Raw genomic sequence first — 57671 nt, forward strand, 5'->3', positions numbered from 1 at the left:
CACCTGAGAATTTAAAGGCTTTGTCACCGAAAAATCCATAAATTTGAAAATAAAGATTCGCGTATGATGTTACGATAAGCATGAGAAGAAGACCTGAACCAATAAAAATGCTCTGCAGCCTTTCTTCCGTTTTTGGTACAGCCACGATAAATTCAAACAGGAAATAAAAACAGACAGCAAGGACAGCTGTAGTGAGAGTGATCATGATTATACTGGAAGCAGTGATTTCAAAAATGGACTCAACGACGAGCAGGCTGATCATCAGAACGTTTAGGATTAGATAAAGAAAGAGCTTTTTTTTAGTAAAATCATATTTCGAAAACATGAAATCCCTCTAATTTCCGTCATGTTCATTATTTTCCCCCCGCATTGTCATCTGATGCAGTCAGATTGTCAGTACCTTCTGCTTGTAAGTTCTTCTCTCATGCTTAATAATATTTATATCTTTGTTTTTGACATCACTAAGGAAAAGGAGATGAACTCCATGCAGCTTAGAGTTTCGGCCGTTCAGTATGATCTGCGCACAATTCACTCATTTAAGGAATTTGCAGATCAGGTTGAGCACTATATTAAAACCGCAGAGGAATTTGGAACGGATTTTGTTCTTTTTCCCGAATTTTTCACTACTCAGCTTATGTCTATCGGCAATGCTGAGGGACAGGTACTGTCAATTGATGAACTTCCTGATTATACAGAACAGTATCTGGAGCTTTTTAAAGGTCTCGCAGCAAGTACAGGCATGCATATCATCGGCGGGACACATGTAATCAAAAAAGAAGGGCGCCTTTATAATGTTGCTCATCTGTTTTATCCGGACGGACGGGTGGCAGAGCAGGCAAAGCTCCACATCACGCCGACTGAAGTTCATGAATGGGATATGACGCCGGGTGACGAACTCCAGGTGTTTGAAACGGACAAAGGGACCATTGCCATGCTGACGTGCTATGACATTGAATTTCCTGAAATCGTGCGGATCGCAAAAGCGAAAGGTGCTGATGTGATTTTCTGCCCTTCATGTACAGACGACCGCCACGGATTTCACCGCGTCCGCTATACAAGCCATGCCCGCGCGATTGAAAATCAGGTGTACGTTGTGACGACCGGTACTGTCGGCTCGCTGCCGACTGTCGATTTCATGAGAGGGAATTTCGGTCAGGCTGCCATCATCACACCGAATGATGTGCCGTTCCCTCCAAAGGGGCTGGCTGCAGAAGGCGAAATTAATCAGCCGATGATCGTAACCGCTGACCTCGATTTAGAGCTTCTTTATAAAGTGCGTGCAAGCGGATCGGTTACAACCTGGCGCGACCGCCGCACCGATTTATATCCCGATTGGGAAGCCAAGCAGGGGGACCGTACGCTGCTGTAAGGAGGAGAATCCTTGTACAGAAAAGAATTTTTTGTTTTCGAAGACAGTGTTCCTGTTAAAGCAGTTGTAAGAAGCTATGAAAAAAATGACTTTGATTCACTGATTCAGATTCAAAAGGAAAGTTTTCCGCCGCCGTTTCCGCCTGATCTATGGTGGAAAAAGGAACAGCTTGAGCAGCATGTGCATTTGTTTCCGGAAGGCGCTCTCTGTATAGAAGCAGATGGAGAAATCGCAGGATCAATGACAGCTCTGCGCGTACACTTTGATCCTGCCCGCCCCCATCATACTTGGGAAGACATAACCGACAGCGGCTATATCACCCGAAGCCATAAGCCGGACGGAGATACGCTCTATGTTGTTGATATTAGCGTCAGGCCAAAGTTCAGAAAGCTGGGTCTTGGGAAATGGCTTATGTTTTCCATGTATGAAACGGTTGTGAAGCTTAACTTGAAGCGGCTGGTTGGCGGAGGAAGAATGCCGGGTTACAGACAGCACTCAGATCATCTCACTCCTGATGAGTATTTAGAGGAAGTAGTGAAAGGGAACCTGAAAGACCCCGTCCTGACGTTTCTGCTTAGATGCGGAAGAACTCCGCTCTCTGTCATCCCTGACTATCTTGAAGATGATGAATCATGTAACTTTGCCGCCCTGATGGAATGGAAAAATCCATTTAATAGGTAGGCGAGGCTGCTTAAAATCCCAGGTTCAGTCCTGGGTTTTTTTATTCAATCAATCAGGTATTTTAATGTTCTGACTATGAGCAATCCGGTTTACAAATGATTGTAGACGCGTTATGGTAATAGCACATGTTATTCCGACTAAATTTATATGAAAAGGAGTTTTAAATATGGCTGAAACAGCAATTCATTCACCTTCACGGGCTAAAACCACCGTTGTATCTGAAATGAAGCCTGTTCAAAAACCGCTCGTTGCGGCGGGATTGCTTGCAGCAGTTCTATTATTTGCAGCCATTTTACTGGCAGCGGGAGGTACACAGAGCGTTCTGTATATAATCGGATTGCTTCTTGGTGCAACTTTGCTTCATGCACGATTCGGCTTTACTTCTGCCTTTAGACGACTCGTTTCTGTAGGGAATGTTCAGGGTCTTCAGGCTCATATGCTGATGCTCGCCATAGCATCCGTCTTATTTGCCGTCATATTAAGCACAGGTTTCAGTTTTACAGGAACAGCCCCGGCAGGATACGTATCTCCTGTAGGGGTAAGTGTTATCGTAGGCGCATTTATGTTCGGCATTGGCATGCAGCTGGGCAACGGCTGTGCTTCAGGAACGCTCTATTCAGTGGGCGGCGGATCATCATCCATGATTCTGACCCTTGTATCCTTTATTGCAGGATCTGTTATTGGAGCCTACCATTTTACTTTCTGGATGGAAGATATGCCGGCCCTTCCGCCGGTCTCTCTAGCAACATCCACGGGTCTCGGCTATGGCGGTGCACTGATCGTCCAGATTGCTGTATTTGCTCTTATTTACTGGATCACCATACAGATTGCCAAAAAGAAAAATCCGCCTATGATGAAACAGCTTCCTACCGTAAAGGGCTGGAAAAAGATTCTCCGCGGATCATGGCCGCTATTTGCAGCAGCGATCATTCTTGCGCTGCTTAATGCATTGACACTGTCTATCAGGGGAAACCCTTGGGGCATAACATCAGCTTTTGCCCTTTGGGGTGGAAAAGCATTGATGGCCGCAGGAATTGACGTTTCATCATGGGGTTATTTCACCGGTGCAAACGGAGCAGCATTAACAAAAACCGTTCTTGCGGATTCAACAAGCGTAATGAATTTCGGCATCATCCTTGGCGCATTTATTTCTGCAGCCGCGCAAGGAACGTTTAAGCCGGGAAAAATTAAACCTGGTGTAGCAGGTGCATCCATTATCGGCGGCCTGCTTATGGGCTATGGCGCCCGTCTTGCTTTCGGCTGCAACATCGGTGCCTATTTTGGAGGAATTGCTTCATTCAGTCTTCATGGATGGGTTTGGATGGTCATGGCTATGCTTGGAACATTCCTCGCCTTATTTATCCGGCCGATTTTCGGACTGAAAAACCCTAAACCAACAGATTCTATTTGCTGAGAACTCTCATTCCTGAGAGTTCTTTTTTAGTGCAATCGATCTAATGTGGATAAGCCTGAAGACTTTTTCATTTACGAAACCGCTTTCTTCCATTACGATACTAAAGAAGACTACAAAGGAGGAAATACATATGACGTATCAAGCTAATTCCGATCGCTATGAATCGATGACGTATAACCGCTGCGGGAATTCCGGGTTGCTGCTGCCTGCAATCTCGCTTGGGCTTTGGCATAATTTCGGCGGAGTGGACTCTTTTGAAAACGGACGTGCCATGCTGCGCAGGGCTTTTGACCTTGGGATTACTCATTTTGATCTTGCCAATAATTACGGGCCGCCGCCTGGTTCTGCTGAAGAAATGTTCGGACAGCTTATGAAAACGGACTTCGCGCCATACAGAGATGAACTGGTTATTTCATCTAAGGCCGGGTACCGGATGTGGGACGGACCGTACGGGGAATGGGGTTCAAAGAAATATCTGATTTCAAGTCTTGATCAAAGCTTAAAGAGAATGGGACTGGACTACGTAGATATTTTTTATTCTCACCGGCCGGATCCTCATACGCCGCTAGAAGAAACAATGGGAGCACTCGATCAGATTGTCCGTCAGGGAAAAGCCCTGTACGTCGGAATATCAAGTTATTCTGCTGAGCAGACAGAGGAAGCGGTGAAAATCCTGAACCGTCTTGGAACACCGCTATTAATTCACCAGCCAAGCTATTCCATGCTGAACCGCTGGATTGAAGAAGGATTGCAGGATGTGCTGCAGGAAAATAAGGTAGGTTCGATTGCATTTTGTCCGCTTGAGCAAGGTCTGCTCACAAACAAATACGTCGGAGGCGTTCCTCAGGAATCACGCGCTGCAAAAGCAACAGGAGCACTTCAGGAAGATCGCGTAACAGAAGAGCTTGTAGGAAAAATTAAGAAGTTGAACGAACTGGCTGCAAAACGCGGACAGAATCTTGCACAAATGGCATTGGCATGGGTGCTCAGGGAAGGGCGTGTAACTTCTGCCTTGATCGGAGCGAGCAAAGTGAGCCAGATTGAAGAAAATGTGGCAGCTCTGAATCATCTTGAATTTACTAAAGACGAGCTCTCACAGATTGAAAGCATTTTGTCAGAATAGTATTAGACAGCCTTGCAAGCTTTGCAGGGCTTTCTTTATCCGTTTTTATAAAAAAATTCAGCGTCTAAAAAAGGATTTTTAGTGCGGAAGACTAATTAGTCAATATAATGACAGTTTTTTTTATATCAACTATAAGTGAAGGCTGGTGATTGTTTTGAATGAGATCAGAGTTGGAATGGTTGGGTATAAGTTTATGGGAAAGGCTCACAGTCTAGGTTATCGAAATGTGCCGTTTTTCTTTCCTGACAGATCAAAGCCTGTTCTGAAGGCAATCGCAGGAAGGAACGAAGAAGGTGTTATGAAAGCTGCTAAAGAACTTGGGTTTGAGAGCTATGAAACAGATTGGAGAGAATTAATCAAGCGAGATGACATTGATTTAATTGATATAGTGACTCCAAATCATTCTCATGCTGAAATTGCCATAGCTGCCGCAGAAGCAGGAAAACATGTCATTTGCGAGAAGCCTCTTGCTCTAAATGCGGAGGAAGCTGAGAGAATGCTTGCAGCCGCTGAAAAAAACGGTGTTGTTCATATGATTTCCCATAATTACCGCTTTGCTCCTGCCGTTCAATATGCCAAAAAGCTGATTGAAGAGGGCAGGCTCGGAAAAATCTATCATGTCAGGGCTACCTATTTGCAGGACTGGCTCATGGATCCTGATTTCCCGATTGCATGGAGGCTGAAAAAAGAAATAACAGGATCTGGAGCCCTCGGTGATATTGGTGCACACATCATTGATCTTACAAGGTTTTTAGTAGGAGAAATGATAGAAGTCGTTGGGGCTATGGAAACCTTTATAAAAGAAAGGCCAATTGAAAATGAGCCTGGAAAAACGGGCATAGTGGATGTAGACGATGCTGCTTCATTTATTGCAAGATTTGAAAACGGTGCGATGGGGGTTTTTGAAGCAACACGTTTTGCAGCCGGCAGCAGAAACCGCAATTGTTTTGAAATTAATGGCGAATATGGATCGATTAAATGGGACCTTGAAAATATGAACAACCTTCATGTTTATTTATCGGAAGATGACGAAGGCCTGCAGGGCTTCAGGGTCATCAATTGCACAGAGGAAGTGCATCCGTTTGCTGATGCTTACTGGCCGGCCGGTCATATTATTGGATATGAGCATACGTTCGTCAATTTAATATCCGAACTAATGGAAGCGATTTCAAAAAAGAAATCCCAAAAACCTGATTTCTTTGACGGCCTGCAAAATCAGCTCATTCTTGATGCGATTGAACAATCAGCCATAGATAAAAAGTGGATAAGCATCCCGCAGAGGGCTAAACAGATCCGGGTGTAATCTTTCAGTAAAAATTTCTTTTCTTACCCGAATAAAGTTGTTATATTGAATATAACAACCATAGAAAGGTGACGATATGACAACTTTTAACCCTCTTTATCTGAAGGTGTATCAATCTCTATTGAATCAAATAAAAAGCGGCACCCTTAAACATGGAGAGAAAGTTCCCTCTGAGAAAGAATTGGCAGAGCAATTTGAAGTGAGCAGAATTACATCAAAAAAAGCACTCGATCTCTTATCAGAAGAACATTATATTGAAAGAATTCAGGGGAAGGGTTCGTTTGTTACGTATGCCGGCTCGGGGAAGGATGCTGCACCTCCTCCTGAACGCATAAGTCAGACCCGCAAATTGATCGGCTTTATTCTCCCCGGGTTTGATGAAAGCTACGGAATGGATCTTGTCAAAGGGATTGAAAAACATTGCAGTGACTATGGTTTTACGGTTTTGTTCAAATTGAGCTACGGGAAAAAAGAAGTAGAGGAACGAGCTGTTAATGAATTTCTTGACATAGGGGCAGAGGGCCTGATTGTTTTTCCTGTTCATGGTGAGCATGTGAACAACAAATTGCTTGAACTTGTTTCAAGAAACTTTCCCGTTGTTCTCATTGACCGTTTTATTAAAGGGATACCTGCCTCATTTGTCTGCACGGACCATCAAAAAGCAGCTGGAGAGCTCACTGCTCATCTCTTTGACCTGGGTCATAAAGAAATTGGCTTTTTGTCTCCGCCGCCGGATGGTACGACAGCCATTGAAGAACGCATCATGGGATTTCAGCTTGCGCATTCTGAGTTTGGAATTAAGCTTAACAGAGAATATATTCTGACCGAAATAAAAAACAGCATGCCTGTTCACAGTGCAGGCAATCCAGACATTTTTAAGGAAGACATTCTTAAACTTGATTCTTATTTTGCAAAGCACAAAAACCTTACAGCTGTGGCGGCATGCGAGCATTCAATTGCAGAACTGGCGGTTGAAAGACTGCGTGCAGCAGGCAGAAAAGTTCCTGAAGATATTTCTGTCGTCTGCTTTGATTCTCCCGGCAACGGCCGAATTCATTTCACACATATTAAGCAGGATGAATGGACAATATCCTTTAATGCGGTAAATCTTCTGATGGAAAAGATGTCTGATCACAAGTTTGCAGTTCAGCATATCTTTGTTCCTCACAAAGTTGTTGAGGGTGAAACAGAAAAACCAATGCATCGCGTTACGTACTAGGCCTGAATATGCAGGCCTATTTTTTTATTTTTATAAAATTCGGAAAAATAGGTTGACTTATAAATTATCAACCAATTAATATATTAACTATAAAACATATCAACATGACAAGTCATTATGTTATTTGTAAGCGCTTTTATAACTTTGGAGGGAGGTTATGTTCACAGTTTTCCATTCATTTAAAACAGGGGGAGTTTTGATGAAGTGTGTAAAAAGTTTACTTACAGTAGTAATGATTTGTTTTTTGCTTGTCGCAGCAGGCTGCAGCTCTGAATCATCTTCTAATAAAAGTGGAGACGGAAAAACGACCATCACATTTTGGCATCCGATGACAGATATTACAGGTGATGCTGTAAATGAGGTTGTGAAAGCATTTGAAAAAAAACATCCGGATATTAAAGTCAAGTCTGTTTACATTGCCAACCAGGGTGAAGGATCCAACGAAAAACTCCTGTCCTCTATTGCGGGTGGAAATCCCCCGGATGTTGCCTATTTTGACCGTTTTGAAATTGCTTCGTGGGCCGCACAGGGTTCACTTGAAGATTTAAGTGATCTTGCTGCAAAAGATAAGATAACGAAAGACCAGTTCTACCCATTTGCATGGGAAGAAGCGTCATATGAAAATAAACTTTACGGACTGCCGACCACTACAGATTCAAGGCTCGTCTACTACAATAAAAAGCATTTCGAAAAAGCCGGGCTTGATCCGGAAAATCCTCCAAAAACAATTGCGGAACTCGAAGATGCAGCAGAAAAATTGACGATTAAAGACGGAAAACGCTTTTCCCAAATCGGTTTCATTCCATGGCTTGATCAAGGCTGGTTCTATGGATGGGGCTGGGCTTTCGGCGGCGATTTCTATGATCCTGAAACAAAAGAAGTAACAGCTGACGATCCGAAAAATGTTGAAGCGCTTCAATGGATTGCCGATTATGCAAAGAAATACAACATTGAAGACATTACAGCCTTTACGAATTCACAGGGGACAGGCGCGATGGATCCGTTCTTAACAGAGCAGATCAGCATGAAAATCAGCGGACCCTGGACGGTCTCGGCTATTAATAAATTCAAGCCGGATCTTGAATACGGCGTATTCCCGATACCAACTCCGACAGGCGATAACTACTCGACTTGGTCAGGAGGCTGGTCTGTCGTCATCCCTAAAGGAGCAAAAGAGAAAGAAGCAGCCTGGGAATTCCTTAAGTTCTTCAGCGGAGAAGAAGGGCAGAAAATCTTCAGCGGCATTGCCAAAGATTTCTCAATTAAAGATTCTGTCAATGAAGAATTAGGTTATAAAGATGACCCGATTCTAAATGAGTTTGTTGAGATCCTGCCATCGAGCAATCACAGACCAGTTATGACTCAGGGAACTCTTTACTGGAATGAATTAGCGAGTGCCGTGGAAAATGCAACACGGGGGAATGGCGAGCCTGATGAACTTCTTAAAAAAGTAAATGAAAAAGTGGAGAAAGCATTGAAATAAAAGGCCTGGGGGATTCTTGCTCCAAAGAATCCCCTCTGTTAAGGAGGGAAGTAAGAATGCAGCAGCCCGAACTGAGCACATCGGTTACCGCTAATAAGACAGCAGCTGTTAAAAAGAAAAAATGGAGAAATAAAACATCCTTGTACGGCTGGCTCTTTGTCACCCCATGGCTTCTTGGTCTTATTATTTTTTACGCTTTTCCTTTACTGTCTTCCATCTATTTCAGTTTTACGACTTACAGCATTCTTCAGCCCGGCGAGTTCGTCGGCCTTCAAAATTACAAGGATTTGATGAATGATGATTTGTTTTGGAAAGCTGTAGCCAATACGATTTATTTCGCCGCTTTATATGTTCCGTTAAGCATTATTTTCGGAGTATGTCTTGCCATGGTACTGAATTTGAAGATCAGAGGCATGACCGTATACAGAACGATTTTTTTCCTCCCGACTCTGGTGCCTCAAGTAGCGCTTGCTGTTTTGTGGATGTGGCTGCTTAATCCGCAGTTCGGGCTTGTCAACGGAATGCTTGACCTCTTTGGCATACAAGGTCCTGCATGGCTAGGAAGCGAAACATGGTCAAAACCTTCCATAGTGATCATGTCATTATGGGGCATCGGTCAGGCAGTTGTCATTTATCTTGCGGGACTGACAGATATTTCGGAAGACTATTACGATGCTGCAGAAGTGGACGGTGCGAACTGGTTTCAAAAGACCGTGCATATCACGCTTCCGCTTTTAACGCCTGTTATCTTTTTTAACCTTGTAATGGGTGTCATCGGTGCTTTCCAGCAGTTTGCTTTGCCTTATGCTCTAACCGGAGGGCAGGGAACTCCGGCAAATTCTCTGACGTTCTATGTCATGTATCTCTATGACAATGGATTTAAATTTTTCAAAATGGGCTATGCATCTGCCATGGCATGGATCTTGTTTGCCATCATCATGCTTCTGACAGCTGTTATTTTTTCCACCTCAAAACGCTGGGTTCACTATCAGGGCAAATAAGGAGGGAATGAAATGAAGAAAAGAACGTCAAAAAGCATTTTTGCTCATACCGTGCTGATTATCATGTCTGTCTTTTTCCTGGTGCCGTTTATCTGGATGCTGTCGACCTCTCTCAAGGATCAGACTCAGATTTTCACGTTCCCTCCTGAATGGCTGCCATCGCCGCTTAAATGGAGCAACTATGGGGATGCAATTGAGTATATTCCGTTTTTTACTTATTTGAAAAATACGGTTGTCATCACAGTCTTCAGCACTATTGGGGCAGTTATTACGTGTCCGCTTGTTGCGTATGGATTTGCAAAGCTTAAGTTTAAAGGAAGCAATGCGCTTTTTATTATCACGATTGCGGTGATGATGATTCCAGGTCAGGTGACTATGATCCCTTTGTTTATCTTATTTGAAAAGCTGGGGTGGGTGGGAAGTCCGCTGCCTTTAATTGTTCCGGTCTTTTTCGGGGTACCTTTTTACATATTCCTCCTCAGGCAGTTCTTTCTCGGACTTCCTGATACGCTTATGGACGCAGCAAGAATTGACGGAGCAGGCGAGTTCAGAATCTACTGGCAAATTATGCTGCCGCTTGCAAAACCAGCGGTTCTCTCAGTCGGATTGTTTCAGTTCATGGGCATCTGGACAGATTTCCTCGGTCCGCTCCTGTATTTGACAGATGAAGCTTCTTATACCCTGTCGCTTGGTCTGCAGCAATTCCAAAGCCAGCGGGGAACAGAGTGGGGATTAATGATGGCTGTGTCGACATTAATGACGCTGCCGATTATCCTGCTGTTTTTCTTTCTTCAAAAAACGTTTATTAAAGGAATCACCTTCAGCGGCATTAAAGGATAAAACACATTTACAAATAGAAAGGAATGGTTAAGTATGATGAAGAATAAAATCGGCATGAGAATTCCTCCGCATTTCACAGCAGAAGGACTGGAGTACACAGCGAAATGGGCAAAAGAAAACGGGATCGGCGTTCTTGATCTTCCTTATTTAGATCAAGATGTTCAAACCATTCTGTCCGATTTTGGTCTTGAAGCGGGCTCCATTGATGGAAGAGGAGCAGTAGGCGGTACAGCCTTGCTCAGCGAAGATGAAGAAAAACGCGCTCAGGCTGTACTTGCCTTAAAAAATCAATTTCAGGAAATCTCTTCATTAGGCGGAAAAGTGGTTTTTATGTGTCTCGTTCCTGAAAACAGTCTTCAGCCTGTCAGCCGCTCGCTTGAGATTTGGAAACAGACGTTTCCTGAAGTGGTAAAGCACGCAGAGAAAAACGATTTATACATCACGCTTGAAGGATGGCCGGGTCCTGCACCGCTTTTCCCGACACTGGGCGCTACTCCTGAAGTTCTCAGGTATATGTTTAAAGAAGTCCCTTCAAACCATTTCGGAATTAATTATGACCCGTCCCATTTGGTCAGGCTCGGAATTGATCCTCTGAAATTCCTGGAAGAGTTCGGCTCAAAGGTGCTGTATTGCCATGGGAAAGATACATTACTTCTCCAGCAGCAACAGTATGCTGCCGGACACTTGCCTTCCGTTTTTGGCGCTAAGTATGATTTTTCAGAAGGGCCGTGGAGATACACAATTCCTGGCGAAGGTGAAGTTGACTGGAAAAAAACAGCTGCAAAACTTGAACAGCTTGGATACGCGGGACCTGTCAGCATAGAGCTTGAAGATCACAACTACTGGGGGTCGCTTGCTAAAGAGCAAGAGGGAATCAAAAAAGCTAAAGATTATTTAGAAACAGTTTTTCAGAAAGAAAAAACGGAGGGAATCGCTAATGTCAACCATTAAAATTGGAATTATCGGAAGCGGCGGAATTGCCGTCCTTCATGCAAAAGCCTATCAGCAAATGAAAGATGTAACCATTGCAGCAGTAGCTGATGTAGTTCCAGGAAAAGCGCAGGAATTTATTCAGATGCTTGGAATTGAAGGTGCTCAAGCGTTTGACAATCACCTGGATCTGCTGGAGCTTGATCTTGATGGTGTAAGTGTCTGTACACCAAACGTCACACATCACCGAACAAGCATTGATTCGCTGCTCGCCGGCAAACATGTTTTAGTTGAAAAACCGCTCGCAGTCACTCTCCAGCAATCGATTGACATGGTTGAAACAGCACGCCGTACGGGGAAAATGCTATCGGTTGGATTTCAGCCGCGCTATGATCCAAATATGAAAAACATTAAAGAAATCATTCAATCCGGCCAGCTCGGGGATGTGTACTACATACAGACTGGCGGCGGAAGAAGAAGAGGCATGCCTGGCGGAACTTTTATAAATAAAGATCTTGCCGGTGCAGGAGCCATGGCTGATATTGGCTGCTATTCACTAGACCTTGCCTTGCATGCACTGAATTATCCTAAGCCGCTGACCGTTTCAGCCTACACATCCAATCATTTCGGAACAAATCCACTCTATCATCATGAAGCAGATCGATTTGAAGTAGAAGATTTTGGTGTGGCGATGGTCAGACTTGAAGGCGGAAAAGTGCTGAACTTCAAAATTTCCTGGGCGATGCATATGGATTCACTCGGCCCGACGCTGTTTCTCGGCAAAGATGCGGGACTCAAACTTACACCTGCAGGAACGGGACCGTGGAGCGGTGTGTGGGACGGCGGTATAGGGAGCATTTCCATGTTCCATGATATAGCCGGTCAGCATGCTGAGACGACAATCCCGGTAATTGACCACAAGATTGATATTTTCCATGAAAAAGTAAGAGACTTCGTAGCAGCGATCATTGAGCAGCGTCCTGCCCCGATCCCGGCAGAGGAAATTTTAATTAACCAGGCGATTATCGATGGCATTCTGCGCTCCTCTGAACAGGGGCGGGAAGTGGAGATTAAGGTTCCTGTGTTTGCTTAATTAGGTGCACCCCTCACCAAGTGGAGGGGTGTTTTTTGATGTTCTTGATGGTGGCAATAGGATGTTTAGGTCCATCAAATGTGGGAACTCTGTTCTTGATGGCACTTATGCAGCAGAATGGAACCATCAAAACTGAAATCTGTGTTCTTGGTGGCATTTATCCAGCGGAATGGAACCATCAAAACTAGAATCTGAGTTCTTGGTGGTACTTATCCAGCAGTAAGGAACCATCAAAACTGGAATGTGTGTTCTTGGTGGCACTTATCTAGGTGAAAGGAACCATCAAAACTAGAATCTGAGTACTTGGTGGCACTTATCCAGCGGAAAGGAACCATCAAAACTGAAATCTGAGTTCTTGGTGGCACTTATCCAGCGGAAAGGAACCATCAAAACTAGAGTCTGTGTTCTTGGTGGCACTTATCTAGGTGAAAGGAACCATCAAAACTGGAATCTGTGTTCTTGGTGGCACTTATCCAGCAGAATGGAACCATCAAAACTGAAATCTGAGTTCTTGGTGGCACTTATCTAGGTGAAAGAAACCATCAAAACTGGAATCAGTGTTTTTGATGGCACTTATCCAGCAGTTCAGAACCACCAAAACTGAAATCTCTTTTCTTGGTGGCACTTATCCAGCAGTTCAGAACCACCAAAACTGAAATCTCTTTTCTTGATGGCACATATCCAGCAGTTCAGAACCACCAATACTGAAATCTCTTTTCTTGATGGCACTTATCCAGCAGTTCAGAACCATCAAAACCCTAATCTGTATTCTTGATAGCACTTATCCCGCAGTCTAAAACCACCAAAATCAAATTCTCTGTCCTTGACGGCACTATTCAAACAGCGTCAAGCCGAACATGACAGTTCTTAACGCACAATCCATCACAAACCTTATCATTTGATAATTTTTTTCGAGGCAAGCATACTTAATCATAAATGATGCGAAGGAGTGAACGAAATGAAAGCAATAGGTCTGTACAAGTATTTGCCGATTGAACATGAGGAAAGCCTGATTGATCTGGAAATGGAAACACCAAAGCCGCAGGGCAGAGATTTGCTTGTGGAGGTTAAAGCCATTTCTGTTAACCCGGTTGATACGAAGGTCCGTGCGCCAAAGGATCAAACAGAAGAAACGCCTAAAATTCTTGGATGGGATGCGAGCGGAATCGTCGTCGAATGCGGTCCAGACTGCAAGGATTTTAAACCAGGAGATGAAGTGTATTATGCGGGCAGTATTACAAGACAGGGTTCTTACAGTGAATTTCAGCTGGTTGATGAACGGATAACTGGTAGAAAGCCCGCTAATCTCTCGTTTCCGGAAGCGGCAGCTCTTCCTTTAACTGCCATTACAGCCTATGAAGGCCTTTTTGACAGAATGGGGATTGATCCAGATAACCACAGCAGAAATCAGCAGAAATCCGTGCTGATTATTGGCGGGGCGGGCGGAGTCGGCTCAATAGCTGTTCAGCTGGCAAAATGGGCAGGGCTTCATGTCATTGCAACCGCATCACGCGAAGAAACGGTGAAATGGGTAAAGGAACATGGAGCAGATGCTGTGATTAACCATCATCACCCGATGAAAAGTCAGATTCAGGATCTCGGCCTCGCTGACCCTGACTATATTTTCTGCCTTAACAACACAGACTTGCACTGGGAAGGAATGAGTGAAATCATTAAGCCCCAGGGAACGGTCTGCTCGATTGTGGAAAATAAAGAGCCTCTTGACTTGAATCTTCTTAAAAACAAGAGTGCTGCATTTGTATGGGAGTTTATGTTCACTAGAGCGATGTTTGAAACAGAAGATATGGATCAGCAGCAGGTCCTCTTGAACAGAATCAGCAAACTGATCGAAGAAGGGGCATTAAAAACAACAGTGAACGAAACATTAAGCCCTATAAATGCCGATAACCTGAAAAAAGCTCATGAAAAGATTGAATCCGGAAATACAATTGGAAAAATCGTTCTTCAAGATTTCTAAAACAGCCTTAGGGCTGTTTTTTCAGTAAATTCAAAAAATAATTGAAGTCTGTCGAATTGAGTGTTTTAATAGAGTTATAACTTGTCTGATATGTGATATCCGAAAAGGAAGGAGGGGTGAACCGTGCAAATTGAAAAGATTGTCACAAAGAAGGTTTCTGAAACGGTGAGCGAGCAGCTGGAACACATGATTGCTTCAGGGGCGATTTCTCCCGGTGAGAAACTTCCTTCTGTGAGAGAGCTCTGCGATCAGTTCGGGGTAGGACGCTCTGCAGTCCGTGATGCAATAACTGTTTTAAAAGGAAAGGGTTTAGTTACCGTGAAGCAGGGGGAAGGCACCTATGTAACCCCTTTTGACTCTTCCAGGATCTTTAATCAGAACCTCTACTTTTCTGACCCGAAAAAGGTGACTGAGCTTTTTCAAGTACGAAAAATCGTGGAGACAGGAATGGCCGAAATGGCTGCAGGCAACAGGAGCGAACGTGATCTTGCTGAGATGAAGCATATATTGGATTCACCCGGAGATTCACCATGGGAAGATGATTACCGTTTTCATTCGGCGATTGCAAAAGCGACGGGCAATCCGCTTCTGATGCAGTTTGTTACCTTCATTTCAGAAACGATTAAACACTCAATGATTGACTTTCACCGGTTTATACAAAACAGCCCGGAAACCGTCAAAACGATTTCCGCACACCACGAGCAAATCTTCGAGAGCATTTCTTCAGGACATTCCAGTCAGGCAAAAGCCTGCATGCTGGAACATTTAACATTCGTAGAATCCATCCTTCATAAGAGTCTGCACCAGAACCAATCCTCATAGACTGACAGCAGAATAACCTGATTCCAATCCTGTTTGCTGCAATGACTTATTTATTGAAGGAGGAAGGTTCATGCCGGCAGACTTAACGGCCATCTTGCCAGATGAAAAAGTGCTCCATAAAACAGAATGGAACCACTTGCTTGGAAATAACGGCGACATCACCGTTTTTCCTACAACAGAGGAAGAAATTTCAGAAGTCGTCCGTTACGCAAGTGACCATGGAAAAAAGATCTCCATTATCGGCGGCGGAACGAAGAGGGGATTTGGCGGATTATCAGATTCGGCAGACATACAGCTCTCTTTGTCCAATTACAAGGGGATAACAGAACATACGCCTGGAGATATGACCGTGACAGTTAGAGCAGGTACGCCGTTTAAAGAACTGCAAAGCTTTCTGGCACAATTCGGACAGATGGTGTCACTTGATCCATCCTGGCCGGAACATGCAACAATCGGCGGAATTGTCGCCGCAAATGAAAGCGGTCCCAAAAGGCTTGGATACGGATCGGCACGGGATTCTGTCATCGGGCTCCGCATCGTTTATCCAGACGGGAAAGTCATACGCTCCGGAGGCAGGGTCGTAAAAAACGTGGCAGGCTACGATATGAACAAGCTGTTCGTTGGATCAATGGGGACGTTGGGCGTTCTATCAGAAGTTACATTAAAACTAAGGCCGCTCCCTGCCTGTCAAAGCCTTGTGCTGCTTTCATATCCAGAAGAAATGCAGGAAGCGATGAGAACGTTTTCCGTACAGCTGCTCGATTCAGCGCTTGAACCTGTTGCACTGGAACTATTAAATCCTGCTTTATCCAAACGCTTAACTGGACAGAAAATGAATACACTGGCTGTGAGCTTTGAAGATTTCGAGCCTTCTGTCCGCTATCAGGAAGAAGTTCTGAAAAAAATGGTTCCAGAACATGTGCAGATGGTCATTTTCCCTGAAGTTGAGACAGTGAAATTCTGGGAACGCTTTTACACAGCTGCTCCAAATGCTTATACGCGCAAGCCAGGTTCAGTTACAGAGGCATCACTTAAGGTCGGGCTTAAAAACCTGGATGTATTTAATCTTATGGAGATTGTGGCAAAATCAGCAGGCACTTCACCTGAAGCCCACGGAGGCTTAGGACACGGATTGTCAAAAGTTCATTTGCGAGGCAGCAGCCAGGATGTGCTTGCCATGATTGAAGCGGTCAGAGCTTTAGCAAAGGATCTCGGCGGCTACGCCATCGTTACCCATTTGCCTTATGCCATGCGCCACAAAACAGAGGTATGGGGCGAAAAACCGGATTATTTTTTCCTCATTGAAGGCATTAAAAAAGCGGTTGATCCTTATTCTGTTTTAAATGATAAACGCTATTTGGGAGGAATCTGACGTGAGTATAAGAGAAAGCGATCTGAAGCAGGGCGCTCCTTCATGTGCAGATGCCACTCTCAGCAACTACCTTTGGAAAGATCATCCGGATGAGAGCAAATGGGCAGACTGCGTGCACTGCGGAATGTGTCTTGAATCGTGTCCTACTTATGAAATTACCGGCCAGGAACAGCATTCGCCGCGGGGCAGGGTGCATCTAATAAAATCAGTGGCAGACGGCAAACTTGAAGTCAATGAACAGTTTATGGATCCGGTGTTTGCATGTCTTGACTGCCGGGCTTGCACGACTGCCTGTCCTGCAGACGTTGATGTCGGCGGTCTCATTGAAGAAGCAAGAGGGCAGATTCGCCAGGCCATGCCGCTTACAGGTGCGAAAGGAGCTGTAAGTCATTTCTTTCTGAAAGGCCTGTTCCCTCATCAAAACAGGCTTCATGCTGTCGGAAGCCTTTTGAAGTTTTACCAGAAAAGCGGCTTACAGAAAGCGGTCCGGAAGACAGGAATGCTTAACGTTATGCCAAAACATCTTGCAGAAATGGAAGCCATCATGCCTGAGATCAAACAGCCGGTACGGTCAAAATACAAAAAGCAGCCGGTGGTACAAGCTGAAGGAACCCCAAAAGCTGATGTCGCCTTTCTGACAGGCTGTGTTATGGATGTGATGTTTGGAGACATCAATCAATCAACGGTCAATGTGTTAACCCGTAACGGAAACAATGTGGCGATTCCGCAAAATCAGACGTGCTGCGGAGCTCTTCATGTGCATGCGGGCGACAGGGACACGGGCAGAAAGCTTGCCAAACAGAACATTGAAGCGTTTAAAGATGCCGACACTGTTGTCGTGAATGCCGCAGGCTGCGGCTGTATGCTGAAGGAATACGGCGAGCTTTTCAGGGAAGTAGACACAGAATGGCATGAAAAAGCAGAAGCTTTTGCAGAGAAAGTAGTGGATGTTTCTAAATACTTGCATGATTCGGGATATGAAAAGCCGAAAGCAGAACTGAACACGAGAATTACGTATCACGATGCATGCCACCTGGCACACGGGCAAGGGGTGCGAGAAGAGCCGCGAGACTTGCTTTTAAACATCCCTGGAGTAGAGATGGTGCACATGCCGAATGCCGACAGATGCTGCGGAAGTGCCGGAATCTACAATATTACAAACCCTGAAATGGCAGGTGCGGTCCTTGAGAGCAAGATGGAGCATGTACCTGAAGATGTTGAAATGATCTCCATGGGCAACCCGGGCTGCATGCTGCAAATGGCAATGGGCGTTCAGAAATACGGAAGAAGCCAAAAGGTCGTACACACCGTGCAGCTTCTAGACTGGGCGTATCAAAAAGAAAAACTCGAGGGGGAGTAAGCAATGGCCGTCAAAAAAATCCGGACAAAGGACAAACATATTGTCAGCCTCGCTTCTCTTGTTGGAGGCCCCGGCAATATTCTTTACCAGAAGGAAGATTTGATCGCCTATGACTGCGACGGATTTACGATCCACAAGCATTTGCCAAAAGCGGTTGTCTTCCCAAAAAATACGGAGGAAGTTGCGGCTGTTGTCAAATACTGCTCCATGAACAAGCTTCCGTTTTTAGCAAGAGGAGCGGGCACGGGTCTAAGCGGAGGCGCCATCCCGATTAACGGAGAAGTGATTATCAGCCTTGTGAAAATGAAAAAGCTGATCAGCGTTGATCTTGAAAACAGAAGAGCAGTCGTTGAACCGGGCTTTGTAAATCTCAAACTGACAAACTCAATTGCAGATAGGGGCTACTATTATGCTCCGGACCCGTCCAGCCAGTATTGCTGCACAATAGGCGGCAATGTAGCGGAAAATGCAGGAGGTGCCCACTGCCTGAAGTACGGTGTAACAACGAATCACATCCTCGGCCTCCAAGTGGTCCTTCCTAACGGTGACATTACGGAGATTGGGAGCAGCGGGATACCGGATACCCCTGGCTATGACCTGCTTGGTTTGCTGACAGGCTCAGAAGGAACGCTTGGAATTGTGACAAAAATAACGGTCCGAATCCTGAAAAATCCAGAAGCCAAACAGACGGTTCTTGCCTATTTCGACCGGGTGGAAGACGGCAGCGCTGCCGTTTCAGATATTATTTCCGCAGGCATCGTGCCGGCAGCGCTTGAAATGATGGACAAAACAGCAATCGAAGGGGTAGAGGCGGCTGCGTTTCCAGTCGGCCACCCGAAAGATATTGAAACAGTCCTTTTAATAGAAGTAGACGGCATTTCAGCCGGGATTGAAGATCAGATTGCCCAGATACTCGCCGTTTGCTCAAAATGGAACGTTCGTGAGGTGAAGGCCGCACAGAGCGAAGCTGAGCGCGCACGCTGGTGGGCAAACCGGAAGACAGGATTTGGGGCAATGGGGGCAATCTCACCGGATTATCTTGTTCAAGATGGCGTTATCCCGAGAAGCAAATTACCTGAAGTTCTTGAAAAGATTAATGAAATCAGCCTGGAATCCGGCCTGCGGATCGCCAACATCTTTCATGCCGGTGACGGAAACCTTCATCCGCTCGTTTTGTTTGATTCAAGAATTCCGGGGCAGACAGAGCTTGCGCTTGAAGCGGGAAGCGCCTGTCTTCAGGTTTGTGCAGATGCAGGGGGGACCATCACCGGAGAGCATGGCGTCGGCATTGAAAAGCGGGAGGAAATGAGATTTGTTTTTACAGATGAAGAAATTGCCGCCCAGACAGACATTAGGTCCGTCTTTAATCCTGAGAATCTGTTAAATGCAGGAAAGCTTTTTCCGAGCCCGGGAAGGTGTGCTGAAGTGAAAAAAGAGATGAAAGAAATGAAAACAGCGGGAGTTTAATAGAACGGCAAATGATTATTTAACAGAATGTTCTAACATCTATTGAAAGGGCTATCCCAGTCATGCTATGATTTTTTTAGCATAATAGAAAACATCGTTGCGCAATACGAAACAATGAACCGGATATCAAAGGAGGAGAAATCATGGAAGGGTACGTTCAAAAGGGGAATTTAAAAGTCGCTGAGGTGCTGTATGAATTCATTCAAAAAGAAGCACTTCCTCAGACAGGAGTGGAAGAAGAGGCGTTTTGGAAAGGCTTTGAAAACATCATCGATGAGCTGACTCCGAAAAACCGCGAGCTTCTTAACGTCCGTGATGAGATTCAGCACAAAATCAATGCCTGGCACAGAGAGAACGGCAAAGAAGCTGACTTTGAGACATATAAAGCGTTTTTGCATGAGATTGGATACCTGGAACCTAACGCACCTGATTTTAAAATTGCTACTGAAAATGTGGATGATGAAATTGCTTCACAGGCTGGGCCGCAGCTGGTCGTTCCTGTAAACAACGCTAGGTATGCCATTAATGCAGCCAATGCCCGCTGGGGAAGCCTGTATGATGCTCTTTATGGAACAGATGCCATCAGTGAAGAAGGCGGCGCACACAGAGAAGGCGGCTACAATCCCGTCCGCGGCGAAAAAGTGATTGCGTTCGGCCGGAATTTCCTTGATGAAACCGTGCCGCTTGCAAACGGCTCTCATAGAGACGCAGCGGAATACGCCATTTCAGACGGCAAGCTGCTTGTCACATTGAGCAATGGAACAAAAACGTCGCTTGCTGATTCTGAAAAACTTGCAGGCTATCAGGGGAATGCCGATTCACCGTCTGCTGTTCTGTTGAAAAATAACGGTCTGCATTTTGAAATCCAGATTGACAGAAGCCATTCCATCGGTAAAACGGATATGGCCGGCGTGAAGGATATTCTTCTTGAGGCTGCTCTCACTACGATTATGGACTGCGAGGATTCCGTAACGGCAGTTGACGCAGAAGATAAAGTCCTTGTTTACCGCAACTGGCACGGACTGATGACCGGAAATCTTTCTGCCAGCTTCAAAAAGGGCAGCAAAACGATGACGCGCACCCTGAATCCTGACCGCACGTATTCATCCCTAAGCGGGGAAGAATTTACTTTGCCCGGCAGATCACTCATGTTTGTCCGGAACGTCGGACACCTCATGACGAATAATGCGATTCTCGACGGCAGCGGGAATGAAATTCAGGAAGGTATTCTTGACTGTGTAATGACGGGTCTGCTTGCAAAGCATTCGCTTTTAGGAACCGGAACCTACCAAAACTCCTCAAAAGGGTCCGTTTATATCGTAAAGCCGAAAATGCACGGGTCAAAAGAAGCGGCGTTTGCAAACGAACTGTTTAACCGCACAGAAGATCTTCTTGGACTGGAGCGGCATACGCTTAAAATCGGCGTGATGGATGAAGAAAGACGCACCTCGCTTAACCTTAAGGCGGCCATACGCGAGGTAAAAGACCGGATTGCCTTTATTAATACCGGATTCCTTGACCGTACCGGCGACGAGATTCATACTTCAATGGAAGCTGGCCCGATGATTCCTAAAAATGAAATGAAGTCTTCTGTCTGGCTGACCGGCTATGAAAAGTCGAATGTCTTCACAGGCCTTGAGAGCGGTTTTCAGGGCAAGGCACAAATTGGGAAAGGCATGTGGGCAATGCCTGATCTGATGAAAGATATGCTGGACCAGAAAATCGGGCATTTGAAAGCAGGAGCGAATACAGCATGGGTTCCTTCACCGACTGCCGCCACTCTGCATGCCCTTCATTACCATCAGGTAAATGTGACCGACGTGCAAAATCAGCTGAAGGAAGAAGCAAGGGATCTGCGTGATGATATTCTGAGAGTTCCTGTAGCTGAACAGGCAAACTGGAGCAAAGAGCAGATCCAGCAGGAGCTTGACAATAATGCACAGGGAATCCTGGGCTATGTTGTGCGCTGGGTAGAGCAGGGAGTGGGATGTTCAAAAGTGCCTGATTACTACAATGTTGGATTAATGGAAGACCGGGCTACACTGCGGATTTCAAGCCAGCATCTTGCCAACTGGCTGCACCACGGAATTTGCTCAAAAGTGCAGGTTCAGGAAACGCTTGAGCGCATGGCAAAAGTCGTTGACAAACAAAACGCAGGTGATCCACTGTATATGCCGATGGCTCCGGATTACAAAAACTCTGTTGCTTTCCAGGCCGCTTGTGACCTTGTGTTTGAAGGATATGACCAGCCGAACGGATATACAGAACCGATTCTTCACCGCCGCCGTCTTGAGGCAAAAGCGAAATTTGCCGTTAAAAACTAAAATGAAAGCGGGGCAGCAAGCCCCGCTTCTCTCACAGAAAGGAGCATCACCATGAAATTTGTTCGTTATAAGTCTGACTCTGCTGTTTGCCAAGGCGTTTTGCTTGATTCAGAAATAAAAGAAATAAGCGGGAACCTATTTTCAGAGTGGGAGTATACTGGCCGTGTTTTGAATGTATCAGAAGTACAGCTGCTTGCACCGCTTCGGCCAAATCAAATCATCGGCATCGGCGCAAACTTTGTCGCGGGTAAGCAGGATTTGCCTGAAGTCCTTCCTGACATCCCCGTTTTCTTTTTCAAGCCGGTTTCATCTGTCATCGGTCCTGATGAAAAAATTGTGATTCCGGCCGGTGCGGAGGAAGTAAAGTTTGAATCTGAACTTGCCGTTGTTATTGGAAAAGAAGCAAAGAACCTGTCAGAAGATGAGGTACTCGACTATGTTTTCGGCTATACAGTCGGCAATGATGTGACAGCGCCTGCTTTTTTTCACGGTGACGGACACTGGACGATTGGGAAATCGTTTGATACTTTTACACCTCTTGGCCCTGTCATTGAAACGGAGCTGGATCCGTTTGCAATAAATGTACAAGCCAGATTGAACGGGGAATTGAAGCAGGACAGCCCGCTGGATTTAATGATCATTCCCATCAGAAAAATGATTTCGTACCTCTCAAATGTTATGACGCTAAATGAGGGGGATGTGATTTTAACCGGCAGTCCGGTTGGGGCAGAATTTGTAAAAGCGGGATCCGTCATTGAGTGCAGCATAGAGGGTATCGGCACACTGAGAAATTCATTCTCTGAAGCCCGCGAGAGTGTAAAAAGCTGAAATTTCTGTCATCGCAACGAAAACGCGCATCCGGGGTGAACAGTATGGAAAGGGAAAACATGGTGAAGTCAGTCGGCAGGGCACTGGACGTTATTGCGCTTATCAGCATGAAAAAAAGCGGTCTTGGCGTAACGGAAATCGCCGGGCAGATGGATATTAACAAGAGCTCTGTCTACCGGATTCTTGCGACCTTAGTGCAATACGGATATGCCGAACAGAACGAGGAGACCGGCAAGTACAGGCTTGGCTATAAATTTCTTGAAATCAGCACAAAGCTGCTTGATTCCATTGATTTAAGAGCAGAAGCGAAAACTCACCTCATGAAGCTCGAGCAGGAAACAAACGAGGTGATCCACCTTGTCGTATATGATCAGGGTGAAGTGGTCTATATTGAAAAGCTTGACGGCAGTGAAACGCTGAGAATGCACTCTAAGGTCGGCAAGCGTGCACCTATGCACTGCACGTCTGTCGGAAAAGCCATTCTTGCCCATCTTCCTGCAGAAACGATCCAGGATATCCTCGACCGGAAAGGCCTGCCTGTTCATACGCCGAATACAATCATTAACAGGGATGATTTTCTTCAGGAGCTTTGCAGAGTAAAGAAAAAAGGAATCGCTCTGGATCTGGAAGAAAATGAATCCAGCATTACCTGTATTGCAGCTCCGATTTTTGACCATTCAGGTCAGGTCATCGCTGCTTTCAGCATTTCCGGACCAACAATAAGAATGTCTGAGGACAGGCTGAAAGGTCTTGAGCCAAGAATAATTGAGACCGGAAAACTGATTTCAGCAAGATTAGGTTTTGAGAAGTAAGCATAAGATTGCCTGTTTTTTTACTATAGCAAAAACGGGCCCTTTTTTTGCCCTGAAATATTTGTGTTAATTTTCTAACTATTATTGTAATTAAGCGTCCAGTTTGTATAATAGATGTGAGGCGGCAGTTGTTATATAACAATTTTAAGTATTGTTATATAACATGTTGCACCCTCGCAAACGAAGTGAAATTGTGTTGCGCAATACAATACAGAGAAGGGGGAATATCAGTGAGCACGGGTATGCTGGGACTATTATCACTTTTGCCGATTTTAGTAGTAGGAATTTTTCTTGTAGGGTTAAGATGGCCGGCAAGCAAAGCAATGCCCATTTCGTACATAACAGCCATTGCGCTTGCCTTGTTCGTGTGGAAGGTTCCCGGAGCAACAGTTGCAGCAGCATCTGTCAATGGACTGGTTGTCGCAGGAACACTTCTTTACATCATTTTCGGTGCCATTCTGCTTTTAAACACACTTCAGGAAAGCGGCGGAATAAAAACGATTCGGCAGGGATTCACAGATATTTCGACTGACAGACGGATCCAGGTGATCATCATAGCATGGCTGTTCGGATCGTTTATCGAGGGAGCATCCGGATTTGGCACGCCTGCAGCAGTTGCAGTGCCGCTTATGGTCGGCCTCGGTTTTCCTGCAATGGCAGCGGTTATTGCAGGTATGGTCATCCAGAGTACACCCGTTTCATTCGGTGCAGTCGGAACACCAATGCTTGTGGGTGTACAAACTGGACTTTCTGCAGACACATCCATAACAGGAGACTTTCTCGCTCTTGTTACCGCAATTGGAGGACAAGTTGCTATTCTTCATATGATAGCAGGTACGCTGATTCCGCTGTTTGTCGTTGCACTAATGACAAGATATTTTGGAAAAAACAAATCGTTTGCTGAAGGATTAAAGGTCTGGAAATTTGCCCTTTTCTCTGCGTTTGCCATGACCATTCCATATGTCATTACCGCCAATACTCTCGGTCCTGAGTTTCCTTCCATGATCGGAGGTCTGACCGGTCTTGCCATCGTGGTCTTTGCAGCGAAAAAAGGGTTTCTCATGCCTCCAAAAGAAGAAGCATGGGATTTTGAGGCGAAATCAAAGTGGGATCCTGAGTGGAGCGGATCACTTGAAATCAAGGATATTTCACACAAAAGCGGAAGCATGAGCATGATGATGGCCTGGGCTCCATATGTTCTGGTAGGTCTTTTTCTGGTCATCTCAAGATTAAAAACGCTCCCTGTCATGGGCTGGCTGCAGTCATGGGTCGTTTCGTTTCCCAACATGTTCGGCTCTGAAGTCAGCGCGAGCTTTCAGCCGCTTTATCTTCCGGGTACGATTTTTATCCTTGTATCCCTCATCACGTACTTTTTGCACGGTATGAATGGAAGCGCATACAAAAATGCATGGTCACAATCAGCCAAAACAACTCTCGCCGCATCTACTGCGCTTATATTCACTGTGCCGATGGTGCAGGTATTTATCAATTCAGGCGGCGGGGCTGCAGGATTTGATAAAATGCCGATTGAACTTGCAAATGGTGCAGCTGCCATTGCAGGGGAATTCTGGCCGTTCTTTGCTACTTTTATCGGAGGAATCGGGGCGTTCATTGCCGGAAGCAACACAGTCAGCAACATGATGTTCAGTCTTTTTCAATACGATGTAGGTTCAAAAATCGGTGTGGATCCAACATGGATCGTAGCGCTTCAGGCAGTCGGAGGTGCAGCTGGGAACATGATCTGCGTACATAACGTAGTCGCTGCATCTGCCGTTGTCGGCTTGTTTGGAAAAGAAGGGCTAGTCATCAGAAAAACAATCTTCCCATTTACGTATTACGCGCTTTTATCAGGGGCGGTTGGATATTCAATCGTCTGGTATTCGCAAAAAGGCATTTTCAACTTAGGATCCTATGTGGCAGTCGCCATCGCTATGGCAGCCATTTATATCGTGGCAACGGGGCAAAAGCGCGCTGCGGAGCTATCTGGCAGCAAAACGCTGAAATTATAAACAATCAGAAAGCTGCCGAACTCAGGCAGCTTTCGCTTTTCCTTCGTTAAGCCCTCGACGTTCATGTATACTAAAAGTAAGAAAATTCTTGCAAAAGAGGTGGCGAACCAGTGAAAGTATCATTGTTTATCACGTGCCTTGCAGATGTCTTTTATTCAAATGTAGGAAAAAACACGGTCGAACTTCTTGAAAAGCAAGGATGCGAGGTTGATTTTCCGGCTGCACAAACGTGCTGCGGTCAGCCTGCTTATAACAGCGGCTATCATAAAGAAACACGGGAAGTCGCCAAGCATATGATCTCGGTATTTGATGCATCTGATTATGTTGTCGGTCCATCAGGCTCATGTGTGGCCATGCTGCATGAGTATGAGGAGCTTTTCAAGGAGGATCCTCTATGGAGAGACCGTGCCCGCCAATTATCAAAGAAATCCTATGAACTGACTCAGTTTTTAGTAGAGGTTTTGAAAATAGAAGATGTAAATGCCAGTTTCCCTGCAAATGCGACGTATCACAAATCCTGCCACATGACCCGCCTGCTCGGCGTGAAAGACGCACCGGACAAGCTGCTGCAGCATGTAGACGGCCTTGAAGTGACGCCTCTTCCAAACAGTCAGGACTGCTGCGGATTCGGAGGCACATTTTCTGTGAAAATGGTTCCGATTTCAGAACAGATGGTGGATGAGAAAGTCACTCATATTCAGGAAACCGGCGCTGATGTTCTGATTGGAGCCGATTGCGGCTGTCTGATGAACATCGGCGGAAGAATCAACCGAAAAGGCATTCCTATTAAAGTCATGCACATAGCCGAAGTGCTGAACAGCGGGGTGAAGTAATATGCCGATGAAAATAGGCAATGACTCCTTTTTCAACCGGGTTGAAAGCGGCGTCAGCAATCCGTTTATGAGAAAAGCGGTCGCTTCAGCCCAGGAGAGGATGCAGGGGAGAAGGCTGCAGGCAACAGAAGAGCTCGGTAACTGGGAAGAATGGAGAAACCTTGGGGAAGAGATCCGCACGCATACTCTTCAAAACCTTGACTATTATTTAGAGCAATTGAGCGAGAATGTATCAAAAAGGGGCGGTCACGTATTTTTTGCTTCTACGAAAGAAGAAGCAAACGAATATGTAACTAAAATAGCCCGTGAAAAAAAGGCGAAAAAAATCGTGAAGTCCAAATCCATGGTCACAGAGGAAATCCATCTGAATGAAGCACTTGAAAAAGCTGGCTGCGAGGTTATAGAGACGGACCTTGGAGAATACATCCTGCAGCTTGATGATCATGATCCGCCTTCGCATATCGTTGTGCCTGCCCTGCACAAAAACAAGGAGCAAATCCGTGACACGTTTAAAGAAAAACGGGGGTACGACAAAACCGAGATGCCGGAAGAGCTCGCCCTGTTTGCAAGAGAACAGCTGCGGAAGGATTTCCTGAGCGCCGATCTTGGAATAACAGGATGCAATTTCGCCGTGGCGGAATCAGGCTCTATCTGTCTTGTCACGAACGAAGGAAATGCCGGCCTTGTCACGGCACTGCCGAAAACCCAGATTACAGTCATGGGAATGGAGCGCATTGTCCCGACTTTTGAGGAGCTGGATGTGCTTGTGAGTCTCCTTTGCCGCAGTGCTGTCGGTCAAAAACTGACAAGCTATATTACGAATTTGACAGGGCCAAGAGATGACGGTGATGCAGACGGACCTGAGGAGTTTCACCTTGTCATTGTAGACAACGGCAGATCTGCTATTCTCGGAACTGAGTTTCAGAGTGCGCTTCACTGCATAAGATGTGCGGCATGTGTCAATGTATGCCCGGTTTACCGCCATATTGGAGGACATTCGTATGGATCGATCTATGCTGGCCCGATTGGAGCTGTCCTGTCGCCGCTGCTCGGGGGGTATGACGATTATAAGGAACTTCCTTATGCTTCCTCGCTTTGTGCAGCCTGCACGGATGCCTGTCCTGTGAAAATACCGCTTCATGAGCTTTTAATCAAACATAGAAGAAAAATGGTAGAAGAAGACGGCAGATCAGCGTTCGGTGAAAAGCTTGCCATGAAAGGCTATCAGCTCGCAGCTAGTTCCCCGGGCATCTACGGCGCCGGAACGAAATCCGCATCTGCTGTTATGACTCCATTTACAAGCTCGGGCATGGTCAAAAAAGGACCGGGTCCAATCAAGCCATGGACGGATGTGAGAGATTTTCCGGCACCAAGCAAAGAAAGATTCAGAGACTGGATGAAAAAGAGGGAGGCGAAACCGGATGAACGCGGGGACAATTGAGAACCGGGACTCTTTTCTTGAGAACGTTGCAGTGAAGCTTGGCAGGAGCAGAAAATCTTCTGGCGTGACGAAACCTGAATGGCAGAGGAATCCCCAATGGGATGTATACAGAAACAGCAGCCAAAGAGAGCTTGCCGGCGTTCTGAAAAAACAATGTCTGCTTATTCATACGCAGTATATGGAAACGGACAAAGAAGGTCTTTTTGAAAAAGTGCTGCATGTGATAATTGACTACGGCGCAAAGTCAGCAGTCATTCCCAAGGATCCCCGCTTTGAAGCATTAGGCGAGAACTATATGGCTTTGTGGAAGGAGAAGGGGACCTGCGTTCATGAATGGAACCATGAACTTGCTGAGGAAAATATCACCGCTTGCGAACGGGCTGACATCGGAATTGCTTTCAGCGATCTTACACTTGCTGAATCAGGAACGGTTGTCCATTTCAGCAGCAGGGATAAAGGCAGATCGATCCATCTTCTTCCAAAGACCTATTTATGTATTGTGCCCCTGAGCACTCTCGTACCAAGACTGACTCAAGCGGCAGAACATGTCCGTTCCATGCTGAAAAAAGGAGAGCACCTTGCGTCATGTGCGGACTTTATAACGGGCCCGAGCAACAGTGCAGATATTGAACTGAATTTGATCGTCGGTGTGCACGGACCAATTAAAGCATCGTACATTGTCGTAAAAGATATGTAAACGAACCCCCGTCTGCTTTGGCAGGCGGGGGTTCTTGTATTTATTCGGATGATTAAACCTTTCTGCCGTCTCCAAGTCTAAATAACGTTTCCGAATCAGGAAGTGTTTTCGTCACATTTCTTGTATCAAAGATCAGTGCCGCATGCTGAGCGAGCAGATCAAGCGGAATCTGTGTATGATCCGTTAAGATGACAACAATATCGTACTCTTTTAAACTGTTCTCTGATACTTCCGCACTCTTAAATTCTTTTCCGTGAATGGACATGACCGGAATAAAAGGATCATGGTAGGATACATCGGTACCGGATTCGGCAAATTTTTCAAAAACTTCAACAGCTGTAGAGTCTCTGATATCAGCCACATCTTTTTTATACGTAACCCCGTAAAGAAGAATTTTCGGATGCTGTTTTCCCTTAAGCAGCTTTTTCGTGCGTTCTGCCACATAGGTGACCATTTGATCATTCACTTGATCGGACAATGAAATGAATTCGCTGCTTTTCTGTGACTGCTGAAGCTTCCACTGCAGATAAAGCGGATCAACCGGAATACAGTGGCCTCCAATTCCCGGTCCCGGATAAAATGGGGTATACCCGTATGGCTTAGTCGAAGCAGCATCAATCACTTCCCAGATGCTGATGCCAAGATCGTCACATAAAACCGCCATTTCATTCATAAATGAAATATTAATGAAGCGAAACGTATTTTCAAGAAGCTTTGTCAATTCTGCTGCTTCTGCCGATGAAACAAGAACCACCTGATCGTACACTTGTGAATAAAGGTCAAAGGCCGCTTTTTGGCATGCCGGTGTTGTGCCGCCCACCACTTTTGGAATCTGCGTCACTGCATACTGTTTATTTCCCGGGTCGATCCGTTCCGGCGAATTGGCCACAAAGAAATCATTGCCTGCTTTCATGCCGTCCCGCTCAAGCATCGGCAAAAGCACATCTTTTGTCGTTCCCGGGAATGTCGAGCTTTCTAAAATAACGAGCTGCCCTCTTTGAAGCCGTTTGCTGATCTCAAGTCCGGCGCTCTCAACATATTTCAAGTCGGGGTTTTTATCTTTCAATGGTGTCGGAACACATACAATAATCGATTCCACACTCTTCATGATGTCAAAATCACTGGTCGGAATAAAATTCTTTTGTTCGACTGCATCTTTCAGGCGCTCATGACTGACATCGTCAATGTAGCTGACTTTATTCGTTAATGAGGCAATTTTTCTTCCGTCCACATCGATCCCGTATACTTGAAATCCTTTTTCCGCCAATGTAACAGATAGGGGCAGGCCAACGAAACCTAAACCTATGACTGCAAGTTTACCTTTGTATTTATCTGCCACTTTCAAATCTCCTCGCATTATCTTGGTAGTTTAGTCTCGTTATGGTATGCACAATCTTTTTATCCGCCATAGACAGTCAACCAGATGCAAAAAAAGGGCACTGTCCTGTAAAAAGTACGTGCATGCCCTGAAGCAATTAGTCACATGCCGTATCACCTGACTTCTTTTCTTCATACATTAATCCTGATGGTTGTGAACTTGAAATCCATGAAAGAAGGAGCCGTATATGATTAATCTGGTAGATTTGCAGAGGCAGTTTCAGGCGATAAAAGAGGAAGTTTTTAAAGAAATTGAGAAAGTGTATGATTCCGGCCAGTATATACTCGGTCCGAAGGTGCTTGAGCTCGAAACAAAGATTGCAGAAAAACTCGGCGTATCAGATGCCATAGCAGTAGGAAACGGAACAGATGCACTCGTTATGGTGCTTGACGCGCTTGGCATCGGAGCAGGGGATGAAGTGATTACCTCTCCGTTTACGTTTTTTGCAAGTGCGGAAGCTATATCGCGTGTAGGCGCAACACCGGTGTTTGCTGATGTAGACCCGAATACCTTCAACCTTGATCCCGGTAAAACGGCAAAGGCAATAACTGAAAAAACAAAAGCCATCATTCCCGTGCATATTTTTGGCCAGCCTGCTGATATGGATGAAATGAATGCTCTTGCAAAAAAGCACGGACTTTATGTTATTGAAGACGCCTGTCAGGCATTTGGCGCGTACTACAAAGGAAAAAGAGCGGGAAGTCTTGCGGATGTTGCCTGTTTTTCATTTTTTCCAACTAAAAATCTCGGGACAATCGGTGACGGCGGCATTATTACCACTTCAAATCCTGAGCTTGCAGCATCTTTGAGAAAACTGAGAATGCACGGAACTTCAAAGAAATACTATCATGATGCCATTGGGTACAACAGCAGACTCGATGAAATTCATGCCGCCATCCTGCTTGTCGTTCTTGAGAAGATTGACGAGTGGAACAGCAAACGGCAGGAGTTTGCAGAACAATACCGGACAGAGCTTTCGTCACTGAGCGGACTGACATGTCCTAAAGCATCTGCAGACAGAAGCCATATTTATCATCTCTTCTGCCTGCAGTCGGATAAAAGGGATGACTGCCTGCAAGTCCTGAAGGATAATCAAATCGCATCAGGTGTTTACTATCCGCAGTGTCTTCACTTGCAGGAAGTTTACCGGTCTCTGGGCTACAGAAAAGGAGATTTCCCGGAAGCGGAAAATCTTTCGAACACCCTTTTTGCCGTGCCGATGCATCCTTTCTTATATAAAGAAGAGCAGGAAAAAATCGTTCAGACTCTTAAAACCGTTTTAGGCGGAGATCAATCATGACGGTTTCATTCGGACTGATCGGCTGCGGTTTTATTTCAAAACGCCATGTGAACGCCATCGCCGGCTGCTCCGGAGCCTCACTTGCAGCGGTAAGTGATCTTAAAGAAGACAGGATGAGAGAAGCGATTGCAGATTATAAACAGGCGGTAGGGCAGGATAAAGAGGTCACAGCGTATACGTACTATACAGAAATGCTTTTAAATGAAGACATTGATGTGATTGTTATTACAGTCATCTCAAGTCTTCATGCCAAAATGGCAATGGAGGCACTGAATGCAAATAAACACGTCATATTGGAAAAACCTATGGCATTATCTATAAAAGAAGCTGATTCCATTATTGAGTTAAGCAAAAAAAAGCAAAAGCGGGTGATGGTCTGCCATCAGCTCAGATTCCTTCCTCTGCTGTCCAAGATGAAAGAGGTCATTGATGCCGGTCAGATTGGAACCCCCTATTACGCGATCGCTTCAATCAGAATTAACCGCTCCAGGGAGTATTATGAATCTGCCCCGTGGAGAGGAACGTGGAAGCATGATGGAGGAATGCTTTTAAATCAGGGTATTCACCTGATTGATCTTATGCAATGGTTTTTGGGGGAGGCAAAGTCGGTTTCGGGGGAAATTCTTCATAAAAACCTGTCCAAAGAAACAGAAGATGCCGCGATCGGCATCGTGACATTTGATAACGGCGCTAAAGGAGTCATAGAGGCAAACGTCATTTCGCAGCCGTCGAATATTGGGTATGCCCTTTCTGTTTTCGGGGAAAAAGGAACACTCTCTGTAGAGGGTCCCTCTCTAAGCAGGGTTTCCAGGTGGCACGCGGAGGGAAGTGAACTTGATATTCAGGAGGTTGAAGCTTTTTCAAAATCGTTTGATGAACAGCTGGCCATGTACAAAAACCTGATTGAATCGCTGAATGATCCGGATGCAGAGCCGCTGATTTCAGGGCCGGAGGGGAAAAAAGCGCTTGAAATCATTTTTGGTCTTTATGAGTCCGCCCTGACTGCAAAGCCTGTCCATCTGCCAATGAACGACTTCTCCACGTTATCGATGTTAAAAGAAAAGAGGGATTGACATGTTCGGAAATGTCCTTATTACAGGCGGAGCAGGTTTTCTTGGATCACAGCTCGTAAAAACCCTGCTGCCAACTTCGAACCATCTCTATATTATTGATAATTTATCGACAGGCACTGTTTCGGCCATCCCCGACAGTGACAAAATCACGTTTTACAAAGCATGCATAACCGATGAAAAAGTACTGGATGACATTCTTCCAAAAGTCGATTACATTTTTCACTTTGCCTGTAAAAATCTAGTCCTGTCAGTGGACAATATTTATTCTGATTTTCACACGAATGTTCTTGGCGGCTTTACCCTTTTGAGAAAAGCAAAGGAGCTGTCACCGCAGCTGAAGAGATTTGTCTATGCATCTACAGCGTCAGTTTACGGAAATGCCGAGATTTTCCCTACACCTGAAACGTACTACAATATTAAACTGCCATACTCAGCCAGTAAATTTACCACCGAACATTATTGCGATGTCTATTTCAATCTGTACCAGCTGCCGGTTGCAACTCTTCGTTTTTCAAATGTATACGGACCCGGACAGCTGATATCAAATCCATATTGCGGCGTCATCGCGAAATTTTTTGATGCAGCCGAAAAGAATGAGCCTTTTGACATTTTTGGAGACGGAAAACAGACCCGGGACTTTACGTACGTTGACGATGCCATGGATGCGACGATTCTTGCGGCTGTTTCGGATGTTGCTCTTGGCGAAAAATACAATGTGGGCACCGGAATCGAAACCAGCATTCTGCAGCTTTCAGCCAGTGTGAAAGAAGCAGCGGGAAAAGACACTCTCGGAAATGCATTCTCTCCGAAACGAAATGTGGATGTCGTTCAGAGACGGTGCATGGATACCGGTAAGATTGAAAGGGAGCTCGGTTGGAGGAACCGCCATTCGCTCATTGAAGGTCTTACGAAAACGCATGAATGGCTGAAAGGATCGTGAATCATGAACATTTTTCATGGAACGACTGAAATTGCCGGGCAAATGGGTATTTTAAGCTCAGCCCTTGAGAAAAAAGGATATCATTCACTCGGGTACAACACATTTCACTCATATCTCGGGTACAAGGATTATTTAGTGAACACGGATGAAGCCTATCTGGAGAAAAATCAGGACCAGCTGATCGCAGATTATGATCTTTTTCATTTCCACTACAATACGACCATGTGCAAATCTTACAGCGATCTTGAAAAAATTCATGCCCTGGGAAAGAAAATGGTTATGCATCACTGGGGAAACGACGTGCGTTTTCATGAACAGGCAAAAGAAAAAAATCCATTTGCCTATACGGGGGATTCACCGCCTAACGAAGTGATGCATGAACGATTAACAAAAGTTTCATCGTTTATTTCAGAGGCGATTGTACAGGATTATGAAGTTTATGAGTACGTTAAAGAGTATTATCAAAAAGTGCATGTGCTGCCGATTGCCATTGATCTCACTCATTTTAAACCTGCCTACCCGTCAAAGGACAAAAAAGTTCCGCTCATTCTTCACGCGCCGACAAATCCCGATTTTAAAGGGACCCGACATGTTGAAGCTGCCATTGAAAAGCTCCGGGAGACCTATGAATTCACGTATAAGCGAATCGAAAAAATGAATCACGACGAAGTCATCTCCCTGTACAAAGAAGCAGATATCATTGTGGATCAGATTCTCTGCGGCTCCTACGGCCTGTTAAGTGTAGAATCAATGGCGCTCGGCAAGCCGGTGGTCACGTTTATAAGACCGGATCTTGTTCCGACGTTTCCGGACACACTCCCAATTGTTAACGCCAATCCCGAAACAGTCTATCATGCAGTTGAACGCCTGCTGAAATTCCCGGAACTGAGAGAAGACATTGGCCGTCAGGGGCGAAAATATGTGGAAGAAAACCACTGCAAGCATGTGGTTGTTGATGAACTGATTAAAATCTATCAGAACTTATAAGGCGACTGGAACAAAATGTTTGTGGTCAATTTTTATGGATTTACACATAAGGATAGGGAGCGATTACCCGTAAAGTGGCAGCACTCGGTGGAATGACGCCACAAATGCGTATTCTGTCATCTGAAAAGTGGCAGCACTCGGAGGAATGTCGCCACAAATGCGTATTCTGTCACCTGAAAGTGGCAACACTCGAGGAATAGTGCCACAATTGAAAAAGCTCGCATCCGCAATGGGGCGAGCCTTTTGTATAGTAGAAATCCTGCCAAATGAGCGCTATTTCATATGTTTCTCAAGCTGCTGTCTTTTGTTCCAGCATCTTTTTCACTCAAAAAAGCCGCTCATTTCAGCGGCTTTTGTTCTGTCTTTATTTGTACGGCATACCTGGGTAGGAAGTCCATGTGTACGTTTTGTTTAAAAAGGAAGCGATATGCCCGTAAATGGTCCGGTTTTCTGTAAAAATACCTTTCATCGTCTGTTTTGGAAAATGATAGACTACAACAGCATCATTCGTCATATACAGTGCCCGTATGCCCCAATTTAAATAGTCGAGGATATGGGTGTCGTTAAATGTCATGCCTTTCCCGAAAAGAACTTGCACGCCTGTATGATAAAACTGTGCAAAATTGGAGGAATGAATGATCCAGTTGTAATCCAGATGTGTGTTTCCATAATAGTTGGCATGAACACACGCTGCATCGAACCCAAGCTCTCTGCATTTAATTGCGCCGTAAGAGCCGAGAAACGGAAGCCAGAAGGAATATACCTTCTTCTCTTTCGTATAACTGGTGAAACCTGTGACGACAGGTTCATCAATTTCCTGAATGGATCCTCTCTGCCACAAAAACCCTTTAAACTCCAGGTTAGGCAAGCCGGCTTTTTCTTTCTCCCATCTGGAGAGGAACTGATCCATCCACCATTTTACGGCATAAAGCCGGTCTTCGTTTAAAGAGAAGTCTAGTTTCTTTCCATTTATCGAGCCAAAATCTGTCTGCAGGTGAGAAGGATATGGAACGCCTGCCCAAATTTCTGTCTTTTCAAGAGCAGCCTGATTTAAAGCATAGAAATTTGCATCCTTTTTAAAAAAGTGTTCAATGGCAAGTTTCCAGTCTGTCAGATCAGCCTGCTCCCCAAAGCCTGTAAACATCGGATGGATATAATGGTCTTTTCTGAAAGAAACAGGATTAAAGATAAAACTTTTGAATAAAGATTGAGGTGTAGCAGGATTTTCCTGATTCACCTGATAAAATGCTAACTCATCTGCCGTCCAGTCTGTTCTGTCATGAATTGAAATACCCCCGCACGGAAGCATGCAAATCGATTTGTGGATGGATAGCTCACTGGCCATTAAATATCCAGACAACGTGCAATCACTCCTTTTAGTGTCATTCCTGTACAGCATATGGCGCTTTACTATAAAAGGTTATGTGTGAAAACCTCATTTTTATAACCTTTCTTTCACGGAGGGAATAAGATATGCGAGAAGGAGTGTTGCAAATGAAGATTGTCCATTGCCCAACTGAAATTGCCGGACAGATGGGTACACTTTGTAATGAATTGCGGAAAAAAGGGTATGAAACCGCTGGATTCAACTGGTTTCACAGCTATATCAATTATCATCATAAACATGTTGTAAACACCGATTTATTTGAATTGAAAAACGTCATTTCAGACATCGTCGCAACGGCAGATATTCTGCACTTTCATAACGGAAATACATTTCTCACAGGAAATTATGACCTGCCGAGTCTTGCTGAAACTGGTAAAAAACTGATTATGCAGCACTGGGGATCAGATGTGAGGACGGCAGGAAACGTAAAAAAATACAATCCCTATCCGCTGCCTGCCGGATATTATTCGGATGAAAAAATTCACGAGCATCTTGCTTTCAATTCAAAATACATTAAGACAGCCATCGTTCAGGACGGCGAAATGGTGAATCATGTGGCTGATTTTTACGAAAAAGTGTATATCATGCCTTTAGCCTGCAACCTTGATAAGTTCAGTCCAAGATATCCCGGAGAAAACAAAGTGCCTGTCATCATTCATGCACCTACAAACAAGGAATTTAAAGGGTCGGAGTATGTCGAAGCAGCGATTGATAAAATGAAGGGCAAGGTGCCGTTTGAGTATCAGATGGTTGAAAAGAAAAGTCATAAAGAAGCTCTTGCCATGTACAGCCAGTCAGACATCATCGTTGACCAGATCATGTGCGGATCTTACGGAATGCTGAGTGTTGAAGGGATGGCAATGGGCAAAGCCGTAGTAGCGTTCGTGCGTGATGACGTGAAAGAAAAATTCCCAAGTGATCTTCCTATTGTCATTGCAAATCCGGATAACCTCGATCAGGTTTTGACTGATTTATTAAGGGATAGGGACCGCTTAAAAGAGATAGGAAAAGCCAGCAGAAAATATGTTGAAAAATATCACGCCAGCAGCGTTGTAGCTGACTATCTCATTGAAATTTACAAATCACTGTAAGGGGCTGTTGCAGTAAAATGCTAGATAAAAACATAAAAATAATGCATGCTCCTGTTGAGATTGCGGGGCAGGTTGGCCTGATCAGCTCCCAGCTAAGAAAATACGGCTATCAATCCGGTGCGTATAATTTTTTTATCAGTTACTTGAACTACAAGCAAACGTTTAATACGGACGCTTTTGAGTTAATGCAGATTTTCGAAAACTCGTTTGATCACTTTGATATTTACCATCTGCACAACGGCTACTCCTTTATGGACAGCTATAAAGATCTTAAGTTATTAAAAAATGCAGGAAAGAAAATCATCATGCATCACAGAGGAAATGACGTAAGAGCCCCTGAACGTGCAAGAAAAGGTGATAATTATGTCAATCCCTATGTTAATACGGAATCTTCCCATGATGCAGAAAAAATTCATTCAAGTTTGCAGCTGTTTGCAGAAGTTGCAGACGCTGCAATTGTTCAGGACCATGAATTATTTGAGTATGTGAAAGATTACTATCATGCCCGGAATAAGAAAGTATATATCCTTCCAAGACTGATTGAAACGGAAAAGTATATTCCCGCATATCCCGGCAAAACAAATAAACCCCTTATTGTTCATGCCCCGACTCTGCCGAAATTTAAAGGGACGGAACAGATAGAACAGACAATAGACAGATTAAAAGACAAGTATTCCTTTGAGTATGTCAGAGTGGAAAAGATGAGCCACGAAGAAGCCGTGGCGGTATACAAACGGGCTGATATCGTTATTGATCAGATTCTATGCGGGGCGTACGGTAATCTGAGTGTGGAGGCAATGGCACTGGGCAAACCGGTCGTCTGCTATATCAGGCCAGATATAAAAGAAAATCTTCCGGAAAGCCTGCCTATTGTGTCAGCTAATCCGGATACGCTTTACGATGAACTATCAAAACTCCTGGATAATCCCGATACGTTTAAGAACCTTGGTGCAGAAGGCAGAAAGTTTGTGGAACACTATCATGATGTTTCTGTTGTCATGCCGGGTCTTCTAACGATTTACAAAGACGTTTTATAAGAAAGGAGTGGCAGTATGATACATCCCACAGCAAAAATCGGGAAAAATGTCGTGCTCGGACAGAATGTCGTCATCGAAGAAAACGCAGAGATTGGCGATGATGCAGAGATCGGCCATCATGTCATCATTAAAAAAGATACAAAAATAGGAAACAGGGTGCAGGTCGGGGACTTATCCGTTCTCGGAAAAACAACCTCGAAAAATAAAAAGATGGCAAGAAAACCCGGTGCTGCCCTTACACCGCTTGTTATAGAGGACGATGTGAGAATTGGATGCAATACTGTGCTGTACAGAAATCTACTTTTGAAGCAGGGAGCCTTTGTCGGAGATCTTTCAAGCATACGGGAGAAAGTAGTGGTTGGAGTAGATTCCATTATCGGCAGAAATGTAATTGTAGAAACGAACACTCTCATTGGCAGCAGAGTAACTGTTCAGACCGGCTGCTATGTGACCGCAGACATGATCATTGAAGATGAGGTGTTTCTCGGTCCATGTGTTTCAACCTCCAATGACAAATACATGGGCGAGGGAAATTATCCCTATAAAGGTCCGGTTATTAAGAAAGGCGCAAAAATCGGCAACAACGCGACTCTTCTTCCGGGTATTACAATTAATGAGAACGCCATTATCGGTGCAGGTGCAACTGTCACTAAAGATGTAGAGGCAGGGAAAACAGCAGTAGGAAATCCGGCACGAGTGATCAAATAAAAGGTAACCCCTGCTGACATCAGCAGGGGTTATTTATCACATCCTGGTAAACGTGATGAATGAGCGGGCAAACTGCCGCAGAGTCATGATATTTCTCTGCATATAGCCGGCTTTTTCTGCCTGTCTCTGGGAAACTGTCAATGTTCTGAAGCAGGCTTGCAATAACGGCTTCAATTGTATCAGGGTTCGCAGAAATAACGGGCAGATCTTTAGGATAGTGCTGCTGCATCTCATCTGAAATGTAACAAACCACAGGCTTCCCAAGAGCCATGGATTCAACACTGAAAAGACCGTAGCTCCCGATATGAAGCTGGTCAATGATCACATCTGCTCTCTCATATATTTTTTTCGCTTCCTGATGACTCATGCCCTGAACAAGCTGAAACTGAAAGGTGTATTTATCCTTCAGCTTTTCGACTGCCTTGAGTATAAAGGCGGTTCCTTTAATGAAAGGAGAGGTTGGCGCATGGACAATGAGCGGCGGTTCATTCTGTTTCCTTATTGAAACAGGCTGATAAGATTGCAGATCAATAGCTGATGGTATGATATGGACATGTTCGTAATAATCTTTCACATAAGGAAAGAGTTCGTAGTCCGGAATGATGCAATGATTGATTTGAGAAGACAGGGTCTTTAGTTTCTGATGAATTCCTATCTCATTTTTATCTTTCACCAGCGCATAGGGATTCGATTTCAACGCCTCAGAGTGCAGCCTTACATCACTTCCCCAATGATGCATAACCATCGATTTGCCTGCATCTTTAAGCATTGAAAAATCAGAATAATCAAATGTGAGGGTAGTTCCGAAGTGAAAATGAAAGAGATCATAGATTGCTGTGAATTCTTCCGTAAGCTTTCGGAGCTTTCTATTAAGTTCAGGGGTGCTCCGCTGATTTCTCAAATCCCAGGTGTAATCATTCTGATAATTTAAGTAGTAAGGATAATAGTTCAGAGAATCACTGGATACACCGATTGTTCTTAATCCTGCTGTGAGAACATTCATTTGATTGGCGATTTCAATTGATCCATGCAGAATACGCAGGTCCGGTTTGCTTCGTTTAGGGAAATGAAGATCGATCAGTTCTGCAAAATATTTTTCTTCCGGAAATTCCACGTTTCCTCTCCACAGCCAAAGCCACGATTGAGGATTCTGTCCCCTGGCGGAAGCAGCTGCTGCATTCAGCAGAAATTCCCTTCCTTTATTCTTCTTTTGGCCGTCACCTTCTAAGACAGCCTCGTTAATAGACAAAACGTTTAATTTTGTCAGGATGTCTTCGTGAAGACTTTTCATTAGGCTCCTCCTTCTGAATCTGGTGTTTTTATATGTATATGCGCAAAAAAGAAACAATTGTTTAATGAGATTCGAGCAGGGAATTTTCTCATGCCCTCCATTACAACAGCAGCAGGGACACTTCTCTTTTCAAAATGCTTTTCAAAAATGGATACTTGCCTTAACACTCCATATGCATGCAGACATAAAATGATCGAGAATTATTCTGAGATTGGAGGACAAATTTTTACAATTGTAAATCGAATAATTAATGGCGGATTTGAAACAGGCATTCTGTCTCCGTGGACGGGACAGAATGCGGTAATTAGTTCTGCCCAGGCCCACAGCGGCATTTATTCAGCTCTCCTGCTTGGCGGGACTGCAAACTCTTTTATTTTTCAAAGAGTTGATGTAAGTCCTGGAGAGACGTTTGAACTCATTGTCTCCTTAGCAAAAAACGGAGCACTGCCGAACGGGCCAATTACTATTTCAGTCGCTTACTATACGGCCGCAAATGCATTTTTAGGATATGGGGTTATTACAAATATCACAGCCAATAATGTGCCGACAGCTGCAAATGATACATGGCTTGAAGTCTATCAGACAACAGCTCCTGCACCGCCGGGGACAGCATATGCTCTTGTACTGATTAATAAACTGCCGCAGGCAAATTCAGCAGATATCTTTGTTGATGATGTGGCGCTTTTAAGTTCAGTAGGAGGGGCTACGGGAGCCACGGGAGCAACAGGACCGGCTGGTGTAACAGGTGCTACTGGGGCGACTGGAGCAACAGGTGCGGGAGTTACAGGTGCAACAGGTGCAACAGGACCTGCCGGCGTAACAGGAGCTACGGGTGCAGGGGTTACAGGTGCGACAGGAGCAACTGGAGCTACAGGACCGGCTGGCGTAACAGGTGCAACTGGAGTTACTGGAGCTACTGGCATAACAGGAGCAACTGGAGTTACTGGAGTTACTGGCGTAACAGGAGCAACTGGAGTTACTGGAGCGACGGGCGTAACAGGAGCAACTGGAGTTACTGGAGCTACTGGCGTAACAGGAGCAACTGGAGTTACTGGAGCTACTGGCATAACAGGTGCAACTGGAGTTACTGGAGCTACTGGCGTAACAGGAGCAACTGGAGTTACTGGAGCTACTGGCGTAACAGGAGCAACTGGAGTTACTGGAGCGACGGGCGTAACAGGTGCAACAGGGGCTACTGGGGCTACTGGAGCAACAGGTGCGGGGGTTACAGGAGCAACAGGGGCTACGGGTGCAACAGGACCTGCTGGCGTAACAGGAGCTACGGGTGCAACAGGAGCTACCGGTGCGGGGGTTACAGGTGCAACTGGGGCTACTGGGGCTACTGGTGCAACAGGACCTGCCGGTGTAACAGGAGCTACGGGTGCAGGGGTAACAGGTGCAACAGGGGCTACAGGAGCTACAGGAGCTACGGGTGCAACAGGACCTGCCGGTGTAACAGGAGCTACGGGTGCAGGGGTTACAGGTGCAACAGGGGCTACAGGAGCTACAGGTGCAACAGGACCTGCTGGCGTAACAGGAGCTACGGGGGCTACAGGACCTGCTGGCCCAACCGGGGCCACAGGTGCCACGGGACCAACAGGACCCGCTCAGCCGGTAAGTTCTTCGATCTTTGATACTCAGCAGACAGCTGCAATCCCTATCACAGTTGGAGTTGAAACAACCGTTACTTCAATTACATTATCCGTAACGGCTGGAAACAAACTGAAAGTTGATAACAACGTTCAATTGGCTTTTGTAACTACTGCCAACTGGAATATTGTCTATAATATGAGGATCAGAAGAGACGGAGTCCTTATAGAAGAGCTGACGACTTCACGTTCTGGAAGCCCGGCAGGCACGCAAAGATTTCTAAATGCCAATACGCTGGTAGATACTGCACCTGCTACAAATGCAAGCAGGACTTATACAGTGAGTATTTTAGTAACCACTGCATCAAGTGTAACCAGTATTAATGCCGAGACAAGAACACAGAACATCATCAGATTCGTTTAATTACGCTTATTGTCGTTAAACCCTGGAAGGCTGCAGGTAAATCGAAGCGATTTGATAAACCTGCAGCCTTTTCCATGTCTTAAATGTTCAATAAAAATGAAACGTTTCTAAATAAAATGGGATCATGTCCATTTCAAATAAAAACTTTTCACATAGCATGTTATGTACAATTTTTGTACCTTTTAAATATGAATGACGATTGGAGGTTTAGTAGTGTCTATTGAAAATTTAATTGTAAACGGCGGTTTTGAGACGGGATCACTTGCGCCATGGGTATCACTTAATGCGTCAGTTTCCACTTCTTTTCCGCACAGCGGCTTTAGGTCTGTCAGGCTTCTTGGCGGCAACGTAAATGCGTTTGTCTATCAGCTTGTCACTGTTGCTGAAGGAGATAGCTTTGAAATGGTCGTTTCCCTCACAAAATCAGGAGCTTTGCCTTCCCCGCCCATGACTCTGGCCGTAAATTATTATGATGCATCTTTTACATTCCTGGGATATGGATTGATCACAAACATTGCAGCAAATGCTATCCCGCTAGCAGAAAACGATACGTGGATTGAAGTGTACCAGACCACTTCCGCTGCCCCTGCAGGAGCAGTTCAGGCTTTGGTTCTCGTTAACAAGCTTCCATTGGCAGGTTCTGCAGATGTTTATGCGGATGATATTTCATTGATCGGTACACTTGCATCTGGAGCGACAGGAGCGACTGGTCCTGCAGGAGCTACAGGCGCAACTGGAGCTACAGGCGCAACTGGAGTAACAGGCGCAACAGGAGCGACAGGTGCAACTGGAGCCACAGGAGTAACAGGCGCAACTGGAGCTACAGGCGCAACTGGAGTAACAGGCGCAACAGGAGCGACAGGTGCAACTGGAGCCACAGGAGTAACAGGCGCAACTGGAGCCACAGGTGCCACAGGAGCAACTGGAGTAACAGGAGCCACAGGAGCAACTGGAGTAACAGGAGCCACAGGAGTAACAGGCGCAACTGGAGCTACAGGAGCTACAGGAGCTACAGGCGCAACAGGAGTTACTGGTGCAACAGGAGCCACGGGAGTAACAGGAGCTACAGGTGTTACTGGCGCAACTGGAGCCACGGGAGTAACAGGAGCTACAGGAGCTACAGGTGTTACTGGCGCAACTGGAGCCACGGGTGCAACAGGAGTTACTGGTGCAACTGGAGCCACGGGAGTAACAGGAGCTACAGGAGCTACAGGTGTTACTGGCGCAACTGGAGCCACGGGTGCAACAGGAGTTACTGGTGCAACTGGAGCCACGGGAGTAACAGGAGCTACAGGAGCTACAGGTGTTACTGGCGCAACTGGAGCCACGGGTGCAACAGGAGTTACTGGTGCAACTGGAGTCACGGGAGTAACAGGAGCAACAGGAGCGACTGGAGTAACAGGCGCAACTGGAGCTACAGGTGCAACTGGAGCCACGGGAGTAACAGGAGCTACAGGAGCTACAGGTGTTACTGGCGCAACTGGAGCCACGGGTGCAACAGGAGTTACTGGTGCAACTGGAGTCACGGGAGTAACAGGAGCCACAGGAGCGACTGGAGTAACAGGCGCAACTGGAGCTACAGGTGCAACTGGAGCCACGGGAGTAACAGGAGCTACAGGAGCTACAGGTGTTACTGGCGCAACTGGAGCCACGGGTGCAACAGGAGTTACTGGTGCAACTGGAGTCACGGGAGTAACAGGAGCGACTGGAGTAACAGGCGCAACAGGAGTTACTGGTGCAACTGGAGCCACGGGAGTAACAGGAGCTACAGGCGCAACTGGAGCCACGGGTGCAACAGGAGTTACTGGTGCAACTGGAGCCACAGGTGCAACTGGAACATTTGATCCTGATGCGACGATTGTTGACGTTGGTCCAAATGTAAACTCCCAATTTGACGAACTCAGAACAGCTGAGAGAACGCCTATCATTGAATTAACTTCTGTTTACGGGGTTTCAACTCTTAGAGACACAGTTACGACGACCGGAACTGGTACGGTCACAAATAATGCCACTGAATATCTTGTTAGTACAGCAGCCAATGGGGCTGACAGCGCCATCCTTGACAGTGCTGAAAGAGGAAGGTATGAATCAGGCTACGCCGGAGAAGCTGGCATCGGTGTAAGGCTTCCAGCACCTCCAACAGGAACGCAAAGGGTTAGCTGGGGTTACTTTGATGGTCAAAATGGCTATTATTTTGGGCAGGATACAACAAACGGTATTTTTGTGGCAATCCGAAGAGCGGGTGTTGACACGTTCATTCCGCAAACTAGCTGGAACGTTGATCCACTGGACGGCACAGGACCAAGCGGGGCAACGCTTAATCTCGCTGACGGGAATATTTTTCAGATTGTGTATACCTGGTATGGGTACGGGGTTGTAGAGTTCAGAGTGGTCATTCCAGACCCTGTAACATTAGCACAGGAAGTTATAACGGTAAACCGGTTTACTCCTGTTGGCCAGACCAGCCTTGCTGATCCTAATCTGCCTTTAAGAGCCCAGGTTTCAAATAACGGTACCGCTTCGCCACTTACTCTTTTTGTAGGAGGAAGGCAATACAGTATTTTAGGCAGCTATAATCCTATATTCAGAGTTACATCAGAGAGAAGGACGGTGACTGCAACCGGAACGCTAACACCTATTATTTCTTTCCAGAGAAAGCCGATTTTCCCAGCAGGATCAGCCCGGGTAAACTCTGTAAGCGTAAAACTTGAAGGAATCGACCTTGTCACATCTGATGATATTTACTATCAGATTATATTAGATGGCACGATTAACGGGACATTCACCAACTTTCCTACAGCAAATACAAACATCCCGACAAATGAAACAGCACTGCTTGTTAATAATACACTTACAACTATTACCGGGGGGCAGGTTATTCTTCAGGGACTTGCGGCCGGCGTTTCCGGATCAAGCAGAGTTCTTGCTTCAGCCCTTCTCCTGGATTTTGAGCTTCCTGATACGTCGACAGTAACACTTGCAGTAGCGAATCTCCTTGGTGGAAGCAATTCTGTAACCGCTACATTCAGGGTGACAGAAGAATGGTAAAAGTAAATAAAGAAAGGGGGATTTCATATGGCTGATATTAGAATCAGCAATGTTGGCCCTGATGTCAGTTCCCAGTTCAGCGAGCTGATGACTGCCCAGAAAACGTCCATCATTGAGCTAACTTCCACCTATGGTTTATCAGATCTAAGGGATATTGTTACAACCGCGGGTACAGGTACGGTAACGAATAATGCTACCGAATTTGTTTTAACCACCACTGGAGCTGCAGATTCAGCCATTCTGGACAGTGCAGAAAGAGGAAGATATGAGCCGGGGTATGCTTGTGAATCAGGGATTGCTGTCAGGCAGCCTGTAGCTCCTGTTGGTAACCAGACTGCGCAGTGGGGACTTTACGACTCACAGAATGGTGCTTTTTTCGGCAACAGCAGTACGAATATATATGTAGGGATAAGAAGAGCGGGAACAGATACTCTTATCCCCCAGGCATCTTGGAATGTAGATCCGTTAAACGGAACTGGTCCAAGCGGAGTAACCCTCGATTTGGCTGACGGCAACATCTTTTTGATAGTCTTCACCTGGTATGGATACGGCGTCATTGAATTCCGGGTAGTCGTGCCTAATCCGGTTACACTTGCGCAGGAAGTTATAACCGTACACCGTTTTGATCCAACGGGGCAGACCAGTTTCACGGACCCGAATCTGCCGCTTAGGGCTGAAGTTGAAAATAACGGTACTGCTGCGCCATTTAACTTGTTTGTTGGCGGAAGGCAGTACAGTATTATTGGGAAATTTGAACCTGTCTTTAGGAATACGTCAGAGCGGAGAACCGTCACAAATATTACGACAACTCTGACTCCCTTAATTTCCTTCACGCGAAAACCGGTTTTTCCGGCTGGTTCAGGCAGACCAAATTCGGTTCAGGTTTTATTTGAATCGGCTGAGATCATTACAAATGTAGATTTGGCATTTCAAGTCATTATAGGTGGTACGGTGAATGGCACTTTCACAACTTTTCCAACTGCAACGACCAATATCCCAAATAACGAAACAGCCCTTTTAGTCAACACTACTTCTACAACAATAACCGGGGGAGAAGTTGTTTTTCAGGGGCTTGCAGCTGCATCAGGGTCTTCTTCAACACGTGTATTGACTACAGAACTTCTATTAGACACAGAACTGCCGGATAATGAAATTGTTACACTTGCTGTTGCTTCACTTGCCGGACCTGGAACAAATACTGTTACAGCCATGTTCAGAGTAACAGAGAACTGGTAAAGGAAAGAATAATCTGCAGAATGTTCATCTGCAGGTTATTTTTTTGCCCATTTTCATATTTCTAGTCCAACGACTATATCACTCTCCTGAGAGATTCATAGAATAAAGAGATAGAAAAGACTCTATTTCTACAGGAGGGAACTAAGTGACGCTTGTCAATAGAATTACCAACAGCAGCTTTGAAACCGGAAGCTTCAGCAGCTGGATTCCATTCAATGCAAGTATAACAAGGGAATTTTCACACAGCGGTTATTTTTCAGCACGCCTTTCAGGAGATTTCCAAAACGGATATGTATATCAGATTGTGGAGGCAAATCCAGGAGAGCGTTTCGAATTAAAGGTTTCTTTAGCAAGAACAGGATTTGATTTCAGTGCTCCTATTACATTGTCAGTAGCTTTTTATGATGCAGAATTTACATTTATTCAATATGGACTGATTACAGTCATTGAACAAGACAGTATTCCGTTTATCGATACAGATAATTGGAATGAAATTTATCAGCTGACAGATCTGGCTCCACTCGGGACTGCACAGGCTTTAGTCCTTGTAGATAATCTGCCGAGAGTATCATCATCTGATGTTCTTGTGGACGATATCTTCTTAACAACAGTTGACGGATTGTTTGGACCAACTGGAAGAGGAGCAACCGGATCACCGGGCGTGACAGGTGCTCCAGGCGCAACAGGTGCTCCGGGCGTGACAGGTGCTCCAGGCGTGACAGGTGCTCCAGGCGCAACAGGTGCTCCAGGTGCAACAGGTGCTCCGGGCGCAACGGGTGCTCCAGGCGCAACAGGTGCTCCAGGCGCAACAGGTGCTCCGGGCACAACAGGTGCTCCAGGCGTAACAGGTGCTCCAGGCGCAACAGGCTCTCCAGGCGTGACAGGTGCTCCAGGCGCAACAGGTGCTCCGGGCGTAACAGGTGCTCCGGGCGTAACAGGTGCTCCGGGTGTGACAGGTGCTCCGGGCGCAACAGGCTCTCCAGGCGTAACAGGCGCTCCGGGCGCAACAGGTGCTCCAGGCGCAACGGGTGCTCCGGGCGTGACAGGTGCTCCGGGCGTAACAGGCGCTCCGGGTGCAACAGGTGCAACAGGTGCAACAGGTGCAACAGGTGCAACAGGCGTGACAGGTGCTCCAGGTGTAACAGGTGCTCCGGGCGCAACAGGTGCTCCGGGCGTAACAGGTGCTCCGGGCACAACAGGTGCTCCGGGCGCAACAGGTGCTCCAGGCGTGACAGGTGCTCCGGGCGCAACGGGTGCTCCAGGCGTGACAGGTGCTCCGGGCGCAACGGGTGCTCCAGGCGTGACAGGTGCTCCGGGCGCAACGGGTGCTCCAGGCGCAACAGGTGCTCCGGGTGTAACAGGTGCTCCGGGCGTAACAGGTGCTCCGGGTCCTACAGGTGCTCCGGGACCGACTGGATCCAGTATTACTTCAAGCTCAATGTACGCAGCAAATACAGAAGGAACTATAATTGCCATAGTACTTGGAGGAACGAATATTCCGCTTGGCAGCATTCAGAATCTGGATGGATTTGCTGTAGACGCAACTGATTCTGTATTTACGGTCCCTGAATCAGGAAGATACTATATCAGCTATCAGATCAACGCAACTGCGGGACTGCTTGCCAGCTCAAGAATTGTAAACAGCGGAACTCCGGTACCGGGTACAATTATTACACCTGCCGTTGGACTGAATCAGTACAATAGTTCTTCTATAGTTGACCTGACAGCTGGAGATTTGATTTCCCTTCAATTCTTCGGATTGCTCGGAGCTGCGACTCTGCTTGGAGACGGTTCAACAGGTGCAGCTTTAACGATTATTCGCGTAGAGTAGTTTCAGGAAAAACATTTAGTCCGTATGCCATTGCATGCGGATTTTTTTAGATTAAGGCTATGATACAATCCTTTTTCATAATTCGACATATTATGTCATGTAGAAACGATAACAATCAAGAATCGAGGGGAACAATTGAGTATTCAAAACAAAATCGTAAACGGCGGGTTTGAAACAGGTTCATTCCCTCCCTGGAGTGCAACCGGGGCTTCCATCACTGGATTATTTTCACACAGCGGCTCATTTGCAGCGAGTTTTTCCGGAGGTACAGTAAATGCTTTTATCTCACAATTTGTATCAGCTGCACCTACAGAACGATTCGAGTTTTTAGTGTCACTCGCTAAAAATGGGCCACAGCCAAGTCCGCCTGTTTCAATCACTGTAGCCTATTACACGGCGGGATTTGCATTTCTTGGATACGGCCTGATCACATCAATTCCATCTAACCGCCTACCGAATGTACAGACCGGAACGTGGCTTGAGGTGTATCAGACAACCTCAGCTGCACCTGCAGGCACTGCTCAGGCGCTTGTTATTATAAACAAGCTGCCTCAGGCTGGCAGTGCTGCAATCCTTGCAGATGATGTTGCGCTTTTAACGATAGAGCCTTTAACCGGGCCAACGGGCGCAACAGGTCCAGCGGGTGCAACAGGTCCGGCAGGCGCAACAGGTCCGGCGGGCGTAACAGGTCCGGCGGGCGCAACAGGTCCGGCAGGCGCAACAGGTCCGGCGGGTGCAACAGGTCCGGCAGGCGCTACGGGTCCGGCGGGCGCAACAGGTCCGGCAGGCGCAACAGGTCCGGCGGGTGCAACAGGTCCGGCAGGCGCTACGGGTCCGGCGGGTGCAACAGGTCCAACCGGTTCAACAGGTCCTGGCATATTTGAATGGGGACAGGAATCAATCATCTGGGCTGATTCTAATGCAACTGGGCCTGGAAACGGAACACCGTCCAATCCGTACACATCATTACAGGCTGCCATAACAGCGGCCACTTCCAGTCCGTTTGCCGTATCACTGGGGATGAGAGCAAGGCTTATCATCTTGATAGCAGCGAATTCATCCTTCAATGAAGACGTGGTTATCCCGCCTGCACGTCATGTGCAGCTTCTTGGATTGGGTCCATGGCAGCTTGGAGATTCGACGCTGGCGAATTTTGCGTCTTCCGTTCCGAGGAACATTACGGTTCAGACAAGTCAGGCAGCTGAAGATTTCTACTTGAATCAGGGTCCAGCCTTCAGTGCGCGGCCCGTAACGGTTGTCGGTACATTTGACAACGGCACATCTGTCAGCACGCATACCAATTACACAGATGGAGCGATTATAAGCGGAAATGTGATTTTTCAAAATGTTTCTTTAGGTGATCCGTTTACGACGATTGAGTTTCAGATGCACAATGCGAATGTCGTCGGGGGAATTGTCCAGTCGGGGCATCAGGGCCAGCTAAACACCTATATGTACAACAGCCAGATCAGTACAATGATCCACGACGGACTCCGGCTACAGAGAATGCTGGACAGCAGAATTAACAGTACTGTAAATATTGCAGTGTATTCCGAAATTACAAATTCTTTCATTAATGGGAATTTCACTGTTGGCAGTTCTGTATCTGACGTGCCTCCTGCAGGGATTTTCAGCAGCCAGTTCGGAACCATTACATGGACGGGGCCTCTCGTTCTTGATACTTCTTCAAACTATTATTTTGTAAACAGCGGATCAACTTTAACCGGAGCGAAAACAATCCTGTTCAGCGTCTCATAGCAGGAGAGAAAGGATTCATCATTTTGATGAATCTTTTTTTAATTCCGGTTAAAGTACAAACTCCTGCAGTCATAAAATCAAAATGGTGACGTTCATTGAAGGAAAAGGAGAGATGATATGGTAACCATAAGCTTGTGCATGATCGTAAAAAATGAAGAAGAGGTTCTGGCCAGGTGTCTGGATTGTGTAAAAGATATCGTGGATGAAATTAATATTGTTGATACAGGCTCAACGGACAAAACAATTGAGATTGCCAAACAATATACAGACCGTATTTTTCATCATGAATGGACGGGGTTTGCCCCGGCAAGAAACGAATCATTCAGACATGCTACGAAAGACTATATTTTTTATCTGGATGCTGATGACATTTTGTCGGAAGAGGATCAGGAAAAACTGAGAAAATTAAAGGAAACACTTGATCCTGCAGTTGATTCTGTTTCCATGTTTTATAATGCCGGCACAGATGAGTTCGGCAATGTGACACTCCGGTACAGACGAAACAGACTTGTGAAAACGTCTAAAAACTACAGGTGGGAGGGAGACGTTCATAATTATTTGAACGTCACCGGCAACATCATCAATTCCGATATCGCCATTACCCATAAAAAAACAGGGCATGCGGTCGGCCGGAATCTGAATATCTATAAGATGAAAATTGAACGCGGAGACGAATTCGGGGCACGAGATTATTTTTATTACGGAAATGAGCTGCGGGAGAACGGACATTACGCGGAAGCGATTGAAAGCTATACGAAAAACATAAATATGAAGGAAGGATGGATTGAAGATAAGGTATACGCGTGTATTAACAGAGCGGACTGCTACCGGTTTTTAGGAGACCTGGATCAGGAGCTGAAATCTCTTTTTGAATCGTTTAGTTTTTCAAAAACACCGAGATCAGAAACTTGCAGCCGCATAGGGTACAATCTTCAGCGCAAAAAAGAGTTCAGAGCAGCTATTTACTGGTATCAACGGGCAACAGAGGAAGTGCCGGATGAAAACAGATGGAGCTTCAGCTATCCTGCGTATTCAACATGGTATCCCCATCTTCAGATGTGTGTCTGTTATGACAGGCTGGGGGAGACGGAAAAAGCGTATTATCACAATGAAGAAGCAAGGAAATACCGTCCTGAAGACAAGAGTGTTCTAAGCAATAAAGCATATTTTGAGAAAAAACTCGGAAAATAAGCAAAGAAAAAAGCCTCTTGGGGCTTTTTTCTTTGTTTAAAACAGTTTAGGGATTCCTGTAAAGAGCGAATATCCGCCCATGACCGCCATCGTTATGACAATGACAATACCAAAGACTGTCAGCCATATTGGATGCTTATAGTCTCCCACAAGCTTTACCCGGTGAGCGGCGATCAGCATCACTCCCAATGCGAGGGGAAGAATCAGGCCGTTTAAAGAACCTGCAAGGATAAGAATTTTTACCGGTTCGCCAATACTGACAAACACGGCTGTAGAAACAGCGATAAAGCCGACAATAAACCATTTGCTGTGTTTCTCTATTACGGGACTGAATGTCCGAATAAAGGAAACAGACGTGTAAGCTGCACCGACTACAGATGTGACGGCTGCTGCCCACATGATGACACCGAACATTTTATAGCCGATGTTGCCTGCAGCATGTTTAAATACAGATGCCGGGGGATTGGCAGGGTCAAGCTGCAAGCCCTGCGAAACAATGCCAAGCGTTGCAAGGAAAAGGAAAATTCTCATTAGAGATGCAATGCCGATGGCAGAGATTGAGCTCTTTGTTACTTGGGGCAGGGCAGCCTGCCCCTTAATTCCTGCTTCTAAAAGCCGGTGTCCGCCCGCAAACGTTATATATCCGCCAACCGTTCCTCCGACCAGTGTAACAATGGCCAGAAAATCTATTTCATCCGGCACAAATGTTTTTACGGCTGCTTCGCCTAGAGGAGGCTGGGCCGAAAACATCACATATACGGTCAGGGCAATCATAATAAACCCCATAGCCTGTGCGAAGCGGTCCATGACTTTGCCCGCTTCTTTCACAAGGAAAATTCCGATGGCGACAATTCCGCTGAGCAGAGCGCCGAGTTCTGGCGAAACGCCGAAGATCACGTTCGTTCCAAGACCTGCACCGCCAATGTTGCCGATATTAAAAGCAAGTCCGCCCAGGATGATAAGGATGGAAAGAAAAGTGCCAAGACCGGGAAGAACAGCATTTGCAATCTCCTGAGCCGGCTTTTCGGAAACGGCAATAATTCGCCAGATGTTAAGCTGTGCGCCGATGTCAATTAAAATAGACATTAAAATAACAAAGCCAAAACTTGCTGCAAGCGTCTGAGTAAAATGAGTAGTCTGGGTTAAAAAGCCAGGACCGATAGCTGATGTTGCCATCAGGAATGCTGCGCCCATCAGCAAACTAAAATTCGATTGTTTTTTCATGGCTGTACCTCCAAAATCTTATGATAGAACGTCTTTTGTGCTCAAAATGCTGATGCCTGACTCTAAAAGTCTTGCTTTTATGTAACGCGCAAATTCAAGTGCCTGTGTTCCGTCACCGTGAATGCAGATTGTATCTGCTTTAAGGGAAACAGTATTTCCTGCAGCAGAAATCACAGTCCCGTCCTGAACCATTTGGATGACCTGATCTGCTGCTGATTCATGGTCCGTTATTAGTGCGCGGGGATCTTTTCTCGAAGTAAGAGTGCCGTCATCCTGATAGGTCCTGTCAGCGAAGACTTCATTTGCCGTCTTCAGTCCAAGTCTTTCCCCGGCTTTTACCAGCTCACTTCCGGAAAGTCCGTAAAGAATCAGATCATGGTTTACTTTATAAACAGCTTCAGCTATCGCTTCAGAAATAAGGCGATTAACAGAAGCCATGTTATAAAGTGCCCCGTGCGGCTTAACATGATGCATTCTACCGCCTTCTGAAGCGGTAAAAGCAGCAAGTGATCCGATTTGATAGACGACCAGATCATATATTTCCTGCGGCGTTAAATCCATGTTTCTTCTTCCGAAACCGGCAAGATCCTGAAAACCGGGATGTGCTCCAATCGCCACGTTTTTCTGAAGAGCAAGCTGTACAGTCTTTCTCATTGTGGATGGATCGCCTGCATGAAAACCGCATGCTATGTTTGCCGACGTGATAAATCCGAGAATGTCTTCATCGCTTCCGATGGTGTATGCACCAAAGCTTTCTCCCATGTCACAGTTAATATCTACTTTCCGCATAGTCTCATCTCCCAGCATGTAATTTCAGATGAAGTCCTTCTTTTAAATGATGCAGCATTTTTTCACTTTCAAGCAATTGCTTCTGGGCTTCATCTATAGAGATTTCTTTAAAGTGAATCGTATCTCCAGGCTTGAATTGGGCGAGGTATGGAAGATCAATCGATGCTGCCTGTCCGATTTTCGCATAGCCTCCGGTCGTTTGCCTGTCTGCAAGCAGGATGATTGGATTTCCATCCGCCGGAACCTGAATGGTGCCGAAGCTGACGGCTTCAGAAACCATTTCTTCTTTTTTCTTTAATTGGAGTTTCGGTCCTTCCAAGCGATAGCCCATTCTGTCTGATTGCGGAGTGATCTTGAACGGTTCAGAAAACAGTGCTTTTTTGCTTTCGTCTGAAAAATCACCGTATTGCCTTCCTTTCACCAGCTGTACTTTTTCTTCTTCTCTGACAAAAGGATGAAATTCGGGAGATACGGACCAGTCAAGTTCTGTATAAGGCTCTCTTTGCTGGAGCTGTGAGAACCAGAAGTCAGCAAACGGTGATCTTCCGCCAATTTCGACTACATCCCCCGTTTCCAGCGCCCTGCCGTCAACTCCGCCGATTCCTGCCCTTAAGTAGGTTGATTTGCTTCCCATGATTTTTTGAGCAAGATAACCGCCAGCGGCAGCAAGATAGGCTCTGCAGCCTTTTTTTACATGTCCAAAAGAGAGAATGCTTCCTTTTCTGATTAAAACAGGTCTCCACATTTTTACAGGCCTGCTGTCAATGGTGGGGGATAGATCTCCGCCGCATATACTGATCAGTGCATCGTCCTGAAACTCAAACCGCGCACCGATCATCGTCATTTCAATGACTGCCTCATGTTCATCATTTCCAACGAGGAGATTGGCAATCCGGTGGGAGAGGGTATCCATTGATCCGCTTACAATGACTCCGTATTTTTGATAGCCATAGCGTCCGAGGTCCTGCACGGTTGTAAGAAGACCCGGCTTTTTAACAAGCATGGTCATGGTCTCTTCTCCTTTTCATCCTTGAATTGTTCAGCTGTAATTGGTTTAAATGTGATCATATCTCCTGCTTTTAGTAGACTCGGAGATTCACTTTCAGGCTGAAAAAGCGGGAGGGGAGTCTGTCCGATGAGCTGCCATCCTCCTGGCGTTTCAATCGGATAAATGCCTGTTTGGTTCCCTGCAATTCCTACTGAACCTGCAGGAATCTTCGTTCTCGGAGTATTTTTTCTCGGTGCGGCAATTTTTTCTGACATTCCTCCGATGTAGGGAAAACCAGGAGCGAAGCCGATCATGTAGACTAAATATTCTGTTCCAGAATGGATTCTGATGACTTCATCCTGAGTCAGGCTGTTATGTTCTGCAACGAATGCCAGATCAGGGCCAAACTCGCCTCCGTAGCAAACAGGGATTTCAACCTTTCTTCCTTCAGCTGGTTGAAGCGTGCTTATGTTTCTTAATGTGTCTTTTATGTAGTCTGTTACCGTTTCGTGGGGAAGCGCTTTTTTCGTATGGCTGTAAACTTTGACAGGGTCATAAAGGATGGCAACCGTAGTAAAAGCAGGAATACACTCAATCATCCAGTCGGGCGATTGTTTTTCAAAAAATGAGAACACCTGCTGAACATGCTCGTGCACTTTTTGATCAATCGTTTTACCAAACTCAATGAGCATCGTACTGTCTCCCATATGATTCACTGTATAATCCATTTCTGCACCTCCTGAATTCTTTTTTGCAGATGTCATTCATCTTATAATAAGAAAGAAAACATTTCAAATCTGCCGCTGCAATCGGGTTTGACAAAAGAGACGCTGTGACATACATTAGAAATAGCTTTTATTTAAATTTTCCATACCATCATCCTCAAAAAAGGGGTTTTGTTATATGTTAGGTGCCGTTCTTAACTAATCCGTAATTTCATACGGTCTTTCAGGTAGCGCCAGCGCTCAAAATGTTGTAATTTGAAGCGCTTATTTAATCATGCGCATGAAGGATAAGTTAAGAACAAATCATAGCATATGAGAGGGACCTGCTCAGGGCTGTGTCTATTTGCACAGTTTTTTCTTTTTTCCAGTAAAGGATGAGAGCAGTATGGAAAATGAAAGCATTCCATTAACCATTTCAGCCGCAATGAACAGGTTTGTTCATTGCGGCTTTTTTGTGTTCATTTACTATTTGGAGGTTAACCCATTGAATCAACATACATTTGACATATTGAATTTTGAAACGATTAAGGAAACGGCCGCTTCTTTTGCCATGACAGAGTCCGGGAGAATAAGAATCAGGGGCTTGCAGCCGCTTTTTCATGCAAAGCAAATACGGGCGCTGCTGGCGGAAACGGATGAAGCCTGCACCATTTTGGAAAAGAGCTCAAGTGTGCCGGTTTCAGGGCTTGAAGGAATAGAAGGAATCACAGGCATGCTGCACAAAGGAACACCGCTGATGCCCCATCATTTAACGCAGCTTCTTTCTTTTATTGAAGATTGCCTGAAAATGAAAAGGTTTATGAAGGACAAAGAAACGCTGGCACCACGAGTTGCCTCTTATGTTTACGGAATTGAAGAACTGCCGGATCTGGCTGCTGAAATTACGCGCTGCATCCGCAACGGAATGGTGGATGATCTTGCAAGCAAAGACCTTTCAAAAGTGAGAAAGCAGCTTGCAATCGCACTTGACAGACTGAAAGAAAAGCTGAACAGCATGGTGAAATCGCCAAAATACAAAACCTACTTGCAGGACAGCACCATCAGTGAACGCGGAGGGAGGCTCTGCCTTTCTGTGAAAAGAGAGTATAAAGGCAAAATTAGGGGTTCGATCCTGGATACATCTGCTTCAGGATCAACCATTTACCTTGAGCCTGAAGAAGCGGGAGCGCTGCAGGATCAAATCGATTTTTTAGCAGCTCAGGAGGATGTTGAAACAGAAAAAGTGCTGAGCTACTTAACGGGACTTGCAGAAGCCAGTGAAAAAGAGCTGCAGCAGTCCATTGAAGTCATGGTGCATTATGATGCTCTGTTTGCAAAGGCAAAGTACAGCAGATCAATTGACGGGGCATCTCCGTCTATCAATGAAGAGAAGGTCATTTCACTTATTCATGCCAAACATCCGTTGCTTGGCTCTGGTGCTGTTTCCCTTACAATTGAAATAGGGAGTGAATTTCAGTCTCTTGTCATCACCGGTCCCAATACGGGCGGAAAAACGGTCGTTCTGAAAACAGTCGGCCTGCTCGTTTTAATGGCTCAGTCGGGCTTTCACATTCCTGCAAAAAAAGACAGTTCAATCGGTATCTGCAGACAGATTCTGCTTGATATCGGGGACGGGCAGAGCATCGAGCAGAACTTGAGCACGTTCAGCTCTCACATGACCAATATTATTTCGATTTTAAAGCAGACAAACGAATACACACTTGTTCTCCTTGATGAACTTGGATCAGGAACAGATCCAGGAGAGGGAATGGGTCTTGCCCAGGTCATCCTGGAGAAAATTCATCAGAAAGGCGCGACATTGCTTGCGACAACGCACTACAGTGAAATCAAAGAATTTGCTGACACCACCGATGGATTTATGAATGGATCTATGGAATTTGATCTGGAGACTCTTAAACCCACATACCGCTTGAAGATCGGCCAGGGGGGAGAAAGCCAGGCTTTTTCCATAGCACTCCGCCTCGGCATGCATCCCGAGCTGATTGAAAAAGCCCATCAGATCACATACAAGGAAGCGAAAAAGTATGCAAAGGATAGATACGATCTTTTAGAACGGAAAGAGCTTGAAAAACAAATTTCCGTAGTGAAGCACAGGCCAAAGCGTACAAAGACAGATGAAGCGGTTCTTGAAACCTTCAGTCAGGGAGACAATGTACAGATTAAGGCGACCGGGGACTTCGCGATCGTTCACAGCGGACCAGATAAAGCCGGAAACTATACGGTTTTTGTAAAGGGCGAAAAACAAACCATCAATCACAAACGCATTCAGCTCCACATTGCCGCAAAAGAGCTGTATCCGGAAGATTATGATTTTGACATCCTCTTTGAAAGTGCAGAAAACCGAAAAAAGGCCGCGCAAATGAAAAAGAGGCATTCGGATGTGACGATTTTCAGGGATGAGTGAGAGTGCTGGATCGACGGCATTAAAAATCAGGAGGAGTGCTGTAAACTCGGGTTAACAGCACAAGTTGAGTGAAGTCAACCTAGTGCAGCATACTCGGGTTATCAGCACAAACTCGGTTGAGTAAAGTTAGCTTAGTGTTGCAAACTCGGGTTAACAGCACAAACTCGGTTGAGCGAATGGAACTTAGTGTTGCAAACTCGGGTTAACAGCACAAACTCAGTTGAGTGAAGTCAACTTAGTGCAACAGACTAGGTTTAGCAGCACAAACTCGGTTGAGCGAAGTCAGCTTAGTGCTGCAAACTCGGGTTAACAGCACAAACTCAATTGAGCTAAGTCAACTTAGTGCTTCAGACTCAGATTAACAGCACAAACTCGGTCCAGGGACGTCACGTAAGTGCTTCAAACTACAGCAGCTTTCAACCAAAAAGAAGAGGGGCATCATTGCCCCTCTTCTTCCATTTCCTCTTTGTCTTCATCAACGACATCGCTGTCGGTTTCTTCATTCACTTCTTCTTCCATTTCATTGTCCATTTCTTCCTGTTCGCTGTCGCTGCATGCGGCAAGTCCGCTCAGCATAATGGCGAGAGTCATTCCTGCAGCAAGTCCTTTTTTCTTCCAGCTCATAAGAGTTCCTCCTCAATCTGTTGTTAGTACTCTCTATTTACCCTGGATGATCTTTCCTAAACAGCCTTTTTATTGAAGTATGTATAATGGAATGCCTGAGCGGCGGTTTCCATTATGGTTCAGAAGTCAGGGCATCAGCAGCAAGTAAAGCTCCTGTTGCCTGCAAATATCCGCCAAACCAGCCGAGCGTCCGGCCTTTTTCAGGCAGTTCCTTTAAAAAATAGACGCCGCTGACAGCGTCAATGAAAG

General features: G+C 45.7%; 47 protein-coding genes (2 of these 47 only partly in view). 37 read left to right on the forward strand and 10 right to left on the reverse strand.

Annotated features, from left to right (window positions below; translation table 11 throughout):
• Nucleotides 1–325, reverse strand: partial view of a hypothetical protein gene (locus RKD52_RS11215; protein WP_454099800.1) — the 5' portion only. It extends 188 nt beyond the left edge of the window; the window shows 325 of its 513 coding nt (coding positions 1–325); its start codon is at nt 323–325; its stop codon lies off the left edge, out of view.
• A 159-nt stretch (nt 326–484) separates the two neighbouring features.
• Between RKD52_RS11215 and RKD52_RS11220 the strand changes: the two genes are divergently transcribed.
• The 23 genes from RKD52_RS11220 (at nt 485) to RKD52_RS11330 (ending at nt 28399) form a co-directional block, all read left to right on the forward strand.
• Nucleotides 485–1369, forward strand: a complete 885-nt coding sequence (locus RKD52_RS11220; RefSeq protein WP_454099801.1) for a carbon-nitrogen hydrolase family protein — start codon at nt 485–487, stop codon at nt 1367–1369.
• A gap of 12 nt (nt 1370–1381) precedes the next feature.
• On the forward strand, nt 1382–2050 hold the full coding sequence (locus RKD52_RS11225) for a GNAT family N-acetyltransferase (protein ID WP_454099802.1): 669 nt from the start codon (nt 1382–1384) through the stop codon (nt 2048–2050).
• Between the two features lie 166 nt (nt 2051–2216).
• On the forward strand, nt 2217–3464 hold the full coding sequence (locus RKD52_RS11230) for a YeeE/YedE family protein (RefSeq protein ID WP_454099803.1): 1248 nt from the start codon (nt 2217–2219) through the stop codon (nt 3462–3464).
• Between the two features lie 130 nt (nt 3465–3594).
• On the forward strand, nt 3595–4587 hold the full coding sequence (mgrA, locus tag RKD52_RS11235; RefSeq protein WP_454099804.1) for an L-glyceraldehyde 3-phosphate reductase: 993 nt from the start codon (nt 3595–3597) through the stop codon (nt 4585–4587).
• Between the two features lie 148 nt (nt 4588–4735).
• Nucleotides 4736–5890, forward strand: coding sequence for a Gfo/Idh/MocA family protein (locus RKD52_RS11240; protein WP_454101199.1), 1155 nt, complete (start codon nt 4736–4738; stop codon nt 5888–5890).
• A 76-nt stretch (nt 5891–5966) separates the two neighbouring features.
• Nucleotides 5967–7109 (forward strand): GntR family transcriptional regulator, encoded by a 1143-nt coding sequence (locus RKD52_RS11245; RefSeq protein WP_454099805.1) that lies wholly within the window; start codon nt 5967–5969, stop codon nt 7107–7109.
• 199 nt (nt 7110–7308) lie between these two features.
• Nucleotides 7309–8592, forward strand: coding sequence for an ABC transporter substrate-binding protein (locus RKD52_RS11250; RefSeq protein WP_454099806.1), 1284 nt, complete (start codon nt 7309–7311; stop codon nt 8590–8592).
• A 56-nt stretch (nt 8593–8648) separates the two neighbouring features.
• Nucleotides 8649–9593, forward strand: coding sequence for a carbohydrate ABC transporter permease (locus tag RKD52_RS11255; protein ID WP_454099807.1), 945 nt, complete (start codon nt 8649–8651; stop codon nt 9591–9593).
• Between the two features lie 12 nt (nt 9594–9605).
• Nucleotides 9606–10433 carry a carbohydrate ABC transporter permease gene (locus RKD52_RS11260; protein WP_454099808.1) on the forward strand — a complete coding sequence of 276 codons (828 nt, stop codon included), beginning with the start codon at nt 9606–9608 and terminating at the stop codon, nt 10431–10433.
• A 33-nt stretch (nt 10434–10466) separates the two neighbouring features.
• Entirely contained in the window at nt 10467–11384 is a 918-nt protein-coding gene (locus RKD52_RS11265; protein ID WP_454099809.1) for a sugar phosphate isomerase/epimerase family protein, read from the forward strand.
• On the forward strand, nt 11371–12456 hold the full coding sequence (locus RKD52_RS11270; RefSeq protein WP_426865730.1) for a Gfo/Idh/MocA family protein: 1086 nt from the start codon (nt 11371–11373) through the stop codon (nt 12454–12456). Before RKD52_RS11265 ends, RKD52_RS11270 begins: the two co-directional genes overlap by 14 nt.
• A 958-nt stretch (nt 12457–13414) precedes the next feature.
• Nucleotides 13415–14434 carry a zinc-binding alcohol dehydrogenase family protein gene (locus RKD52_RS11275; protein ID WP_454099810.1) on the forward strand — a complete coding sequence of 340 codons (1020 nt, stop codon included), beginning with the start codon at nt 13415–13417 and terminating at the stop codon, nt 14432–14434.
• Between the two features lie 123 nt (nt 14435–14557).
• The gene (locus RKD52_RS11280) at nt 14558–15256 is read left to right on the forward strand and encodes a FadR/GntR family transcriptional regulator (protein WP_454099811.1); all 699 of its coding nucleotides are present in this window, start codon (nt 14558–14560) and stop codon (nt 15254–15256) included.
• Between the two features lie 70 nt (nt 15257–15326).
• The gene (locus tag RKD52_RS11285) at nt 15327–16628 is read left to right on the forward strand and encodes an FAD-binding oxidoreductase (protein WP_454099812.1); all 1302 of its coding nucleotides are present in this window, start codon (nt 15327–15329) and stop codon (nt 16626–16628) included.
• A gap of 1 nt (nt 16629) precedes the next feature.
• The gene (locus RKD52_RS11290; RefSeq protein ID WP_454099813.1) at nt 16630–17988 is read left to right on the forward strand and encodes a (Fe-S)-binding protein; all 1359 of its coding nucleotides are present in this window, start codon (nt 16630–16632) and stop codon (nt 17986–17988) included.
• 3 nt (nt 17989–17991) lie between these two features.
• Nucleotides 17992–19455: an FAD-binding oxidoreductase gene (locus RKD52_RS11295; protein ID WP_454099814.1), complete on the forward strand. Its 1464-nt coding sequence runs from the start codon at nt 17992–17994 to the stop codon at nt 19453–19455.
• Nucleotides 19456–19598: 143 nt separating this feature from the next.
• Complete coding sequence (locus RKD52_RS11300; RefSeq protein WP_454099815.1) at nt 19599–21779, forward strand: malate synthase G; 2181 nt, start codon at nt 19599–19601, stop codon at nt 21777–21779.
• 51 nt (nt 21780–21830) lie between these two features.
• The gene (locus tag RKD52_RS11305) at nt 21831–22607 is read left to right on the forward strand and encodes a fumarylacetoacetate hydrolase family protein (protein WP_454099816.1); all 777 of its coding nucleotides are present in this window, start codon (nt 21831–21833) and stop codon (nt 22605–22607) included.
• A 44-nt stretch (nt 22608–22651) separates the two neighbouring features.
• Entirely contained in the window at nt 22652–23419 is a 768-nt protein-coding gene (locus RKD52_RS11310) for an IclR family transcriptional regulator (RefSeq protein ID WP_454099817.1), read from the forward strand.
• A gap of 230 nt (nt 23420–23649) precedes the next feature.
• Nucleotides 23650–25428 carry an L-lactate permease gene (locus RKD52_RS11315; protein ID WP_454099818.1) on the forward strand — a complete coding sequence of 593 codons (1779 nt, stop codon included), beginning with the start codon at nt 23650–23652 and terminating at the stop codon, nt 25426–25428.
• Nucleotides 25429–25538: 110 nt separating this feature from the next.
• Nucleotides 25539–26261, forward strand: a complete 723-nt coding sequence (locus RKD52_RS11320; RefSeq protein ID WP_454099819.1) for a (Fe-S)-binding protein — start codon at nt 25539–25541, stop codon at nt 26259–26261.
• A gap of 1 nt (nt 26262) precedes the next feature.
• Nucleotides 26263–27702, forward strand: coding sequence for a LutB/LldF family L-lactate oxidation iron-sulfur protein (locus RKD52_RS11325; protein WP_454099820.1), 1440 nt, complete (start codon nt 26263–26265; stop codon nt 27700–27702).
• On the forward strand, nt 27683–28399 hold the full coding sequence (locus tag RKD52_RS11330; protein WP_454099821.1) for a LutC/YkgG family protein: 717 nt from the start codon (nt 27683–27685) through the stop codon (nt 28397–28399). The genes RKD52_RS11325 and RKD52_RS11330 overlap by 20 nt, the downstream gene beginning before the upstream one ends.
• A gap of 52 nt (nt 28400–28451) precedes the next feature.
• Here RKD52_RS11330 and RKD52_RS11335 read toward each other — a convergent pair whose 3' ends face one another.
• Nucleotides 28452–29738: a nucleotide sugar dehydrogenase gene (locus RKD52_RS11335; protein ID WP_454099822.1), complete on the reverse strand. Its 1287-nt coding sequence runs from the start codon at nt 29736–29738 to the stop codon at nt 28452–28454.
• 226 nt (nt 29739–29964) lie between these two features.
• Here RKD52_RS11335 and RKD52_RS11340 point away from each other — a divergent pair, with 226 nt between their 5' ends.
• The 4 genes from RKD52_RS11340 to RKD52_RS11355 are packed head-to-tail and all read left to right on the forward strand — an operon-like array spanning nt 29965 to nt 34077.
• On the forward strand, nt 29965–31077 hold the full coding sequence (locus RKD52_RS11340) for a DegT/DnrJ/EryC1/StrS family aminotransferase (protein WP_454099823.1): 1113 nt from the start codon (nt 29965–29967) through the stop codon (nt 31075–31077).
• On the forward strand, nt 31074–32150 hold the full coding sequence (locus RKD52_RS11345; RefSeq protein ID WP_454099824.1) for a Gfo/Idh/MocA family protein: 1077 nt from the start codon (nt 31074–31076) through the stop codon (nt 32148–32150). Before RKD52_RS11340 ends, RKD52_RS11345 begins: the two co-directional genes overlap by 4 nt.
• A gap of 1 nt (nt 32151) precedes the next feature.
• Nucleotides 32152–33090, forward strand: a complete 939-nt coding sequence (locus RKD52_RS11350; protein ID WP_454099825.1) for an NAD-dependent epimerase/dehydratase family protein — start codon at nt 32152–32154, stop codon at nt 33088–33090.
• Nucleotides 33091–33093: 3 nt separating this feature from the next.
• The gene (locus tag RKD52_RS11355; protein WP_454099826.1) at nt 33094–34077 is read left to right on the forward strand and encodes a glycosyltransferase family 4 protein; all 984 of its coding nucleotides are present in this window, start codon (nt 33094–33096) and stop codon (nt 34075–34077) included.
• A gap of 364 nt (nt 34078–34441) precedes the next feature.
• Here the strand turns inward: RKD52_RS11355 and RKD52_RS11360 are convergent, their stop codons facing one another.
• The gene (locus tag RKD52_RS11360) at nt 34442–35437 is read right to left on the reverse strand and encodes a DUF4855 domain-containing protein (protein WP_454099827.1); all 996 of its coding nucleotides are present in this window, start codon (nt 35435–35437) and stop codon (nt 34442–34444) included.
• A 134-nt stretch (nt 35438–35571) separates the two neighbouring features.
• Between RKD52_RS11360 and RKD52_RS11365 the strand changes: the two genes are divergently transcribed.
• Genes RKD52_RS11365 through RKD52_RS11375 form a run of 3 tightly spaced genes read left to right on the forward strand, consistent with a single transcriptional unit; the run spans nt 35572 to nt 38300 of the window.
• On the forward strand, nt 35572–36555 hold the full coding sequence (locus RKD52_RS11365) for a hypothetical protein (RefSeq protein ID WP_454099828.1): 984 nt from the start codon (nt 35572–35574) through the stop codon (nt 36553–36555).
• Nucleotides 36556–36572: 17 nt separating this feature from the next.
• The gene (locus tag RKD52_RS11370) at nt 36573–37592 is read left to right on the forward strand and encodes a glycosyltransferase family protein (RefSeq protein ID WP_454099829.1); all 1020 of its coding nucleotides are present in this window, start codon (nt 36573–36575) and stop codon (nt 37590–37592) included.
• Between the two features lie 15 nt (nt 37593–37607).
• Nucleotides 37608–38300: a DapH/DapD/GlmU-related protein gene (locus RKD52_RS11375; RefSeq protein WP_454099830.1), complete on the forward strand. Its 693-nt coding sequence runs from the start codon at nt 37608–37610 to the stop codon at nt 38298–38300.
• A gap of 19 nt (nt 38301–38319) precedes the next feature.
• Here the strand turns inward: RKD52_RS11375 and RKD52_RS11380 are convergent, their stop codons facing one another.
• Entirely contained in the window at nt 38320–39591 is a 1272-nt protein-coding gene (locus tag RKD52_RS11380; protein ID WP_454099831.1) for a glycosyltransferase family 1 protein, read from the reverse strand.
• A gap of 189 nt (nt 39592–39780) precedes the next feature.
• On the opposite strand from RKD52_RS11380, the gene RKD52_RS11385 reads away from it, so the two are divergent.
• The 6 genes from RKD52_RS11385 (at nt 39781) to RKD52_RS11410 (ending at nt 50668) form a co-directional block, all read left to right on the forward strand.
• The gene (locus RKD52_RS11385; protein ID WP_454099832.1) at nt 39781–41604 is read left to right on the forward strand and encodes an NTTRR-F1 domain; all 1824 of its coding nucleotides are present in this window, start codon (nt 39781–39783) and stop codon (nt 41602–41604) included.
• A gap of 213 nt (nt 41605–41817) precedes the next feature.
• Complete coding sequence (locus RKD52_RS11390; RefSeq protein ID WP_454099833.1) at nt 41818–44652, forward strand: NTTRR-F1 domain; 2835 nt, start codon at nt 41818–41820, stop codon at nt 44650–44652.
• A 27-nt stretch (nt 44653–44679) separates the two neighbouring features.
• Complete coding sequence (locus RKD52_RS11395) at nt 44680–45888, forward strand: hypothetical protein (RefSeq protein WP_454099834.1); 1209 nt, start codon at nt 44680–44682, stop codon at nt 45886–45888.
• 145 nt (nt 45889–46033) lie between these two features.
• On the forward strand, nt 46034–47719 hold the full coding sequence (locus tag RKD52_RS11400) for an NTTRR-F1 domain (RefSeq protein WP_454099835.1): 1686 nt from the start codon (nt 46034–46036) through the stop codon (nt 47717–47719).
• A gap of 135 nt (nt 47720–47854) precedes the next feature.
• The gene (locus RKD52_RS11405) at nt 47855–49477 is read left to right on the forward strand and encodes an NTTRR-F1 domain (RefSeq protein ID WP_454099836.1); all 1623 of its coding nucleotides are present in this window, start codon (nt 47855–47857) and stop codon (nt 49475–49477) included.
• Between the two features lie 117 nt (nt 49478–49594).
• On the forward strand, nt 49595–50668 hold the full coding sequence (locus RKD52_RS11410; RefSeq protein WP_369733266.1) for a glycosyltransferase: 1074 nt from the start codon (nt 49595–49597) through the stop codon (nt 50666–50668).
• Between the two features lie 36 nt (nt 50669–50704).
• Here RKD52_RS11410 and RKD52_RS11415 read toward each other — a convergent pair whose 3' ends face one another.
• The 4 genes from RKD52_RS11415 to pxpB are packed head-to-tail and all read right to left on the reverse strand — an operon-like array spanning nt 50705 to nt 54397.
• Nucleotides 50705–51892, reverse strand: a complete 1188-nt coding sequence (locus RKD52_RS11415; RefSeq protein WP_369733265.1) for an NRAMP family divalent metal transporter — start codon at nt 51890–51892, stop codon at nt 50705–50707.
• 18 nt (nt 51893–51910) lie between these two features.
• Nucleotides 51911–52681: a LamB/YcsF family protein gene (locus tag RKD52_RS11420; RefSeq protein WP_454099837.1), complete on the reverse strand. Its 771-nt coding sequence runs from the start codon at nt 52679–52681 to the stop codon at nt 51911–51913.
• A 4-nt stretch (nt 52682–52685) separates the two neighbouring features.
• Nucleotides 52686–53690 (reverse strand): 5-oxoprolinase subunit C family protein, encoded by a 1005-nt coding sequence (locus RKD52_RS11425; protein ID WP_454099838.1) that lies wholly within the window; start codon nt 53688–53690, stop codon nt 52686–52688.
• Nucleotides 53687–54397: a 5-oxoprolinase subunit PxpB gene (gene pxpB / locus RKD52_RS11430; RefSeq protein ID WP_454099839.1), complete on the reverse strand. Its 711-nt coding sequence runs from the start codon at nt 54395–54397 to the stop codon at nt 53687–53689. The genes RKD52_RS11425 and pxpB overlap by 4 nt, the downstream gene beginning before the upstream one ends.
• Before the next feature lie 481 nt (nt 54398–54878).
• On the opposite strand from pxpB, the gene RKD52_RS11435 reads away from it, so the two are divergent.
• The gene (locus RKD52_RS11435) at nt 54879–56798 is read left to right on the forward strand and encodes an endonuclease MutS2 (RefSeq protein ID WP_454099840.1); all 1920 of its coding nucleotides are present in this window, start codon (nt 54879–54881) and stop codon (nt 56796–56798) included.
• A gap of 438 nt (nt 56799–57236) precedes the next feature.
• On the opposite strand, the gene RKD52_RS11440 is transcribed toward RKD52_RS11435, so the two are convergent.
• Together RKD52_RS11440 and RKD52_RS11445 are read right to left on the reverse strand one after the other, a co-directional pair.
• Nucleotides 57237–57422 carry a hypothetical protein gene (locus RKD52_RS11440; protein WP_454099841.1) on the reverse strand — a complete coding sequence of 62 codons (186 nt, stop codon included), beginning with the start codon at nt 57420–57422 and terminating at the stop codon, nt 57237–57239.
• Between the two features lie 112 nt (nt 57423–57534).
• Nucleotides 57535–57671, reverse strand: partial view of a DUF6944 family repetitive protein gene (locus tag RKD52_RS11445; RefSeq protein ID WP_454099842.1) — the end only. The gene runs 427 nt beyond the window's last position; only the last 137 of its 564 coding nucleotides appear in the window; the start codon falls outside the window, past its right edge — the gene reads right to left on this strand; it ends in the stop codon at nt 57535–57537.

Source organism: Metabacillus sp. SLBN-84 (assembly GCF_053629595.1).

Coding starts and splice junctions, on each gene's coding strand:
- RKD52_RS11385 (WP_454099832.1), top strand. CDS start 39,781: ATGATCGAGAATTATTCTGAGATTGGAGGACAAATTTTTACAATTGTA.
- RKD52_RS11255 (WP_454099807.1), top strand. CDS start 8,649: ATGCAGCAGCCCGAACTGAGCACATCGGTTACCGCTAATAAGACAGCA.
- RKD52_RS11310 (WP_454099817.1), top strand. CDS start 22,652: ATGGAAAGGGAAAACATGGTGAAGTCAGTCGGCAGGGCACTGGACGTT.
- RKD52_RS11370 (WP_454099829.1), top strand. CDS start 36,573: ATGCTAGATAAAAACATAAAAATAATGCATGCTCCTGTTGAGATTGCG.
- RKD52_RS11345 (WP_454099824.1), top strand. CDS start 31,074: ATGACGGTTTCATTCGGACTGATCGGCTGCGGTTTTATTTCAAAACGC.
- RKD52_RS11250 (WP_454099806.1), top strand. CDS start 7,309: ATGAAGTGTGTAAAAAGTTTACTTACAGTAGTAATGATTTGTTTTTTG.
- RKD52_RS11275 (WP_454099810.1), top strand. CDS start 13,415: ATGAAAGCAATAGGTCTGTACAAGTATTTGCCGATTGAACATGAGGAA.
- RKD52_RS11375 (WP_454099830.1), top strand. CDS start 37,608: ATGATACATCCCACAGCAAAAATCGGGAAAAATGTCGTGCTCGGACAG.
- RKD52_RS11260 (WP_454099808.1), top strand. CDS start 9,606: ATGAAGAAAAGAACGTCAAAAAGCATTTTTGCTCATACCGTGCTGATT.
- RKD52_RS11295 (WP_454099814.1), top strand. CDS start 17,992: ATGGCCGTCAAAAAAATCCGGACAAAGGACAAACATATTGTCAGCCTC.
- RKD52_RS11300 (WP_454099815.1), top strand. CDS start 19,599: ATGGAAGGGTACGTTCAAAAGGGGAATTTAAAAGTCGCTGAGGTGCTG.
- RKD52_RS11410 (WP_369733266.1), top strand. CDS start 49,595: ATGGTAACCATAAGCTTGTGCATGATCGTAAAAAATGAAGAAGAGGTT.
- RKD52_RS11415 (WP_369733265.1), bottom strand. CDS start 51,892: ATGAAAAAACAATCGAATTTTAGTTTGCTGATGGGCGCAGCATTCCTG.
- RKD52_RS11395 (WP_454099834.1), top strand. CDS start 44,680: ATGGCTGATATTAGAATCAGCAATGTTGGCCCTGATGTCAGTTCCCAG.
- RKD52_RS11230 (WP_454099803.1), top strand. CDS start 2,217: ATGGCTGAAACAGCAATTCATTCACCTTCACGGGCTAAAACCACCGTT.
- pxpB (WP_454099839.1), bottom strand. CDS start 54,397: ATGGATTATACAGTGAATCATATGGGAGACAGTACGATGCTCATTGAG.
- RKD52_RS11355 (WP_454099826.1), top strand. CDS start 33,094: ATGAACATTTTTCATGGAACGACTGAAATTGCCGGGCAAATGGGTATT.
- RKD52_RS11440 (WP_454099841.1), bottom strand. CDS start 57,422: ATGAGCTGGAAGAAAAAAGGACTTGCTGCAGGAATGACTCTCGCCATT.
- RKD52_RS11270 (WP_426865730.1), top strand. CDS start 11,371: ATGTCAACCATTAAAATTGGAATTATCGGAAGCGGCGGAATTGCCGTC.
- RKD52_RS11420 (WP_454099837.1), bottom strand. CDS start 52,681: ATGCGGAAAGTAGATATTAACTGTGACATGGGAGAAAGCTTTGGTGCA.
- RKD52_RS11340 (WP_454099823.1), top strand. CDS start 29,965: ATGATTAATCTGGTAGATTTGCAGAGGCAGTTTCAGGCGATAAAAGAG.
- RKD52_RS11285 (WP_454099812.1), top strand. CDS start 15,327: ATGCCGGCAGACTTAACGGCCATCTTGCCAGATGAAAAAGTGCTCCAT.
- RKD52_RS11245 (WP_454099805.1), top strand. CDS start 5,967: ATGACAACTTTTAACCCTCTTTATCTGAAGGTGTATCAATCTCTATTG.
- RKD52_RS11325 (WP_454099820.1), top strand. CDS start 26,263: ATGCCGATGAAAATAGGCAATGACTCCTTTTTCAACCGGGTTGAAAGC.
- RKD52_RS11220 (WP_454099801.1), top strand. CDS start 485: ATGCAGCTTAGAGTTTCGGCCGTTCAGTATGATCTGCGCACAATTCAC.
- RKD52_RS11330 (WP_454099821.1), top strand. CDS start 27,683: ATGAACGCGGGGACAATTGAGAACCGGGACTCTTTTCTTGAGAACGTT.
- RKD52_RS11365 (WP_454099828.1), top strand. CDS start 35,572: ATGAAGATTGTCCATTGCCCAACTGAAATTGCCGGACAGATGGGTACA.
- RKD52_RS11425 (WP_454099838.1), bottom strand. CDS start 53,690: ATGACCATGCTTGTTAAAAAGCCGGGTCTTCTTACAACCGTGCAGGAC.
- mgrA (WP_454099804.1), top strand. CDS start 3,595: ATGACGTATCAAGCTAATTCCGATCGCTATGAATCGATGACGTATAAC.
- RKD52_RS11265 (WP_454099809.1), top strand. CDS start 10,467: ATGATGAAGAATAAAATCGGCATGAGAATTCCTCCGCATTTCACAGCA.
- RKD52_RS11305 (WP_454099816.1), top strand. CDS start 21,831: ATGAAATTTGTTCGTTATAAGTCTGACTCTGCTGTTTGCCAAGGCGTT.
- RKD52_RS11350 (WP_454099825.1), top strand. CDS start 32,152: ATGTTCGGAAATGTCCTTATTACAGGCGGAGCAGGTTTTCTTGGATCA.
- RKD52_RS11380 (WP_454099831.1), bottom strand. CDS start 39,591: ATGAAAAGTCTTCACGAAGACATCCTGACAAAATTAAACGTTTTGTCT.